We start from the raw sequence: 57,671 nt of genomic DNA, 5'->3' as shown, positions 1-57,671 counted from the left end.
CAATCTGGCGGAGAGTTGGCAAGTGATATCACTTTTAATGGTTGACCAGCAACCGCTTAAGGTTTCGAAAAACCCAGGCATTAAAATCGCAGCTTGAGCATTACAGAACATTCCAGCCAAGCACAAAACGTAACAAACTTTCTTCACAACAACCTCTTATAAGATGGATGATTGGTAGATGGGTATACAGCTAATGATACAAACAAATTATTAATTAAAAATTAATTTAAATTATATGAAAGGGGCTGTATGATTCTGCAAGGGATAAATGTTGTAATCCATCTTAAAAGATGGGAGCTAATCCAAAGAACTGAGTAAGATTCAGACAGCAATTGGCTCTTTTATGAGACGCATAAAAAGCAACGCAGGTGTCTTAAAAGCGATTACTCAACGGCCAGAAAAATAGCATGTTTTTTTACAGGCTTCTCAAATACAGCAAAGATTATATTGAACAGGCCCAAGAAATATTACGAGAAAAAATATCGGTCAAGTCAGATGAAAAAGTGAAAAAATGGGCAAAACCTCTTGACTGTGACTTGGTGGAGACCCTAGCAAAACAAAGCATTCAGAATTCCTTAGCGTTTACCGAAACGGCGGCTCGCTGAAGCCTCTTAATTTGCGCGAATGCAATTGCTCAACGCCAGCCTCTCGCAGCAAACGAACAGCCTCTAAACCGATTTTCAGATGCTGGCTAACGCTTTTCTGATAAAAGGAATTGGCCATGCCCTGCAGCTTAATTTCCCCGTGAATTGGTTTATCCGAAACACATAGCAACGTGCCATAAGGGACCCGAAAACGAAATCCATTAGCCGCCACAGTTGCTGATTCCATATCAACCGCAATCGCGCGGCTTTGACGGAATCGTTCTGATAACTCTCTGGACTGTAATTCCCAATTTCTATTGTCGGTCGTCACCAAGGTTCCTGTGCGCATCCGGGCCTTAAGATCAATACCCGTCTCGTCCGTAATATTGGCAACAGCTTGTTGCAAAGCCACTTGCACCTCGGCAATAGGCGGCAACGGAATCCATGTGGGCAAGTCCTGATCCAGCACGTGGTCTTCCCGCACATAAGCATGTGCCAAAACATAATCGCCCAACATTTGGGTTGATCGCAACCCCGCACAATGTCCCACCATCAACCAACAATCCGGACGCAATACAGCCAAATGATCTGTAATGGTTTTCGCATTGCTGGGACCGACGCCAATATTAATGAACGTGATCCCCTGCCCGTCTTTTCGCACCAGATGATAGGCGGGCATTTGGGGCAAATAAGGGATAGGTTCAGCTTTTAAATCAGGTTCTTCTGACGTGGCCAATACCGTATTACCAGGGCCGATTAAATGAGTGTAATTATGGGGTTCAGCTTTAAGCTGCTCACGACTATAGGCAATAAATGCCTCAATATAACGTTGATAGTTGGTCAACAACGTAAAACTTTGAAAATGAGATGGCAGAGTTGCTGTGTAGTGTTGCAAACGGTGCAGTGAAAAATCGACACGTTCAGCAGTGAACAACGCCATAGGTCTTACGGGTAAGTCCAAAAGCGCATTTTCGCCGTTTGGCGTTCTGTCATCAATGCGACTTAAATTGGGTAAAACAAAGCCTTCCTGCAGTTGTTTCAGTTGGTCAGTCTCTAAATTAATCGGCACATGGTCAATTACAAAGGATAAGGGAATTGATACATTGCTGGACCCCACAATAACAGGCACCTTATGACGGGTGATCAACAGATGAAGCTGTTCTACATAGTAATTTCTGAAAATATCAGGCCTGGTGATCGTGCTGCCATAGTATCCAGGGTCAGACACCACACCAAAACTTAATCCGGCATCGACGTGTAAATCCTGATGGGTAACCTTAATACCAACGAAAGGGTAAGTGGCTTCTTGCATAGCCGCTTCATCGGTTTTTCCATTCAACAAGCCCTGAAACGCAGCTTTGATCCGCTCGCAACTTTCCTGATAAAGAAAATCGATGTAGTCTACGGCCAACGTTGCATCCGTAAACTGTTTGGTTTTGGTAATTTGATACGCATTCTGCATTAAGGACTTTTCCTTCTTATCTTTCTAAACCTAACAAACTGTGGGCAAAATCAGACGCTACAAAAGGTTGCAAGTCGTCTGCCGTCTCACCCACACCAATTGCATGTATGGGCAAGCCAAATCTTTTGGCCAAACCGACCAAAACGCCGCCCCGAGCCGTGCCATCCAATTTTGTCATGATTAATCCAGTTATACCAGCCACTTCCTGAAAAATAGTGACCTGTTGATACGCATTTTGTCCCGTGGTGGCGTCCAAAACCAAAAGGGTATGGTGCGGGGCCTGTGGGTCAATTTTTTGAATCACCCGAATGATTTTTTTTAATTCATTCATCAGGCCTTCTTTATTTTGAAGCCGCCCAGCGGTATCAATGCACAAGATATCTTTGCCAGCATCTTTCGCCTGTGTTATCGCCTCGAACGCTAACCCAGCTGCATCTGCCCCGGTTTCGTTGGCATAGACAGGAACGTTCAGCCGTTGTCCCCACACCTTTAATTGTTCCACAGCGGCTGCTCGAAACGTATCACAGGCCGCCCAAGAGACGCTTAGGCCTCGAGCTTGCCATTGTTTGGTTAGTTTGCTGATGGTGGTTGTTTTGCCGCTGCCATTCACCCCTACCATCAAGACAACTTGTAAGGTGCCGGTTTTCTCCATAACAAGGGGCACAGCCGAGGGAATTAGAATCTGTTCAATATCGGCCGCTAAAATGGCTTTCACCTCGTCGTCGGTGACGTCCTGATCAAGGCGCTGCTTGGCCAAAGATTGCCGAAGTTGTTGGGCAATCGGCACGCTCATATCAGCCTGGATCAGCAAATCTTCCAACTGATCAAGGGTCTGTTGATCCAGCTTTCGGGCGGTGACCAGTTGGCGCAGCTGCCCCCCCAACTGTTCCGATGTTTTTTTTAAACCTTGCTTAAGTCGTTGCCACCAAGGGGTCTTTTCTGATTTCACTGTCCCTTAACCATTACCTTTAAGTTGTTTTGTCACTTAACGAGAAAAATCAACTGAAGTCAATCGATGACTGAGCGTTTGATCGGGAGATTAATCCGCCATGTTAAGCGGTCTCTTGCAAAAAGATTCTAGCGGGTATTTTAAGGTTGTGATGCAGTTTTTGGGCCATGCGCATTGAAAGAGCCCGTTTTCTATTCAAGACTTCATAAACATGGCTTCTTTGTCCAATGTAAGGGACAAGGTCTTTTGGCGTTAACCCCTCCTCTTCCATTCTAAATTTTATAGCTTCTACGGGATCAGGATCCTCTATGGGGAAGTGTTTTTGCTCATAAGCGTCAACAAGTGTTGCTAGAACGTCAAGTCGGTCTCCTTCAGGGGTCCCAAAAACTGCATCCATTAACTGATCAATTTCTGCCAATGCCCATTCATAGTCTTCTTCCGTGCGTACTGCTCGAATTTCCATGATCTCACTTTCCCTTCTTAAATCGTTTTTGCATTCACTTGGTCGTACTCTGCATGAGTTCCAATAAAGCGTATGTAAATAATCCCATATTCATAGTTAATTTTGACAATCAGACGATACCGATTGCCACACACGTTAAAGATAATTTGGTTGTCGGCCAAGAAGCTTGCTGAACGGTATCTCCTTTTGACATCTTCTTGGGATTTCCATTCGCTAGCTTCAACGTCTGCATACCATTGTTGTAACCAAACTTTCGCGTCTTGAAAATTTGAATGTGCTTCCCAAAATTGCTTAAGGGTCCTTTTAGAAATAACCCTCACGCTTTTGTTGGCCTTTACAACCTTTTAATCTGGTTAAACTATATCATGATCCCAAATTGGGATCAATATTTTTCTGTGCTCTCAATAGAACATGGAAAGTCTATTTTCTTTTTCTATAAAGTATTTATCTGAATACCTTCCATGTTTTTCTTATCACCATGAGTTAGCTTTACATCAAGACACACCTGTTCAAAAGCATCGGACGATTTTATACGAACCGGGATAAAATGATCCGTCTTTCCGATCATAGAACCCTGTTTTTGATCCACCGATTCCACCAAAACAACGGCCGTTTTACCAACCCAATGGTCAAATAACTTTTGCAATGCATCGTCACCCTTTTGCCGCAGCATAGCAGCGCGCAGCTTGATCAGGGATTTTGGGACCTGGGGCATCCGGCTGGCCGGCGTTCCAGGGCGCGGGGAATAGGGGAAAACATGCAAAAAGCTAAGGTCGCATTCATCCACAATACGCAAGCTGTTCTCGAACATCTCGTCCGTCTCAGTTGGAAAACCCGCAATCAGATCGGCACCAAATGCCACGTCAGGCCTAAGGTCCCGGGCCCTTTTACAAAAACCAATCGCATCTTGGCGTAAATGCCGACGTTTCATTCTTTTTAAAATCAAGTCATCACCTGCCTGCAGGCTTAGGTGAAGGTGCGGCATTAGGCGCGGTTCTTCACCAATCAGCCGCCATAAATCTTCATCAATTTCAACAGGATCAAGGGAGGATAGCCGAAGCCGTTTCAAGTCGGGCACCAGGGCCAATAATCGGCGAATCGCCTGCCCCAATGTCGGTGTTCCGGGCAAGTCACCACCATAGGCTGTGATATCCACCCCGGTAAAAACAATCTCTTGATATCCACTTTCCACCAAAAGGCGCACCTGGTCCACAATCTCGCCCAAAGGCACGCTGCGTGAATTGCCACGCCCAAAAGGAATGGTACAAAACGTGCACCGGTGATCGCAGCCATTTTGAACCTGCACAAAAGCGCGCGCCTTGCCTTCAAAACCCGACACCAAGTGGCTGGCCGTCTCTCGAACCGACATAATGTCATTGACCAACACCCGGGCATGTTGATCAGGGTTGACCAGCTTTTGATAGGTTTCCAGCTGCATCTTTTCTTGATTGCCGATCACACTTGTCACCTCTGGCATGTCGGCATATTGCTTTGGGTTCATCTGCGCCCCACACCCCGTCACAATGATTTTGGCATCGGGATTTTCTCGGCGAAGTTTTCGAATAGTTTGACGCGCCTGGCGCTCCGCCTCGGCCGTGACGGCACACGTGTTAATCAAAATCGCCCCCGACAGGCCAGCCTGGTGGGATAAATCTTTGATCGCCTCTGACTCGTAAGTATTCAGGCGGCAACCAAAGGTGATGACTTGGTTAGTGTTCAAGGGCAATAACTGCACTATTGATTGTTAGATTTACAGAGATTAGCCATAAAAAATCAAAACGGCAAAGGTATTATTCAAACGGTAACTCTTCCTTGTTCTAAAAAACTTTCTATCTCTTTTAAGGCCTTATCCTTAATAGAGGGATGGTGGGCTTTAGGCCATAGATAACGAATTTCAGAATACTGCGTAAGGAATTGTTCGAAATGCCTCCAAGGAATGTTTTCGCCTGCTTTAATGTCCATGACATTAAAATATTTTCTTATAAAACTTGGAACACGGCTCCAAGGAAAAAACTTCCCTAAGCTCCAGTTGCCTTGATAAAGATAGACTGTTTTTTCCTTAAGCATTAAAGGTAAGAACCCCTCATTTCCCTTGTCTTCTAGTGAACATCGATTAAAGGTGGGAACCAAACTACCAAAACTTTTATCATCAAGCACACCGTGAGCACAATCAAAGGTTATTAGCTTTGATTGTGCTGGCTTCATATACTTTTGAAAATGCTGTTGGGTGTTTTTAAGTTCTGTCCATCTGTCCAAACGACCATGTAGCATGAGGATGGAGCTGTTTGCATAGTCAACCGGTCCAGAAAACAAAGGGAAACCATCAATAACGATAAATCTGTCGAATGTAACCCCAGGTGATATGTGAATTTGATAAAAATGTCTTGCACACAAATCAGTAATGATTCCCCCATCAAAGCGATAGGTTTACCCCCTAAATATGGGGAGCTTTTTAACAAATGCAAAGCCCGATATGCTGCCAAAATAGAATTTTCCAAGGGAATTTTCAGTTGGTCAGTAGCCGTAGAAGTGACACCAAAGGAAGGGAACAGGTTAGGTAACAAAACCACATAACCCTTCTCCACGAAATGGCGACATTTGGAAATTGTAGAGGGCTCGGGCCCACTACTGCCATGAAGCCAAACGATTCCGCCTTTAATAGAAGCTCTCTCAGGTGGTGTCATTAAATAGGATTTATAACAGGCCCCTTTGGAATCGTACCAAGGTATTGAATCCGCGTTCGTCCATTGATCAGGACTAAAACCCCTCACATAATCCCGTAATCTTGGGATATCAGTCGATAAAATATCTTTGGGGACTCTTGGAGATTTAAAAGCAATATTATATCTGTACCATGTTTTTTCAACGGAGATGTCTTGATGCCTAGGCTCGAACAACCTTCTAAAGGCTCTTAAATCTTCCGTTTCAAGATTAGAAATGCAAGGAATAGTGTATTCTTCTGGCAGGAAGAGGGGAAGATAGGATAGAATTGCCCTCGAAAATCTTTCGTTCTGAAATTTATGAGATAAGTCGAACAAAAAAAGTCCTGTTCTAAGAGACATATGTTCCAAACGACCCACAGCAGGGTCGTAATCCTTAATTTCTTCAACACCAAACGACCCACTTGCCCATGTACAACAAGACAGAAATCCTACGAACATTCTAAGCAGAAATAAGTAACTCATAAAAAACTCAAAAGAAACATATTAATAATTTTTTATATATTACACATATTTTAATTATTCAACAAAATATTTAAACCCGTGATGATAACCAAATTGCAGCTTTTGAGATAGCTTTTACAGCAGTTGTTAAAGTTTGAAAGCCTGCTGCCCCTTCGCCCCCTTGTTCGATAGCCATTTGGCGATGCTCCAGTTCCTCTTGATGACAATGGTGAATCACTTGCTGAATATCTTGGCAGTCTTCTCTGCCCTGCAGCTGGTCCAATTGATTCTGATAGTGGTCATCAATGACCGTCTCGACGGCGATGGTGCACGCATGGGCCGCTTTCTCACCCATAAGAGCCGTCACGGCCCCTAAAGCATAAGCAGCTACATGCCACACAGGCTGAAACACCGTGGGTCTTACTTTGTGTTCAACCAGTAATTGATTGAATTTTTTCAAATGATCAGCCTCTTGCCGGGCCATATGCTGAATGTGCGGATTGTTTTTTAAAACAGCCAGTTGGCCAGCGTAAATACGAACGGCCCCATATTCACCCGCATGATCAACTCTTAAAATACGTTCTAAGGTTTTGTTTTGCATCGCCGTTGCACCCCAAACGCAATCAACAAATAAACCACAAGCCCTGCTAGAGCCAGCGTATTCCAAATTGTTGCGGATACACCCAAAATACGCCAACTAATTTGATCACACCGAACAAGGGTGGATTTTTGAATATTTTGACGAATACGCGCAATTTTTTCCTGCGGGGTTAACGCCGGATTATCAACACCAACATTGGCGGAGGAGTTTTGGCAAAACGCAGGCGGTTGCCACCATTTCTGTTCCACACCCGCATGGAAAGAACTAAGCCCCAAGGCCGAAATAATCGCTAAAAATTGCAGAACTCTCAGCAAACACTTTTGAGGAAACGCAACCAGCGCAAGACTTATCGACAAAACACCCCAATAGATGTAACGCAGGTAAACGCACAAGCTGCATGGTTTGATGTGATAAAGAAATTCTGCCCCCACCGCGACCGCCAGCGACAGGCCAACGAACAAAAGAACGACCCTATTTACGATCTTTTGTTGAGAAAAAAGCTTACAACCCATCAGCCCAAATACTTAAATGCAACGAACCCTAGGGCAATTATGCCAAGGCTTAAGACCAAGAACAACCCAAGATATTTTTCAATCCAGTGACGGGCCCAAGGCCCCATCCACCATAACAAGCCTGACAAAAGATAAAAGCGAAATCCACGGGCAATGATGGAGGCTGCAAAAAATGTTTTTAAATCAAAGTGCGCCACCCCGCTGGCGATGGTTACCAACTTATAGGGAATGGGTGTTAGGCCCTTTAATACAATAATCCAAAAACCCCATTCGGCAAAACCTTGCTGAAATTTCTCAAAGGCGGATGATAGATTATAGGTGTTAATAACCCATTCGCCCAAACTGGCATATAAATAATATCCAATGGCATACCCTAAGAATCCACCAAGAACTGAAGTGATGGTACACAAACTCGCCAACCGCCAAGCTTGGCTGGGATGAGCCAGAATCATCGGAATCAACAACAAATCAGGCGGCAAGGGAAAAACCGAGCTTTCCGCAAAAGAAAACACGCATAACAGCCAGACAGCCTGCGGCGTGTCGGCAGAGGCCAAGACCCAGTCATACTGACGACGCAGCCATCCTGGCCGGGCATTTGGCAAGCTAGAAATATCCATATTACTGTAAAGCTGTTTTAACGATGTCAGGACCATAACACGCTTGTCGTTAAAGCGCAAAATTGATTTGACAAAGCTTGGTAAATGTGGAGAATGAACGTTAATTATTAAAAGTTTATTTGATGACTTACAGGCTAAGATAAATGACAAAACGCGTTGAAGCAAAACACAAAATTGATCGCCGTCTGGGCGTAAACCTTTGGGGCCGAGCAAAAAGCCCTTTCAACAATCGTAATTACGGACCAGGTCAGCATGGTCAACAACGATCAAAGCCTTCCGACTATGGTATCCAGCTTAGAGCCAAACAAAAACTAAAAGGCTACTATGGAAACATAAGCGAAAAGCATTTCCGTCGCCTTTATCAAGAGGCCGTTCGTCGCCGTGGCGATACATCAGAAAATATGATTGACCTTCTAGAACGTCGTCTGGACGCCGTTGTTTACCGTATGAAATTCGTAGCGACGGTATTCGCTGCGCGTCAAATGGTCAACCACGGACACATTGCCGTTAATGGTAAACGCGTTGACATCCCTTCTTATCGTTTGAAGGACGGCGACGAGTTAAGCATTCTGGGCGAGATGAAAGAAAACGTGAATGTTTTGGCCGCAGCCCAATTGGGTGAACGGGACGTTCCAGACTATATGGATGTTGACCACAAGTCTATGAAGGGCAAGTTCATTCGCGGACCTAAGTTTGCTGATGTCCCCTACCCCGTTCAAATGGAACCAAATTTGGTTATCGAGTTTTATTCTCGCTAAATTCTCTTTTCATTTTTTTAAAATCTTTAACCCACTTTTCAAATTGAGAAGTGGGTTTTTTATTGCGGAAAAGAAATTGATACCTATATAGACAATATAACGAGAAAAACTCGCAAAATGATCTGAAAATGGTATAACTTGAGCTAATAGTTTCTCCCTGTAAAAAAGCATTATGATTAATCCCTACCACCATCAACACACAGAACATTGCCAGCACGGCCACCACCACGAAGAGGAGGAGGTTGAGCAGGTCCTGATTCACACAAATCAAGACTTTGAGGGCATGCGAAAGGCCGGACGATTGGCATCGCAGATGCTTGACTATATCACCCCCTTTGTCAAGGCAGGCGTCACGACCAATGAATTGAATACGCTGTGTCACGATTTTATTCTGAAGCACGGCGCTATCCCTGCCCCCCTTGGCTATCAGGGATTCCCCAAATCGATTTGCACCTCTGTAAATCACGTGGTTTGCCATGGTATTCCAGGGGATAAAAAGCTCATCGAGGGGGATATTATTAACATTGACGTCACCACGATTGTGGATGGATGGCATGGCGATACCAGCCGCATGTTCGCTATTGGTAAGATTGGGGTCCGGGCCGAAAAACTGATCAATGTGACTTATGAGGCCATGATGCGCGGCATTGAAGTTGTGAAGCCGGGCGCCACGTTAGGTGATGTGGGCCATGCGATTCAAAGCTTTGCTGAGCGTCAGGGCTTCTCCATCGTACGCGATTTTTGCGGGCATGGTGTTGGAAAAACGTTTCATATGACACCCACTGTGTTGCACTATGGCAAACCAGGTACAGGGTTGGAATTGCAAGAGGGGATGTTTTTCACGATTGAACCCATGATTAATGCCGGCAAACCCGGTGTGAAGGTTTTGGAAGACGGATGGACGGCCGTAACCAAGGATAAGTCTTTATCGGCCCAATTCGAACATAGCCTGGCCGTCACGTCCAATGGTTATGAAATTTTTACGGTTAGTGGTTAAAACATATGTCCGTTAAGCTGCCCCCTTATGTCGTGATTAACGATCCGAATTGTCCAAACAAAGAGGTTTTGGAAACCCCTGCCAAGGCCTTTACCTTTCCTCTGACAAAAGAAGATTTAGCAATAATCAAAATCTTAGAAGCGAAGTACGACGCAGAGGAAAACTGTTCTGGGCTGGCCGCCCCTCAAATTGGGTTCTCTAAGCAGGCAATTGTTTTCGCCCTTAGCGATGATCCAGATTTAAAAAAATGGCGCCCCGACATCAGCGATACGATGCCAAAGACCCTTTGGTTGAACCCCAGTTATGAACCTGTTGGGGATGATAAACACATCGACTATGAAGGGTGTTTTTCGGTAGCTGATGTGGCTGGTCCTGTGGCCCGTTATAAAACAATAAAATATGCGGCTTATTCAAAAGAGGGCACCAAAATTGAAGGCGTTGCTCATGGTTTCTTGGCGCGCGTTATGCAACATGAAATTGACCACATTCGGGGTATTTTGTACACACAGTATGTCCCGGATGGAAAATTGTTGCCCGTGGAAGAATATCGTCGCATGCGCGTAGAAGCTATGGAAAAAGGAATAGCCCCTTCATGACATCAACTGTCTTATCACTGGTTCCTCAACAAACTCAGCTGGCCCCCATCGCTGAAACGATTTTGCATAACGTCGAGGCCGAACAGGCTTTGTTGGGTGCTTTATTGTTGAACAATAATTCCTTGGAACATGTCAGTGATTTCTTGCGCCCCGACCATTTTTCCCACGCCGTTCATGGACAGATTTACGAATCCATTCAACGCCTGATCGATCGAGGGCAAATTGCCGACCCCATCACCTTAAAAGATATTTTTCACCAAAATGAACATTTGGCCACGGTTGGAGGAGCCAGCTATTTAATTGATTTAGCAAACTCGGTTGTGTCCATCATCAGTGCGGCTGATTATGGTCGCCTGATTTATGATTTATATTTAAGGCGCCAACTGATCAACCTAAGCCATGAAACCGTACAAGAGGTGCGCAATTTTGACATGGAAGCCACCGCTGTCCAGCATATTGAATCGGCGGAGAAGAAACTTTATGACCTAGCAACAACAGGTCAAGCAGGTGGAAATGCCATCAGCTTTCGAGAGGCCTTAACACAAGCCATTGAAACAGCCGAAATTGCTTACAAGCGCGACAGTCATATCGTGGGTGTCACCACAGGCTTCATTGATCTTGATAAATGGTTGGGTGGATTGCACCCTTCTGACTTGTTGATTTTGGCGGGACGACCTTCTATGGGAAAAACAGCCCTTGCCACCAACATTGCTTTTAATGCAGCCCTTTGTTTTGCCCAAAACAACCAGGACGGAACGCCCGTTGCCTTCTTCTCGTTAGAAATGTCTGCCGAACAACTAGCCACCCGTATTTTATCCAGCGAATCGAAAGTGTCTTCTGATAAAATCCGCCGCGGTGAAATACGCAGCGAAGATTTCCCAAAATTTGTTGAAATTAGCCGATCGATTCATAACACCCCTTTGTTTATTGACGACACGGCAGGGCTTAGCATTATGGCTTTACGCAATCGAGCCAGACGCCTTAAACGCCAACACAATATCGGGCTGATCGTCATCGACTATTTGCAATTATTGGAAAGCAGCAATAAACGAAGTGGTGACAACCGTGTTCAAGAAATTTCTGAAATTACCCGTTCTTTAAAGGGTATTGCCAAAGAATTAAATGTGCCCGTACTGGCCTTATCACAGCTTTCCCGTGCCGTTGAGCAGCGCGATGACAAACGTCCCCAGCTGTCTGATTTGCGTGAATCAGGGTCTATTGAGCAAGACGCTGATGTGGTCATGTTTGTCTATCGCGAGGAGTATTATGAAAGCCGCAAGCAACCACCAGAGGGAACCGAGAAGCATTTGGAATGGCAAAAACGTATGGATGGAGTTTACAACAAAGCCGAAGTCATTATCGCCAAGCAACGTCACGGCCCTATCGGTACCGTGAAATTATTCTTTGATGGTAAGTTGACACGCTTCGGTAATTTAGAGAATATGTAGGTACGTAAAGTTTGTTAGTTCCCGTAGCTCAGCCGGATAGAGCGCAAGATTCCTAATCTTGAGGCCGTGGGTTCGAATCCCGCCGGGGACGCCAATTTATATCGTAAGTTTTAAAAAACCATACCCAATTCAAATCATTTTTCGGCATTCCTCTCATCATCACGAGGAGCTATTGCTCCGTGGTGATCCATGTATTTTCCTGGATGGCCACGCCCCTAAAGGGGCTCGCCATGACGGGTAGAAATGGGGAAATGGTTTGAATTTGGTATATAGGGTTTCAATGTCAGGGAAAGTCGTTTATAAGCATAGCTAATAGCAGGTAGTACTGAACAGAGGAGTAACTTATGAGTATCCTTGGAAGTTTAAGCCGCGAACAAAAGGAAGCCGTTGGTCTTTTACAGATTGGCACCTTTCTCGAGTATTTTGACCTAATGCTGTATGTTCATATGGCTGTCTTGCTCAATGATATCTTCTTCCCCAAAACCGATCCCCACACAGCCGCTTTGATTGCTGCGTTTGCTTTTTGTTCAACGTATATTTTGAGACCATTCGGTGCAATTTTATTTGGATGGATAGGAGATAATATAGGTCGCAAAACCACCGTTATTTTGACAACCATGATGATGTCCTTAAGTTGCGTTATCATGGCTAATTTGCCAACCTATGAACAAATTGGGATTACCGCTGCTTTGATCGTAACGGTTTGCCGTATTATTCAAGGCCTGTCGTCTATGGGTGAGGTTATGGGCGCAAAAATTTATATCACCGAGATTACCAAGCCCCCAGAACAATATTCTGCGGTCCTTCTTATCACATTAGCCTCTTCTTGTGGTGCGATGACAGCCCTTGGTTTATCTTCTCTTGTTAACAGTACAGGAATAAGTTGGCGTACGGGTTTTTGGGCCGGTGCAGGCATTGCTGTGATAGGTTCCATAGCCAGAACAAGATTGAGAGAAACACCAGAGTTTGTTGATATGAAACGGAAAAAAAAGATAGAAATTGAAAAAAAGCATGTGAGCAAAAAAAACAAAGAAATTCTTTTCAAAGAAGTGGAAAGTCGACTCTATAAATCAAAAACTAGGGCGTGTCATCAATTAAGCCAAATAGCCGCAGCAACCAAATGTATGGCTCCCAGGAAGTTTCGAGCTGTTTTATCATATCGAGTGGCTATGGCTCTGTATTGTTTAAGTTTGGCGAAGAAGTTTTCGATGAGGTGCCGGGCCTTGTAGAGGTCTTTATCATACGAACAAGGGTTGATCCTATTCTTTTTTGGGGGAATGACCGCCTCACATCCTTTCTCTTCAAGTTTTTTTCTCATACGTTCGTCTGCGTCATAAGCCTTGTCAGCTAAGACGGCACCAGCTTGCGTAAGGTTATCTATTAAGGCATCGGCACCTTCTAAATCGTGATCTTGTCCGGCTGTTAAATAAAACCCTGTTGGATTTCCCAACGCATCACAGGTGGCATGAATTTTGGTGCTTAATCCTCCTTTGCTTCGTCCAATCGCTTGGTCAGCTGAGAATTCTTTTTTTTAGCACCAGCACTGTGCTGATGAGCACGCACTATACTTGAATCAATCATAGCGTATTCATTGTCAGCATCTTGGCTTAATAGCTCAAAAATTTTCTTCCACACACCTGATTGGCTCCACCTCGAATGGCGTAGATGAATAACTCTAAAATCCCCAAAACGTTCCGGTAAATCACGCCACGGAATTCCAGCTCGATATCGATATAGAACGGCTTCTATAAATAGGCGATTGTCTTTTGCTGTTGCACCAACATATCCTTCCCTTCCAGGTAGCATACCCTTAATGCGATCCCATTGATCATCCCGTAATGCGTAGCGTCTCACCGAAAAAAACCTCGTAAAATTTTTCTCAATTAAAACAGAAATCTATGACTTATTCAATTGATGACACGCCCTAATAAAAAAGATTTTGCGGCCTATTTCTTTTTAGAGTGTAGCAATCCTTTCTGTTTTTATTTATATTACATATATTTTTCCCCAATATTAAAATCTTTTGGTTATAGTTCACCGGATATAATTTCTCACAATTTCCTTTTATCAATTATTGATTGTCTCGTTGTTTTTCCTTTAATTTATTTGGTAAAAATTTTTAACCCTATAAAAATATTAAAGTTTCAAGCTATAGTTCTTCTTTTAATAGTTGTCTCTTTACCTATTTTTGCCATGTATTTGAATTCCGGTCGTCAGGTGTTTTTGTTTCAAGCAATACTTTTTCCTTTTTCTCTCTCAGGAGTGGCAGTTGCTTCTCCAATTTTTATCAAAAGATTTAATGTGGACAGGAGGTTTACTACAACAACGATTGGTTATGCCCTGGCTCGTTCTTTTATGTATGTTGTCACTGCTTTTGGTCTTGTATATTTAACAGAATGGATTGGTCACAGCGGTGTATGTGTTATTGGTTTGCCATTAATGTTTGCCTGCTTTTGGAGTATTCGCCATTTTGAAAAGCTAGAAGGCTTGCGGCCTCACAAATCGTTTGTTCCCATAAACGATGAAGTTCACAGCCAAGCTGCGTAACAGTTTTATGGAGATTTAAGGTGAACAATAATCCACAACCCAGAGAAGGTCTAAGCTTTGAAGCGCGTTTTATGGCGGCAGTGATTCTGCTTATGGTCGTTCTCGTTTTGATCATAGTCAGTCCGAAATTATGCAGCGGCTTTAATTAGAACCTGCCGTAGTCATCGCCAAAACGGACGATATCATCTTCCCCCAAATAGGGGCCTGATTGAACTTCTATAAGCTCTAGAGGAATCTTTCCAGGGTTTTCAAGGCGGTGTTTGGTACCACAGGGTATGTAAATCGATTGATTTTCAAAGACCATCAATTCTTCTTCGCCACGAGTCACTTTGGCTGTGCCACTGACAACGATCCAATGTTCAGCCCTGTGGTGATGCATCTGCAAAGATAGTTTCTGTCCAGGCTTAACCGTAATATGCTTTACTTGGAACCGTTCGCCTTTATCAACGCTTTTGAATGATCCCCATGGCCTTTCCTCGGCAGAATGGGATCGGGTGTGGGGACGCTCTGAAAGTTTCAACGTATCCACGATATGTTTAACGTCTTGAGAGGCTGCCTGAGAGGCCACAAGTATCGCATCCTGCGATTCCACAACAATGACCCCTTCCAACCCCACAACCGTTACCAGGCGCCCTTCGGACCGAATATAAGACTGACTAACATTATGGGTGACCACATCGCCCAGGATGGTGTTGCCATCCTTATCGCGGTTGTCGACTTCCCACAAAGCTTGCCAGCTACCAAGATCATTCCAGTTAACCGTAAGGGGGGCGACTCTGACATTACTGGCCTGTTCCATAATTCCGTAATCAATCGAAACGGACGGTGATTTTTCAAAAACTTGTGTGTCCATAATCCCTGTTTTGACATCAAACGCAGCCGCACACGAATCCAATATAAGGGGCTGATAAGTTTTGACAGCTTCTAAGAAGGCCTTAGCCTGAAATAGAAAAAGACCACTGTTCCACAAGAAATCACCCGACTGAAGGTAAACCTCAGCCTTTTCTAGGGTTGGCTTTTCCACAAACCGAAGAACTTTTTTTGCAAAGTCGGTGTCATCCTGACTGCGTTGAATATAACCATAACCCGTTTCAGGGCGGGTTGGCGTCACACCAAAGGTAACCAGTTCCCCCTTTAAAGCTGAGGGCAAGGACTTTTGAACAAAATCATTGAAATCAGCAATCGGCTCAATCAAATGATCAGACGGCATGATTAATAGGACAGCATCTGGATTTTTCTGCATGGCCGCCAAAGCAGCCAAGGTGATGGCAGGCGTTGTATTACGGGCGCAGGGTTCCAAAATCAGCTGACCAATTAACCCTGCGGCCTTCATTTCTTTTTCAACAAGGAACTGGTGATGTTGACTGGCAACAACAATAGGCAAGTCGTAAATCGCAGCATTATTAGCACGCATTAAGGTCTGCAGGAAAAGACTGCCCTCCCCCACCAATGGATAAAACTGTTTCGGATACAGACTGCGTGATAAAGGCCAAAGACGCGTACCAGAACCCCCGCACAAAATGACGGGGGTAATTTTTAAAGGGGAACTAGCTAGCTGCGACATGACGTTCTTTAGCCGTTGCCAGTTGAGCGAGCACCCCACGTCCAAGGTGGATACTGGCTGTTTTAGCCGGCAACGTTTCAGGTTTTAGAATACGCCAACAATCAATAACCGCAAAACCGGCAGGTTTCTCGTCAAATAAAGAGGCGGTAAGTTCGGCAAATTCCGGCCATGCTGTCATGATCACTATGGCATCGCTTTCTGATACACATTCTGCTGCCGAAGCCGCATATCGGGCGTGTTCACCCAGAACGGCCTTAGCAGGGGCCATAGCCATGGGGTCAAATACGACCACATTGAACCCTTGTTTCTTTAAACTGGCCGCAAGACCAACACCCTGTGATTCTTCAATGACAGATGTACCGGGCTTATAAGATAACCCTAAAATTCCAATCGTTTTGGGTTGATAATCCAGTTGATCAATAATGGCCAACACCCGATCTTTTTGATGGCGATTGATGGTATCGGTTGCCACAGCCAGATCAGCATTGGCTCCAATGATTTCGGCCAAACGCGAGAAAGCCACGTTATCCCGTGGAAAACAAGGGCCACCATAGGCCACCGCCCCTTTCAGATATTTATGACCAATACGACTGTCGCACCCAATGGCTTGCGTGACCACGTCCACATCAGCACCCGGCAAATAATCACAAAGGTCCGACAGCATGTTGGCGTAGGAGATTTTGGTCGTCACAAACGTATTCACAGAAATTTTTGTCAATTCAGCATTCACAAAATTCATGCGTTCCATGCGCGGCTGATTGTCACAAGCTTGACTGTAAATGGAAACCAGCAGGTCACCCGCCTTCTTATCACTTTCCCCAATCAGAAAAAAATCTGGGTTCAGCATATCGCGAATCACGGTGCCAAGGGCAATGAATTCTGGGCTGTAACATAATCCCAAAGTTTCGCCTACGGGCCGGCCAGCGTATTTCTCTAATGTTTGGCGAATTTCACCATCGGTAGAGCCAGGCATCACCGTACTGGTAATGACGACTAGGTGATATCCTTCTTTACCTTTGATGCCAGCGCCAATTTCTTTTAAGGATTCAAGGACATATTTATTGGTAAAACTGCCATCAGGTCCGCTGGGTGTGGGAACAATGACAAAAGTAATATCGGTGTTTTTAACGGCCTCAGCAGTGTCGAGGGTTGCCGACAATCTTCCCTTGCTTTGATCAATAAAGTCTTGCAGTCTATCCTCCTCAACAGGCGCCCTACCGTGGTTGATGGCATCCACAAAAGCTGGATTTTTATCCACGCCAATAACGTCGAACCCCTTGCTGGCATAAACCGCCGCCATAGGTGCTCCTAATTTACCCAATCCAATGACCGAAACTTTTAGCATTTTACCCTCTTTACTTTTGAGATATTAAACGTATTTTCAGACGTCTCATCGATGACTTAAGGCGCCTAAAGATAAATTTTAAATTCCAGGACTTATAAAACTGACCCTTAATAAATACATAATCAGCGTCATAATTGGTATAAATATTTTTCTGACCACCGGCCAATTCTAAGTTTCGTTTCCCCTCAGCCGCCTTAAATACCGCTTCTGCATCGTTATCACCTTTTCTTACACCCTTAATATGGCTGTAGTCGTGATTTTGATGAACAGCTATCACATCCGCGGTGACATCAATGACCGGGGCATTTTCCTGTTTTGCCTGATACATCAACCAGTTATCCCAATATCCCCTGCCTAACAAAAAGGGCGGTACAGTTTGAAACATATCCTTGTGGAACACAAAAAAATCAGTTCCTCCCGCTGGATACATATCATGCGTTTGAACGGCCTTATTTCTTAGATTGGTACGATCGGTTACATTTTCAAGGGGTAAAATTGTTTGAATATCTAAATTCCAACGGCTGCTGACCATCAGGAATTTTTCAAACTGTTGGGACAACTGCATGAACGTTGGCATAAAGTCGTCCAACAAAATGATGTCAGCATTAATGAAACACAAATAATCATGGCTAGCAGCTGCTCTGGCTGCTTCAAATATTTCGCTTAAAACAGGAATTCCTGGACTTTCAAGGGGTAAGTGTCTGAATTGAAACTGCTCGGCAGCTTCCTTTACCCCCTGATCATTCCCCAACAGAATGACTTCAGGTTTTGGCGTCAGACAAGACCAACTGGTTAAGGCATTGGTTTGGATGATGCCAATATGTCCCTGGAAAGCTTTGGGTGTTGTGAAAAAAGTAATCAATTACCGCGCTCCGGGAATACCACGTCAGGCGCGCCCCACGTTTGGTTGTAAACGGTTTGCTTGCCCACTTTTTTGTTAAGGATTTGCTGGAAGAAAAGTTCCTCTAAATCATCATCATCCAAATACTCAATGCCGTTTTTATCAAGCCGGTTAAATAATAAATTGGCGCCTTCTGGCGTCCAGCCCGACCCTTGACCATGTTCAATGTGATAGATTCGATAAGAGGAATCGAGGTTCACCATCTTCATGCCATTATGATGGGCCTGGTACATAACAACGGAATCAATGTGCCATGAGTATAAAGCCCATTCAGGATAGGCTTTTATACTATCCCAATCATGTTTTGATAAGAGAGTAAAGTCGCCGCAGGCGCCTGTATGTAATATTTTGTCTTTGGGACCCAGCTGCTGCCTCAAAGAAAACATTAGACTTGTGAAATTTTTTCTAAAATTTCCAATGCGCCATTTCTGGAGCAATTTTAAAGACAACGGTAAAGTCAGGTAATAGTTAAAGTTTTTTAAGGAATATCCGATGATGATCCGTAAGGACCGATATAAACACCGTCCCAAATGTTCTAAGAAAGACGCATGAAACTGCTTATAACTTAAGGTACCTTTTAAACCATTCACGCGAACAACGTGTGAATCCGCATACTCTAAAATTTTGGGAAAAGGCAATCCATCTGGAATATTGGGGTCAATATCAAACCTATCTACACGATAACAATGACCTGGTTGCAACCCACCTTTTATGAATTGCATCAATTTGTCTGAAAACAAAATATCAATATTGGTGGCCAGAACGTATTCGCCCTGGGCACGCCGTATGCCCACATTCTTGGCCAAATACTGAAAAAGGGGCAACTTATCAGCGAACTGAAACTGCTGATGGTAAACAGCTGGAACTTGCACAACACGATAATGAAAATAAGGGTTGTTTTCAGGCCACGCCAAAGCATCGACTAAATCAGACTTATCAGCAGGCGGATTCCAGTCCACCAAAATTAACTCAATAGAGACTTCATGCACCAAAGCTTGAGCTGCCAAGCCACTAACGAAGTGCTGCGTTCGCCAAAGGGCATTGCCGCCATGGTCATCATTACGGGACGTGGCAACAACAGATAAATAAGGTTTATTTTTCAACACACACTCGACCAGCTTTAGAACGTTCTTTGACTTTTCGTCTTAGCAGAGAAACCATAAAGCCAACGCAACCATGTGGCATCTGTAAAAAAGACTTGGCCAGATAACCGCAGGCACATCCCCATAAACGATTTTTCCAGGAAGCATAAAACAATTCATAGAAAATTGCCATCTTTATCGTTTTTTGGTCATTGTTGGGAAGGGTGGTTATAATAGTTTGAAAATAGCTAAGGGCTTGTTTGACTGTCTCAAAGTTCACAGTGTGCCCCGCCCGAATATCGGCCAAAACCACCGGCACCCGTTGCCATTCGTAAAAGCGCGCAAACCTGATTTGCCATTCCCAGTCCTCAAACCTTTTTAAGCTTTCGTTTTGATATCCAACTTTCTCTAAACACTCTTTCTTAAACAACAACGTACTGCCAGGGCTCAGGTTGCACCCTTTCAGGCTTTGTTGATAAAAACTTGGCTCCATGGCAATTTCACGAATCACCGAATGATCGTCAAATACCAACCGGTAGGATGTAACGCATCCACCCAACCCGGAATTGTTTTCCAAAAACTCCACTTGCTGTTCTAGTTTTTGCGGGTGCCATGTGTCGTCTGAATCAAGAAAGGCGATATAATCACCTTGAGCCATTCTCATGCCGGTATTGCGGGCAGCAGCAGCGCCCTTATTTTGATTGTGGGCCACATATATCAATCGCGAATCGACGATGGCCCTTACCTGATTGACCGTCTCATCCGTCGAACCATCGTCCACAACAATCAATTCATAATCGGTATAAGTCTGTGCCAACGCACTTTGAATCGCCGCCTGAACAAAGCCAGCGCGATTGTAGGTTGGCAGAATGATGGAAACAGTTGGCATCACAAATTCAACAAAAAACCGTTGGTAATGGGGTAACGCCGTTCTGCACTTAAGGCTTTGGTGCTGACCTTTGGCCCGGGGGGCGACTGACGGCGTTTGTATTCGGCCCGGTGCAACAGATGATAGACTTTGATGACCTCATCTTCCCTAAATCCGTTGGCCACAACATCTTGAATGCTGGCTTTTTTCTCGATCAGTTGATGCAAAATGGCATCCAAAACCTCATAAGCAGGCAGGCTGTCTTGGTCAGTTTGATCGGGCTTAAGTTCGGCCGAGGGGGGTTTAGTAATAACACTATCTGGCATAACCGGGCCATCCGGCCCCAAAAAACCAGAATGACTGTTTTCATTGCGCCATTTCGCCAAGGAAAAGACCTGCATCTTATACAGATCTTTCAACGGGTTATAGCCCCCACACATGTCTCCATAAAGGGTTGCATAGCCAACGGCCATTTCTGATTTATTGCCTGTTGATAAAACCATAAAGCCATTCTTATTGCTCATGGCCATCAAAACCATGCCTCTGGATCGCGACTGAATATTTTCCTCTGTCGTGTCGGCCGTTTTGTCAGCGAACGTATCTTGCAAAATTTGTTCATAGGCAGCCATAGCTGGTTCAATGCTCAGGATGTCATAGGGGGTTTTTAAAAACTGAACAATGCTTTCTGCGTCATCAAAACTTGCCTTTGAGGTATAAGGCGACGGCATCATAACACATTGCACGCGTTCAGCCCCCAAGGCATCCACCGCAATGGCCGCCACCAAGGCCGAATCAATACCGCCCGACAGACCAATCAAAACACCCTTGAAATCGTTTTTCTCTACGTAGTCTTTCAACCCCATCACAAGGCAATGATAGATAGTTTCGGCCTCGTTCATCGATGATTTGGGAAGATTCTGCAGAGGATTAACGGCAACCGTTTCTTCCTTTTCAAGTTTTATAAAGCCCACAGTTTCCTGAAAGGCGGGCATTTCCAACGCATAAGTTTGGTCAGTCGCCATCACAAAGGATTGGCCATCGAAGACCAAATGATCTTGTCCGCCAACCATGTTCAAATAAATTAATGGCAAACCAGTATCAGCGACTCTCTCTTTTGCCTGATTTTGGCGTCTTTCGTGTTTCGTCAAATCAAAGGGGGAACCATTCAACACAACCAAAATCTCAGCCCCGTTTTGCTTCAAATGCTGCGCTGGCTCTGGGTACCACATGTCTTCACAAACCATAACACCCAACTGCAACCCCCGGAAAAGAATGGGAGTAGGCAAGGGTCCCGGTTGGAAAATACGCTTTTCATCAAAGACGCCATGGTTGGGCAATTTGTGTTTAAGAATGATATGTTGAATTTTCCCATCTTCAATCAACATGGCGGTGTTTACAATTTTGCCAGCCTGTAACCAGGGAGAGCCTAACAAAATGGCCGTTGGGGACCCAATCGTCACCGCAGCCAGATCATGAATAGTCTGCTCAACTTTCTGCAAAAAATAAGGTTTTAGGACCAAATCTTCCAGGGGGTAACCCGTAATTGCACATTCGGGAAAAACCACCAAATCCACGTCCTGCTGTTGGCATAAAACGAAATGCTGTTTTATTTTTTCTAAGTTATACTGAAGATGTCCAACCCAAGGGTTTATTTGACATAAGCCAATTGTCGTCATGATGCCTTAGCTTTACAATAAAAGTTCTAGTCCGGTAATTTACACATGTTCTGGCCAAACACGCAAGTATCAGCATTGACTCGCCAATCCGCGAACAAAATCAGTTAAATCTGTTTGACGAATCCTTTTCAATCTTTCGCTGTTCAAAATATTTTGAACTCTCAAAACCGTTTTTTCCAGATTGTCATTAATAACCACGTAATCATATTCGGCCCAGTGGCTTAATTCACTTGCTGTCTGGGCAAGGCGCTTTTCTATCACCTCTTGAGTATCAAGCCCTCGACCGCGCAATCTTTTCTCAAGTTCATCCAATGAAGGCGGCAGTACAAATATACTCACCAGATCCTGACGTGCCACCTGGGCCAATTGTTGTGTCCCCTGCCAATCAATATCGAAGACCACATCCAACCCCTGATCTAATTGATCAAACACAAACTGGCGTGGCGTCCCATAATAATTTCCATAAACCTTGGCATGCTCAATGAAGGCCCCTTCTTGAAGGCGCGCTTGGAATGTCGCCTCATCCATAAAGTGATAGTCTTTTCCATCCACTTCCCCTTCCCTTTTAGGCCTTGTGGTGGCAGACACGGACATCGTCAGTTCGGAATCTAAAGACATCAATTGCTTAACGATAGAAGTTTTCCCCACACCCGATGGTGAAGAGATGACCAACAACAAACCACGACGTTTAGGATTTTTTTGCATTTGCATTAATTATTTGGCGATTGAATTGACGCCATTTTGAAACATAATGGTTATGTTGTTCAAGGGTTTCGCTGAAGCTATGGCCGCCTGTCCCATTAGCCACAAAGTATAAATCCCGACTAAGCACAGGATTCAGGACCGCTTTTAAGGCTTGTATCCCCGGGCAAGCAATCGGATGGGGGGGCAATCCGTTAATTTTATAGGTGTTATAAACCGAATTAATACTAAGATCCCCCCTTGTAAGGGACCTATCCAAAGGCTTCTTGCCAAGTGTTAACGCATAAATAACAGTGGGGTCTGATTGCAACGGCATCCCTAGTCGCAAACGATTCAAAAACACCCCCGCAATACGCGCGCGTTCCTCTGGAATGCCTGTCTCTTTTTCAACGATCGAGGCTAGAACTACGGCGGCCTCTGGAGTTTGAACGTTCAAATTATCGCTTTGTCGTTGCGCCCAAAGCTGCTTCAACTGTTGGCTCATCGCCATCATCATCCGGTTAATTATTTCTTGGCGACTATCCCCATAAACATACAAATATGTATCTGGCAACAAACTACCTTCAGGGGGTTCTTTTGTAATCTGCCCTGTCAGACAATCTATCTGCTGCAAGGCAACCATGACCTGCCCTACCGTCCACCCCTCTGGTACCGTCAATTTCCGGATCACAACCCGACCAGCCTGGATGTGTTGCAATACCTCCCAACACGATTCACTTTGGTTGAATGAATATTCCCCGGCGATAAGCGGTTTTTTAGATCCCGTTAACCAATATCCCGCAAAAAACAACCAGGGGTGCTGAATAACGCCAGCGTCAGCCAATTGGTTGGCTATATCATATGATGATGTGCCTGACTTTATAACCACTGTAACCGGATCAGTTTGCACTGACGTTTTAACAGAATAATGGGAAGAAATATAAAAGCAGAGAAAAGGCACAGCCAAAAAACAAGACAACAAGATCAGTCTGGAAAAGAACTTTTTGGCACTTATTATCATTGATTACTTATGAAATATGAATGGTGGTCACAACAGGGATTGAACCTGTGACCCCTACGATGTCAACGTAGTGCTCTACCGCTGAGCTATGTGACCAATCAGATCACCTTGATAGCATCAATAAAAACCTTTTGGCAAGCAGAAGAATCGTGTATCGTTTAGAAATAGTTTATTTAAAATTATTTTTAAAATGAAAAAAATCTTCCCTCTCTTAGCTTTTCTTTATCTAAGTCCCAACGTTTCAGCGGATAACCAGAATGCACCTCAAGATTCAGCTGTTGAAAATTATGTGTATTATCACATGAATCATGGCAATACAGAGGCCGCTGCAAACTTTTTACGAACATTGGAACAAACGAACCATCCTGAGGGTTTGTTTCTTTTAGGGTCTTTCTATTTGAATGGTTACGGGGTCACAAAAGATTTGTGCTTGGCAAATTGTTACTTCTTTCGATCAGCACACCTTGGTTTTGCCCCCGCTTTTAAAGCGCTAGGGGACAGCTACCTTGCCGGCGATGGAGTTAGAAAATGCCCTGAAATGGCCTTATATTACTATGAGTGTGCAGCAAGGCGTGGTTACGGACCAGGGCAGTTTAATGCAGGAGCTTTGTTGAAAGAGGGTGAAGACAATCTAAAGGCCAACCCAAAGCAGGCCCATTACTGGCTAGATCAAGCCGCTCACAACCAGGCTTTGGGCGATTTAGCAATCGATGCTGCAGCTTTAAGGGATCAAATATCTGGTTGATATTAAACGTCTGTTAACCAGCCCTGCCTTAGAATGAAAGTGATCTGACTTTGTATAAAAGTTAGGTATTTTCACTTTAAGGCGGAGGAATTGCATCATGAACAAACAATTATGCATTGTTGAATTCATGAACTCACACCCTTTTCTTCTTTGTCTTCAAGATTCTGAAAAGGCCCGAATTCTTCCCCACCTGGAGGTTATGGTTTGTGAACCTGACCAACTCATTTTTGAGAAAAATGAGATTGCTGACAGTGTGTATTTTATTGCTGAGGGATCTGTCCTGATAAGCAGTGGACGACATAAGGCAGAACGACATGTTCATGAATCATTTGGCACGGAAGCCGCCTTTAAAAACAATTTTTACGAAGGCACAGCCAAAGCACACGGGCATTCTATCCTAGTCAAATTACCATTTGATATTTTGGAAAAATTATTAAAAACTTATCCTGAATTAGGCGCTCATTTATTTTTTCACAACACCATTCATCCTGCTTCCAAGCCAGATTCTAAAAAAGAATACTCCGTCAAAAATTCTGCATCAATTTTAAGAGTTTTGCTTGCCTGGATTTTCTCGTTTATAGTGCCTTTCGTCGTATACAATACGCTTAGTGCCGACTTGTGCACCAATAAGCGATTTTTTTTGTCAATACTATCCTCTGGATTGGTCCTATGGAGTTTTAACGTCGTTTATGAATTCATCCCTGTTCTTCTTATTTTAGTTACAACTATTATCCTAGGCATTGTCCCATCTCGAATCGTCTTGGAAGGGTTTTCCTCAGAAAGCTATTTATTGATTTTAACATTGCCTGGGATTGCGTCAGTCATTACTTCATCTGGGTTGGTTTATAGACTTGTCATTCTTATGGTCAGACTGCTTCCAGAGAAACAATCCTGGTACTCAGCAGGACTCTTTTTGATTGGATCCATTATAACCCCAATTATACCGTCAGCTTTCATGCGTTCTCGTTTAATGGCTCCCTTAACACAAGATCTCATCAAAGTCTTGAAAGCAGAAAATCAATCATCTCTGGCCACTAAGATTGCCGTCTCAAATTTTTATGGGGTCACAAGCTTAAGCAGTGTCTTTCTAACAGGATCACTTATTAACTTTATTGCATTGGGAATTTTGCCATTACAAAGCAACAACCAGATCAGTTCTTTTGGTTGGACCACAACAACTTTCGTTTTTGGTGTTGTTTTGCTTACAACAAATTTGTTTGGGTTATCGTTGTTTTTTCAGGATCGAACTCATTTAGAAAACCCCAAGGAAAGGCTAATGCACCAACTGAAAGTTCTGGGCCCCTTAAAGTCAGAAGAATGGCACGCGGTGATCGTCATTTTCTTGTTCCTAGCATCTATTTTGACTCTTTCTTTGCACCAAATTCAATTTGCCTGGGTAAGTCTTTTCTTGTTTTGCGTGCTGGCATCTTTGAAGATCATTAGAATCAAAGATTGGGCTGTACAGACAGATTGGTCCTTTTTGTTATTAGTCGGTGCAGGCCTCGGCACAATTAAAGCCATGTCCTTCTTAAACATAGATATGCTGATTAAAGATAATTTGTCTGATTTTATAAATTTCTTTGGGAATGGCAGATCACAGATTCTCATGGCTTTGATTTTAGTCTCTATTTTAGTGCGGTTTGTTTTTCCGGTGGCAACTAGCTTTTTTATCATGATGGCTATTGGGCTTCCTATCGCAGATTTTTATCAAATCAATTTATGGATTACGACTTTCTGCATTTTGGTTGCTTGCGAGATTTGGTTTTTTCCTTACCAATCAAATTTTTATAGGAATTTTGAAAACTTTTTTGAGGGCAAGTTAGCTTACGAACGTAGAAAATTCTTGTCCTACAATATTTTGATCAATGCTGCCCGTATCCTGGGATTGTACTTATCAATGCCTTACTGGCGTCAAATAGGCCTTTTGTAAATTAAGGGATCACAGAATGGAAAACTTTTTTAGAAAATTAGGATTGGAAATCATTATCCCACTTATTCTAATGCTTTCGCTATTTGTGTTTTTTATCAGCTATAACCAAGCCCGTAAAAAAATACTGATTATACACAGTTATTCTACAGATTACAGTTGGGTTAAAGAAATTAACACAGGTATAGAAAGGGTTTTCAAGTACAGTAGCCTCACAAAACTTGAGTATTTTTATATGGATACCAAAAGATTCTATCAAGAACATTTTAAGGAAAAGGCTGGATTGGCGGCACGCCAATCCATCAATCAATTTGAACCTGACGCAGTTATCGTTTGCGACGATGATGCACAAAGTCGTGTCACAACCTATTACAAGGATAATTCCAATATTCCCTTTGTTTTTGCAGCTGTTAACGCCAACATAAAAGAATATGGTTTCGATAAGATGAATAATGTTACTGGAATACTTGATCGCTTACCTTTAGAGGCTATTAGAAATGCCATATTAATAATGGCCGATTCACTTAAAATTCATAATTCCATCCGCATTGGTCATATTGCCAGTGATTCTTCTGCTAATAAGTTAGATGATGATGATTTGCACCAGTATAAAGACTGGGGTCAAATTGTCGTGAAACCTTCACAGCTTGTTGATACTTTTTCTGAATGGAAAAGGGCCATCCTGGATGCTGATGGTGAATTGGATTTTATCATTCTTTCCAATTACAGAAAAATACTGCATTCGAAGGAAGATCCAACCCTTGTCCCCCCAAAAGAGGTTATGAAATGGACAATTGAAAACGCCAAAGTCCCTATCCTTGGGATCAATAGTTTTGTTGTCGAAGACGGAGGCCCCTTTGCCATTTCCGTTTCAGGCGTTGAACAGGGTGAAATAGCTGCCAAAATGGCCTTAAAAATCATTCAAGAAAAAATTCCACCAAAACAGATACCCATAGAAAACCCAAAGCAATTCTTGGTGGCGATGCGCCCTAAATTAATGGAAAAATTTTCAATGGTCTTACCGCCGGCCTATGCAGCCTTTGCACGCCTCAGCCAACTGTATTTGGAGTAGAGAATAACCCAATGAAAAGTCTTTTCTCAAAATTCATGGGTAACGATCTTAAAACCTATATCATTAAAGAGGTCATGGTTCTTTTTCTGGTGACCATCGCTTTAATAGGCAGCTACGATTTCTATCAAAACAAGCGAGCCTTAACCCAATTTTCCCATGAATATGTAGATAAGTACTCTGAGTTTTTGACTTCACTTATTGAGACGAGGATGAAGGAACCGGCCGAAGCCAACGAACTGATTACCCTTTGGCTTCAAAAAATTCGTAACGTTGATGAATTTAGACCTGATCAGATTAAATATTTGAAATATATTTATAAGATTTTTGAGGGTGCATCAACGTTAAACATAGCCCTTGAAAATGGCGATATGCTTCATTTCCACACACCTCAAGAATTCGATACATTAAGAAACAATCCAGAGAAAAAACTTCCCTTTAACGTAAAATATTGCATTATCACCATAAGAAACCAAGACGGAAAACCCTATGAACTTTTAGAATACTATAACAAAAATGACCGGCTAGTTTTAAGTGAAACAGTATCAAAATCTAGCTATGATCCACGCCTGAGGCAATGGTATATAGACGCAAAATCTTCAAAAGAGGTGCGCACGGAAACCTCTGTTAGCGAAAGCATTATGACCAAAGAGCAGGTCATTAAGACTGCCAGCCCATTATTAGATTCAAATAATAACGTTTGGGGGGTCATCGCTACTAACCTTAGCTTGAAAGCCCTGTCTCAATTATTAAAAGATAATGTTATTTCCCCTGGTTCCATTCTGTTTATTGTGGATAACAAACAAAACATCGTAGCTAGTTCTAACTTGGAACTAGTTTCTTCCGTCAAAGAGCTCGAAGAAACACCCTTGATTGTAAACCAATTGAAAGACAACCTTTATAAAAAAGCTCACGAGATATACAAACAGGACAAAGAAGAACGGTTTCAATTTACTACCAATGGAAAAACTTATATTGCGGACTTTACCCGATTTAAGGAATCTTTTTACGACACCTTTGGTAAGAAATGGATGTTTGTCAGTTTGGTCCCTTTTGACGAGGTTTTTTCTGTTTTCTTACAATCTCAACAAGACAGTTTTGGCATTTATTTGTTTGCGTTCATTTTGGTTTTGCTGCGCATTATCATCCTTTCCAGGAAACTATCAGAACCGATTGAAGAATTAACGGAAGAAGCCAATAAGATTCGAGATTTCCAATTTGAAGGTGATGTAAAAATCGATTCCAAAATTAAAGAGGTTCGCACCTTGACTCATACCATGCAGACCATGAAGGTCAGCCTAAAATCCTTTACCAAATACATGCCGCGGCGTCTGGTCATGAGGTTGTTGGAGAAAAATCAGGATATCCAACTAGGTGGTGAATCTAAGAAATTAACTATTATGTTTACCGACGTGGCAGGATTTACAACTGTTTCAGAAGGGATGACACCCCAAGCTTTAATGACCCATATTTCTGATTATTTCGAACAACTGACACAAATCATTATTCACCAAGGCGGCACCATCGACAAATACATTGGCGACGCCATTATGGCCTTTTGGGGGGCGCCTGATGAAGATACCTTGCGAAGTTTCCATGCCTGTCGCGCGGCACTTTTATGTCAGCATGCTCTAGAAACCCTCAATGCTAATTGGTTAAGGCAAAGCAAACCGGTTTTGAATACACGTATGGGTATCCATTGTGGCGAGGTGGTGGTGGGGAATATGGGTTCCTCTGAACGGATGAATTACACTTTAATCGGGGATGCTGTCAATTTAAGCTCCCGTTTGGAAGGAACGAACAAATTTTATGGTACAAAAATTATCGTCAGCCACGCAGTTTACGAAGAAGTTAAAGACGATTTCTTATGCCGAATTATGGATATTGTTGCGGTCAAAGGAAAAAATAAAGGCATAAAGATCTACGAGTTATTAGGCCAAAGGAACGCCGAAGCCTATTTAACCCCAACCCAAGGCCAAGAAGATTTTGTGGCGGCTTTTGATAAGGCATTTGAATTTTATCTTAAAATGAATTGGGAAAAAGCTTTATCAAGTTTTGAACAACTATTAGGAACCCTTCCCAGCTGTAACGAGACGCTCAAAAGCTATATAGAACGGTGCCAGCTGTATCTTAAAACACCACCCGGCGATGATTGGGATGGTGTTTATCATTTAACGTCTAAATAAAAAGGAATAAAATAATTCAGAATCCTTTTAATATGACATATCCAATGACATTAAAAGACTTACTAAACAAAATTCATGGCTGCCAAACATGCACCGATTTACCTTTTGGCCCTAAACCTGTCCTGCGGATTCAACCCACGGCACGGCTTTTGATTATTAGCCAAGCACCCAGTACAAACGTTCATCAAACAGGCTTACCCTTTAATGATGCGAGCGGTGATCGGCTAAGACAGTGGTTAAGCTTAGACCGCGCAACATTTTACGATGATAGTAAAATTGCTTTTATGCCGATGGGATTTTGTTACCCAGGACGTGACCAACAGGGGGGCGATTTTCCGCCTCGTAAGGTATGTGCCCCCTTATGGCATCATCATCTGCTGTCTTTTTTGCCTAATATCAAACTTATTCTCTTAGTCGGACGGTATGCACAAATTTATTATTTGGGGCACAGCATAAAAAAAACGATCACTGAAACCGTTCATTCCTGGCAAGAATATGGCCCAAAATTTATTCCTTTGCCTCACCCTAGTTGGAGGAACACCGCTTGGTTAAAACGCCATCCTTGGTTCGAGGAAGATATTCTACCTAAGATCAGGACCATAATTCATGCATTATTAAAATAAAATTCTGTGTTTTTACGATTTATTAATAAGATTCTAAGAATATGAATTAGAGACAAACCTATAATGGAAATGCGCAATGAAATTTATATGTCTTTTAATCATGTTTTCAATTTATTTTCTTAATAATAATTGTTGCGCAGCAGATTCAGAAAATCCTGATGATTCCTTGTGTAGCGTCGATAGTAAAAAAGTTTCAAAAGAAGTCACAAATTCAGAAAAAGAAACTGGTCCCGATAACCTGGAAGCGGTTTCCCAAACCCGCTCACTTAGACCAGCTCACCCAAAGAGACCAAGCGCAGAAGAGATAAGTTACGTTCAAGGTCTATACAATATAAACATAGTAACTTACCACGAATTTGAACGTTTTAAAGCCCTTGCTGATCTTCCCAGTGCAGAACAAAGGACAGGTAATCAGTCAGGACAAGTTGCTGAGGTTCACTTACCAGTTCATGAACCAACAACCTTAAGCCACCCAACACGTAGCTTTTTTTGTCACAAAATCCGCCCTTGCAATCGCTTGTCAAGTTGGAGAAAAATTCCCTTTTCATTATTACCAGATGCTGGATACTTTGGGCTTTTAACAGCGACTCTTGTTACACAAAATAACATCATGTCCTATACGCTAGCTGGGGCTACAGTACCCTATTTAATTTACTTTTGTTGCACAACGTCAAAACGCGCAAAATGGATCATAGATAACATTTGTTGCAGAGACTCTGCGCCGGTTTCTGCCCTTCCCCAAACCCGTTAGAGGGAACGATGCTTAACCCTCCGTTTTATTCTCAACCATTTCACGAATAATAAACCTTGGCCGCTGGCTTAAACTTTGGAAGACCCGCCCCAAATATTCGCCCACCAGACCTATGCCCATGATCACTACGCTGATTAAAAAGAAAAGGATGGCGAACAGGGTAAAAACACCTTCAGCCTCGGGCCCGATGAACAAACGCCGCAGCAGCATGTAAAAAACCAACAATCCACTGCCAAGCGAAACCACCATACCAAATAAGGTAAACAGCTGCAGGGGAACCAAAGAAAAACTGGTGATCAAATCAAAACTGACCCGTATCAGATGATAAAGACTGTATTTTGATTCACCGGCTGCGCGTGGTTCATGGCGCATTTCTATCTCTGCGGGGTTTATGGCAAATTTATAACCAAGGGCGGGGATAAACGTTGACCGTTCGTGGGATGCCACAATCTTGTCAATAATATGCCGACTATAGGCACGAAACATGCACCCCTGGTCGCGCATGTGGATGTCAGTAATACTGGCACGTATCCAATTCATAAATTTAGAGATATACGTGCGAAAGACATTATCCTTACGGCTGTCACGATAACTGCCCACGTAATCATGACCCGCGTCAATCTTTTCTAAAAGCTTATAAATCTCCTCAGGCGGGTTCTGCAAATCAGCGTCCAAATTAATAACCACCCTACCCCGGCTTTTTTCAAAGGCCGCCATAATCGCCATATGCTGACCATAGTTGCCATGAAAATCGATGATGCGCACCGTATCGGGATGTTGTTCATGATATCCTTTTAAAACAGCCAGAGAGTTATCCTTACTGCCATCATTGGTAAAAATAACTTCGTACGTTCTGCCCAAGGCATCCAAGCTTTTAAACAGCCGTTCACATAAAATAGGCAGCGTATCAGCCTCGTTATAAACAGGGATGACAACAGAAATATCAGGATGCTTCACAAAATAAACCTTAAAAACGGCACAGTTGACACAATATACAAAATAATGATTGAAAGATGAAGAGGTAAGACCATATTAAGGATAGGGAACAACGTTTTTAGACGAGCAAATAGATGAAATTTAAAACATTAAAATGGATAGGCTTGGCGCTGGCCATGACTTTAAGTACAGCGCACGCCAAAGATCCTGTCTATTGGACTGAATTTGAACAAAGAAGAGTCCCACTTATGCAGCATATTCAAGATTTATCTGATATGAAGTCGCATTACAATGATACTCTAAAAAACCACGCAAAAGAGGCACTAATTTATTTCTTCGCCACAGGTGGTAAATATGGCTTCCGCACAGAGCCAGCTACGGCTTCTGAATATGAAATTCTGGTCAAGGCTTTGACGGTGATGACGCAGCTTCATTATGATAAACCACGAGGCCCTGATCATAAGGCGCAAAACATTCCTCACCTGAATTTGGCCAAAATCAGACAGGCTGATTATAAATTAGCGAACGACCCTGCCCTACAAAATCACTTTATTCATGCCCAATCCATTATAAGCTACACGCATTCTGTATTACTTTATTCTAAAGATATGAAGCTGCTAAAACGAGAAAATTCAGATCTGCAATTGCAAAAGATTCCGGAAAATGTTGTGGAAAACCTGCGTGTATATGGTTACATATCGCGGGAGGAATATATGAGAACGTTAACCGTTTTGCCAACGAGACGCGATCCTGCAGATTTAAAAAAGATGTACAGCCATGGCTTTACGTTACCTCTTCCTAAAGTGATCGCCTCAGTCGTAGCCCCAAATTTAGCTGCCAGCATTAGTGAGCACACAAATCTAATCCAAACATTTTTTACTCACGATTGGACTGAATACTCACCGAAGAGTACGTCCGGCGAACGTCTTCGAGAAATTAGATTGTTTAAGAATATTTATGTAAAACGCACGGATACTGGTTATATCAGAACAAATATGGCTGGTGGCACAAAGACTGGAAAGAATCTTACAATAGACAGGTTGGTTCTGGACAGCAGTTGGTCTGATGAACAACTTATTGCCGCCGTGCTACATCTTGGTATTGTGGATAAATTATATTCCTAAAACCCTTAATCCCCCCCCAAAAAAAACGGGGGGAGGGGTTTTTGCCAGTACCACGTTCATTTAATTGCATTCAAAACGGAGGAAAATATGAAATTTAAAACACTAAAATGGATGGGCTTGGCGCTGGCCATGACCTTGACAACGGGGCATGCAGCCGATTCTGAATATTGGACAGAATTTGAGGCAAAAAAAATTCCCCTGATGCAACATATTCAAAATTTATCCAACGTTTCCGAAGCTGCCCCAACAACTGTAAAAAACCACACAAAAAACGCGCTGGCTTATTTCTTTGCCACCGGTGGTAAATACGGCTTTCGCAAAGAACCCGCCACAGCCACTGAATATGATGTTTTGGTAAAAGCTTTGGCTGTAACGACAGCTTTGCATAATGCCTCATCGGCGCTTGATTTGGTTCAAATTAGAAGAGATTGTGGATTGACAACAGAAGATGAAAGAACCCAAAACCACCTGATTCAGGCTCAGGCGATTATGGCCCATGCCCGTTGGATGCCATCTTATTTTGACCCTGATTCAGCAGGATTTATAGTACAACTTCAGAATCATACAAAAAATGATTATCTTGTGCCGTTGCAAAAGCTTTCCACGAAACCCTCAACAGAAAATTTGAAATCAACCTATCTTAACTTGCTGACAGTGCCTGTTGTACAAGCAATCGTGTCGGTTGTATCACCGACATATGATGGGGAAATAGATGACAATTGTTTACACGACATTAAGGAAGTCGTGGACCGGAATTTTCCTGACCAATCGGGATTATCAAGTCACGCTTCAATAACCTTTCGAAGATGCGCTCACGATTCGACGAGTTTTAACGTCCAATCGGGAACAGAAAATTCAGCCTCACGGCACAGACCCCGCTCCCTCAATAGTTTTTCAAATAAAACCAATTCACTAAGGTGTTTATTTCATCCTTCCTCTTCTAATCAATCGACAGAAAACGGCCAGGATGACGATCACGAGACAAAAAGCGAGCCGGCGGAACATGATTGGTGATAACTTTATGGCCCCGCACAAATAGTGATTGCAAATTGAAGAAGTGACGACATATAAAAACACGTGACAAAATTACTTTTAAAATGGAGAAAAATATGAAATTTAAAACACTAAAATGGATAGGCTTGGCGCTGGTCATGACCTTGACAACGGGGCATGCTGCCGATTCTGAATATTGGAGGGAGTTTGAGGCAAAGGGAATTCCTCTTATGCAACATATTCAAGAGTTGTCTAACTTGGAGCATGCAACTGATGATGAAATAGACCACACAAAAAACGCGCTGGCTTATTTCTTTGCCACGGGTGGTAAGTATGGATTTCGCGAAGAACCTGCCACAGAGTCTGAATATGAAATTCTGGTCAAGGCTTTGGCGGTAACGACCGCGTTTCATTATTTTAAAGAGGAACAACAGCCCATTCTTGATTTGGTTGCTGTCAGAAGAAATTATAACCTAAGAACAGAAGATCAATCGATACAGAATCATTTGATTCATGCTCATGCAATTATTGGTTATACAATTTCTGCAAGTACTTTCCATTCTTGTACATCAGAGTTGCAAAAACAAAACCCCAATTTTTCCTGGAAGGATATTAAACAGGACGTTCAAAAAATAATAGTAAACCAAACCTTTGCCATAGCGACACAGGTTTATGCTGGACCTCTGGCAAGCATGTCATCCTCTACAAAAAGCGAAAATGATTTGCTATCCTTATACATTAACGGGGTCACCTTGCCTCTTCTGAAGAAAATCGTTTCAGCCCATGACAAAAAGGCAGTTGATGCTATACATCAAAAAGATATAGACGATATCAAAGCGGTTTTGAGACTAGTTTTTCCTCAGGCGGCTGCTCTGCAGACGACAACCACCGGGAAACGTCTTACGAAAATCGTGTTTTCAGATGGACGCTCCCTGGAACGCAGAGCCGACGGTGCCATCGTCACCAGTATGTTTGGTTTTCCTCTAACAAATACTGGAACATTTCAATACGGCGACATCTGCCTTGATGGAAGATGGTCCGATGAGCAACTGATTAATGAAATGAAAAAAATTGGTATTGCAAAAGTTTTGTATTCCTAACCTCCTTACCCCCCTCCCCCTAAAAAAAAGGGGGGGCTTTTTGCTTGCACCACGTTCATTTAATTGCATTCAAAACAGAGAGAAATATGAAATTTAAAACACTGAAATGGATAGGCTTGGCGCTGGTCATGACCTTGACAATCGGGCATGCTGCCGATTCTGAATATTGGAGAGAGTTTGAGGCAAAGGGAATTCCTTTGATGGACCATATTCGGAATTTGTCCAATGTGCCCCAGACTGCTTCTGATATTGTGAAAGACCACACAAAAAACGCGCTGGCTTATTTCTTTGCCACAGGTGGTAAGTATGGATTTCGCGAAGCACCCGCCACAGCATCTGAATATGAAATTCTGGTCAAGGCTTTGGCTGTAACGACCACATTGCATTATAGTACTTCCGGTAAAGTCGACGTTCTTGATTTGGTTGCCGTCAGACGAAGCTATAATCTAACAAATGAGGACGAAAGAATAAGGGATCATCTGATCAAAGCCCAGGCGATTATTAGTTATACAGTTGCTGCAACTGATCTTTTTCAAAGCGTTTCGGCACCCACAAACTTAAAGTCCGACGACGAGCTGGGGAATAGGGGCATTTTCATACGACAGGTGTGCTTCGATTGGCCATTAAAAGGGCTGGTCCCTGCAATCGCCGAAAACAATCTAAAAAAATCGTATATTAGCGGACTGACAGAAGATATCTTGAAAACAATCCTTTCAACCCCCGAACCAACTTACATTAAGAAAATCCATACTCTTTTGACAAAAGAACCTGCTAAGCAGAGCACTATGAAAATGGACAGTTTCCTCCTTTTAAATAATGAAAAAACGTATGTTCAGCTCGCCGTCGAGCTCCTGCTATCTATAGTGAAAAACTGGAAGAGCCGATCCAATAATTTCAGCGCAACATCGAGTCACACTATCAATGGCGTCACCACCACTAAAAAATGGACAAGCCTAGAGGAGTTTTTAAAAGAAAGATAGGATCGAGCCAATCTCAGAGAAAGATTCGGGCGATTGCTGAACTTTCACTAAATTTTTCTTAAAAACCTCTACATTAGTAACGCTATCTTAAGAATTATCATGCATACTAATTACTCTCTAAACACAAAACAGGAGTATACATCGTGCAGATACGCGCGCCTAAAATCAATCGTCGTTGGCCTTATTCCATGGCCGTTTTGTTGCTAACACTTTCAGCGGGCTTAAGCGCCGTTGTTGCCACCAGCAGTGACGATGATACAGTTTTATATGATCCAGATATTACTCAAAGTAAATGCGTTACAACCGTACAAGAAGAGTTAACCCAGACAAAGGCATCGAGTCCGGGAGACAAGAAAGAGAAAAATGTTAATTCATCATCATTCAAAAATTACTTTCGATCCAAGTACAGATTTAAAAGATTTACAACCAGATTCAGCTCGCCCACCACAAACCCCATGGCATACACCAGCTTCAGCTTCATTTCTAGCCACTTATCTGTCAAACGATCCTGCTGTATTTGAACCAAAGAAGTAGTAGGCCTTTCATCAGGACAGACAGAAAGACTTTGTTCAATACGCTGCATTCCTAGAAAGTAAGCGGCCCCACACAAACCATATGGGCTGTAAAGAGGTGAACAATTCGACCTTATTGTCCGTAAAGGGTCATGAAGGCTCCCATGAGTGAATACTCTCAAAATTAAATTAAACCATTAACTGTTTATTCATTTGTATATGTTTAAAATTGTTTATACGATTTTTTTGGAGCATTCAAATGACTAAGAATAACATCAAGGCGTTATGTTCAGCCTTATTATTATCAACCCTTGCCGTTCCGGCCTGTGCTGTGACGTCGGCGAATTTAAATGGCCCTGTTTTTTTTAATACGGCAGACACACCCGAAAGACCCAGAATTTATCATGCGTTTGATTTGGGTTATAATCTGACGAGTGCGCCGGCTTCTTTTTCAGGAGCAGACGCGACCCCCCTTTTAGGTAACCCTCCATCCACGTCTACCACAAAGTTGGCACAAATTGCAGCAAAAGGGTACACCCACGTCCTGGTATCACCCCCAAATGTCACAATACCTTTAACGACACCAGCATCAACGATATTAACATCAGCAACGGCAACAGCATCAACAACCCTGGCACCAAACAATTCTTGGAGCCTTGCTTATTACCCTTATATTTGTAACTTAAGCTATGCACCATCTGGTGGGAATACGTATCAAACCGATCTAAACACAGCCTTTCAAACGTTAGGCTTACCTGAAACGCCTTATTACAAATATGGGTACACGTTAAACGATGGAACCGTTGTGGGGTATCGTTTGGGGTCAGATCGTTATGGATCTGCCAATGATTTAGCAACACTTATCAATGCTGCAAATGCTTTGAAACTTGGTGTTATCGTCGATGTGGTTTTCCATCAGACTGGGTTTCAAGGTGGTAGTCTAGGCAGTTCGCCTTCCACGTCTTCCAGCGGAGCGACAACATATGCCGTTAACTATAGTCCAAACAGTTATAAGCTTTCTACAGAGCCTTTATCATATGCTGCCACAACCAGTGTTACTAACACTGTGACAACCGCTAATTCTACGACTGGAAACAGTGGACCGTCTACTTTGACTACAGGAAATATGAAGGTGACGACTACTGTAAGTGCCTCTGGAACCACCATTGTTACTACTACCCCTTCTCCAACGGTTAATTTCTTTAAGCAGACACCAACAACACTTGCTAATCCTGCCTATTCCACCACCACCTACTATTCCGATACCCTTGACACCAATCAGCCTGCGGTGCAAACGATGATTGCGGGATATTTGCAACTGTTAAAGGATATGGGCGTTGCGGGTATTCGTATCTATGGATTGTCGTCATCTCTTGATAACATGTCTTCAGTTTTACAGTCCATCGGTCAGGGGTCATCACAGACACCATCGTTCCCCTTGGGTTTTGGAGAGGATTCAAACAAAACAAATCGTGACGATCCTTCAGGCGATGCGGTAATCCTTGCCCCTACCCTGCCCCTGGAAGATTTTGCACTGCAAAAGCAGTTGGCCACCAGCTTTACGAAGACGGCAGGTGGGATGAGTTTTGGGTTCTCTAATCCTAGCATGCGTCTTATGGGTCCAGGCTCGAGCAATCCCCCTAATATGGCCATGCCAAAGGCCCTTGTGGGGAATACGCCAGCGATTACCTTTTCTGTGAATCAAGACATGTATCCTGGGGTCGGAACACTATCGGGGACAGGGGTCTTTTACAAGAATAGTAGCGCTACCTCTATTAACAGTGATGATACAGCACAATCCCAATTGGCCACTGCTTATTTGTGTTCAATACGGAATGGTTCGCCCATGGTGTTGCGATATGAAGATGAAAGGGACAGCAATACATTAATTGAACAGGCTTTGAGCTTTCGCACACGGATGGAACAATACAATGCACCTCACGAATATGTATCCACTTTGTCTAACACAGTAGGCAGCCCCAGTAACGTTCTATTGATCGCTCGTCAGCATGGTTTTGTTATCATCAATAATGGAGGAGATCCTTATACGACAACTTTAAATGATATAAATAAATTAGCCAGTGATAATTTAAAAACAACACTAGGGCGTGTCATCAATTAAGCCAAATAGCCGCAGCAACCAAATGTATGGCTCCCAGGAAGTTTCGAGCTGTTTTATCATATCGAGTGGCTATGGCTCTGTATTGTTTAAGTTTGGCGAAGAAGTTTTCGATGAGGTGCCGGGCCTTGTAGAGGTCTTTATCATACGAACAAGGGTTGATCCTATTCTTTTTTGGGGGAATGACCGCCTCACATCCTTTCTCTTCAAGTTTTTTTCTCATACGTTCGTCTGCGTCATAAGCCTTGTCAGCTAAGACGGCACCAGCTTGCGTAAGGTTATCTATTAAGGCATCGGCACCTTCTAAATCGTGATCTTGTCCGGCTGTTAAATAAAACCCTGTTGGATTTCCCAACGCATCACAGGTGGCATGAATTTTGGTGCTTAATCCTCCTTTGCTTCGTCCAATCGCTTGGTCAGCTGAGAATTCTTTTTTTTAGCACCAGCACTGTGCTGATGAGCACGCACTATACTTGAATCAATCATAGCGTATTCATTGTCAGCATCTTGGCTTAATAGCTCAAAAATTTTCTTCCACACACCTGATTGGCTCCACCTCGAATGGCGTAGATGAATAACTCTAAAATCCCCAAAACGTTCCGGTAAATCACGCCACGGAATTCCAGCTCGATATCGATATAGAACGGCTTCTATAAATAGGCGATTGTCTTTTGCTGTTGCACCAACATATCCTTCCCTTCCAGGTAGCATACCCTTAATGCGATCCCATTGATCATCCCGTAATGCGTAGCGTCTCACCGAAAAAAACCTCGTAAAATTTTTCTCAATTAAAACAGAAATCTATGACTTATTCAATTGATGACACGCCCTAGGAAATACTATTGGCAGCCCAGGAAAATCCATAACAACTCCTAACTGGGTGCCACTTTCCTACTACATTCCTGGTGGAGGGTACCAGGAAGTAGTACCTAGTGGATCAACTGGAACATCTTACACAATAGGCTGGACTACCAACAGTTCTTACACAACAACGCCTGGCTACTCTTATAACAATTTCACTACACTGTCAGGTCTCTCTACTGTGTCGGTTCCAGCTGGTGACGCAAAGTTTTTTGTTCTCACATCTGCTCAAATACCACAAACGGCCTGCACTGTGACGTTCACCTCCAATGCAATTCCGCCGTCAGGGCAGCAAGTTGCCATCGCTGGTAATCACCCTATACTGGGAAGCTGGAGCATACGTCCTGACCTTTTGAATGTGATGCTGCCTTCAACCAACTCAGGGGCTCGGTGGTCAACTCTTCCCCTGCGATTCCCCTCCGGCTTGCCTCTTGTATACCAAAATGTGTTAGGAGTAAGGGGCATTGGGATGGATACTGTTAGCAGCACGGCTACAAACTCTAATAATACTGGCGTACAGACATGGGAATATACCAGTGGCACACAAAATAGACTCTTCATCGTTCCACCACCCAGTATTACGACTGCCCCTGTTACGGCTAGTGTGGCCAGCTATGGTACATATACTACTCCTGATGGAGCCGTTGTCAAAATGAATGCTAACGGAGCAACAGTGACCCAACAAGGCTAAATAGATCATTCTATGTTAAAAGGGTCTTCGTTATCGCGGAGGCCCTATACTCATAAACGGTTCCAAATAAATGGCCTCTGTCTGGCCTTCGCCATTATAAAACTGCCGGCGGGAAAGGCCTGCGTGGCTGATGGCCAACACCTGTTGAAGCCACGTTTCCAACGGCGACCCCTTAAAAACCGCCTTCATCCCCTGTTTTGGAATCCGTTGGTAAAGGTCTTGCACTTCGCCATACGTCCAGTCTTTGGTTAAATCCGCCACGGCGCTTAAACTGTCCTTGTCATACAACAGGCCAACCCACAACGCCGGCAGAGCAATCAGTTGTTCAAGGGACCCACTGTCGGCGCCCCGCATTTCCAGGTAATGCTTTAACCGCACCTCGGGAAAGGCTGTGCTTAAGTGGTCATGCCAATCCTGTAAAGTTGGGTATTCGCTAGGCAGGGCCGGCAATTTCCCCTGCATAAAATCGGCAAATGATTGCCCCGTGGCATCAATATACGCCCCATCCCTTTTCACGAAATACATCGGCACCGTCAGCATATAATCCACGTACCGTTCAAACCCCATGCCGCGCTCAAACACAAACGCCAATATGCCCGTGCGGTCGGGGTCGGTGTCTTGCCAAATCTGAGACCGGTACGACTGATAATCGGTCTGTTGACCCTCCACTTGCCCAGAATTGGCAAACAACGCCGTCACCATCGGCTGCAGCGCCATACCCACGCGCATTTTGGTCACCATGTCCGCCTCTGACTGATAATCCAAATTGGCCTGAACGGTGCAGGTACGCGTCATCATATCCAGGCCCAGATCCCCCCGGGTCGGCATATACCGCCGCATCAGGTCATAGCGCGCCTTTGGCATCCAGGGGACGTCTTCCCGTTTGTTAAAAGGGTCAAACCCCACAGCCTGAAATTTCAGACCCAGATCCTGACTGACCACGGCCACCTGCTGTTGATGCGTCACCAATTCTTGATACGTCTCATGCACCGTTTTAAACGGCGCCCCCGATAATTCAAACTGCCCACCAGGTTCCAAACTAATGGCCGCCTGGGTGTTTGGCGATTGCAGCCCAATCAAATAATCGTTTTCCATGACAGGTTGCCAGCCAAATGCCTGCAGGCTTTCCAAAATCTGCCAAATAGACTGGTAAGGCGCGCGCCCATGACCCTTTAAAAACACAAACTGTTCGTGTTCAGTACCAATACGAAACTGCTGTGGCGATTTACAGCCAGACGCCAGATCGTCAATCAAATCTTGTTTGGTTAACACCTAAGAAACCCTAGCCTGCAAAGAGGTGGCCAGATTTTCCAAGGCCTGCTTCAGACTGTCATCCGAGACGTCCTGCAACAAACCCTGCCACGCCTCTGGCAGCGGCGCCTTTACAAGGGTGGCCGTCTTCTTGATAGGCACGACCCCAGACAAAGGCTTATGAAATACCCGAACGCGGTCAATCGCCTGATAGCCATAATATTGGTTCACCCGCTCAATAATCGTGGCCTGGCTGTATGTCAGGACGGCTGCCATCGTACTGCTGGTTTGCAGGTGCAAGCACCCCTGTTGACGTCGCCCCGCACTGAAACTGATTTTTAGGACCTGGGACACATTGGCCAATTCTGCTCCCACAACCCGCGGCCATTCCAACACCAGGTCAGCCGTTATCAACCCCTGTTGGCGACAAACCGGGGTCATCACCTTGCCCATCACCACCCCCAGAGAGCGGCCAGCCCGTGAAAATCTTGGATATTGCTTTGCGATGGCAGAACCTTTTATTGTTGGCATTGTTAGATTCATTAACCTTACAAAATGGCCATCTGTCAATATGGATATAGCTGCCTTTCGTCATCGTCTGCTGCATTGGTATGACAGCAACCGGCGCACCCTGCCCTGGCGAGCCTTAAAGGGTCAAAAACCCAACCCCTATCACGTGTTGCTTAGCGAGATCATGTTGCAGCAAACAACAGTGGCCACCGTGATTGCCTATTTTGAACGCTTTATTGGCCAGTGGCCAACGTTGGAAGCGATGGCTAAGGCGTCGTTGGATGACGTTCTGGTCGCGTGGCAAGGTCTGGGGTATTACAGTCGTGCTCGAAATCTGCACAAGGCTTTGGGGCAGTTGGCTGACCTGCCGTCCTTTCCGCAAACGCCCGATGATCTTAGGAAGCTTCCAGGCGTTGGTGATTATACTGCCAAAGCCATCGCATCAATAGCCTTTGACCAGCCCGTTGTGCCGGTCGATGGAAATGTGATTCGGGTGGTGGCCCGCGTTTTTGGGTTGACTCAAGCGCTGCCGATGTTGAAGAAAACAGTCGCTGAAAAAGCGTTATTATTGGCGGCCGATGATCGACCGGGTGATTTTGCGCAAAGCCTGATGGATTTAGGATCCATGATCTGCCGCCCCCAACAGCCGCGCTGCGACAGATGCCCCTTGAGAAGTTTATGCAAAGGCTACGAGGACAGCCTGCAACACACGTTACCCATCAAAGCCGTTAAGCCGCCAAAGCCCACCCGTTATGGTTGTGCGTTTTTGACGATGAATAAGCAGGGCCAGATTTGGCTGAGGCGCCGTCCAGAGAAAGGGCTTTTGGGGGGCATGATTGAAGTGCCAGGGACTGCGTGGGCAGAGCAACCAACCGAGCTGGTTCACGATGGTTTGTGGCGCGGCATAGTTAAACATACGTTCACCCATTTTCACCTGAACCTAAGCGTATATGAAACGACCAAGGATCCAGAAGAAATCCTAGGCTTTCCAACGGGCTTTTGGGCCGACACCAAGGCCCTTGACCAACAAGCCCTGCCCACAGTAATGAAAAAAGTTTTAGCATTCCTGAGACCTGAGACCTGAGACCTGAGACCTGAGACCTGGCACAATACTGACATTATTTGGGGCCCACCTGGCAATCCCAAAAAAAACGGCACCCACCCAACCGCTCCACCTCAACATAACCTACCTCTGCCGCTAAATCTCTCGATTTTTGGGCACATCTCGTCACCGGGTTCCAATCCGGTGAAAATTCGTCTATGGTGACAAAGCGCTTCGTCAGCTCAACAAGGTAACCTTGTGAAAAAATCACAAGGGGGCTTTTATATGCCCAATCATGCACCCACCGATGTGTGAGTGTTTCTAGCTCCAACCACAATCAGACTATCATGAGGAACGTTAAAAAATGATTAAAGCAAGCCACACTCATTTTTTTCATGAGAAAGCCCTCAATATACCCAATTCAGATCATTTTGCGGGATTTTTATGAAAGATATTTTTCCAGAAACAAGGTAAAAAAACCGCGCATAGCCAGCTACGTAAGGATTTTGAGCCACAGTTTATGGGGAAAAGATCAAACAGAAATACCCGGGAAATGATCTCAATTGGGTATAGACTACCCATCCAAAACTTCGTTTAATAACTCTAAAAAATCCGTTGGCGCCGGGGCCCTAAAATTCATGACTTCGTTAGAGCGGGGGTGGATAAACTGCAATTCTCTGGCGTGAAGGGCCTGTCGGTTAAATGACCCAAAACTTTCAGGGCAATATTTCAGCAAAGCCGTTGATGACCTCTGCCCATAAAGCGGATCACCAAGGATAGGGAAACCGGCATGCTGGCTGTGAATACGAATTTGATGGGTACGACCCGTGTCAAGGGTAAACAGAACCCAAGAAACGTTAACGGGCTTCCTAGCAGTTCCAAAATCCCTTGTCGCCTCCACCTTATAATGTGTACGAGAAAAACGACCCGTATCTGTTGTACTGACTGCCATTTTTTGTCGATTGCGCGGATGGCGATAAAGATACGTTTCAATCACACCCTTTGGGGCAAGGGGACAACCCCAAACCAACCCCTCGTACATCCTTTTTAAAGTGCGGTTTTTGTCCGTTTCCAGAATTTTAGGCTCAAACTGTTTGGATAAATGCTGATGCGCCCAATCATTTTTTGCAATGACCATAAGGCCACTGGTATCTTTGTCCAGCCGATGCACAATGCCAGGCCTTTTAACGCCGCCAATACCCGACAACGAATCACCGCAATGGGCCAACAAAGCATTCACCAACGTTTCATCATGGTGACCAGGTGCTGGATGAACAACCAATCCTGGTGCTTTATTAATCACCAAAACATCATCGTCCTCATAAATCACATCAAGCTCAATGTCTTGCGGTTGTGGGATCGCGTCAACGGCCGGTGGAGGATTGATCTGATAACCTTCCCCCATTTTTACCTTGTAACTGCAATCATGAAAGGGAGAGCCGTCTTTGGTCACGCAGCCCTGCTCTATCCAAGCCTGGAATCGACTGCGGCTGTATTCAGGGTACTCAACAGCCAGAAACTTATCAAGTCGCTGCCCACCGGTGTCTTCAGTGACGATTTTAAGGTCTCCAGGATTCATAATCTTTCGCCGTTTGAGGGAATTGTCGTTTCGATCGGGGGGACAAATTTGTCCCCGTTAAGTTGGGCAAGTGGGGTTTGATCCAGGAATAGGGTTGATCTATGGCAGGCAGCTCATCCGTTCGATAATGCAACCAGCCGTGCCAATCGGCGGGTACTTTGGATGCGTCTTCGAATCCCTTGTAAACCACCCACCGTCGATACTTTAAACTTTTATTAGAATACTTTCGATGTTCATAATAACGGTTCCCAAAGTCATCACAACCGACCAATTGGCCTCGCCACCAACTATAAACACCAAACCACCAATCACGCATAAATTTTGGTCAATTCTTCCAGCAAGTTCATGGCTTCAGCATGGGGGCGTTGAAAACAATTGCGCCCAATGATGGAACCATTACCACCCCCTGCCCTTATGGCCTTGGCATCCGCCAATACATCTTGGATATCTTTGGTTTCTCCCCCAGAAAACACAACCATTCGGCGACCATTGAAACAACAGTCCTTCACATGGCGAACTCGGTCGACCAGAGTATCAATTTTAACGTGATGGGTCAGATATTGGTGCTTGGCCTCGGGCATTTCCAGGTGCGCGGTCGGTAACTTCACCTTGATGACATGGGCCCCCAAAAGGGCTGCCATGTGGGCGCCATAGGCTATGACGTCAAGGGCGGTTTCACCCTCCTTCGTCATGCTTCCCCGAGCATAAGACCAAATGATCACGGCCAAACCGCAGCTTTTCGCCTCGTGCGCTAATTCACGAATATCTTCAAACATACTTAAAGAATCGTCAGATCCCGGGTAAATCGTAAAGCCAATAGCCGAGCACCCTAATCGCAAAGCATCGTCGATAGAGGCAGTCACGGCCTGATTAGGTGCAACCGCTTTTGATAACAAACTGTTGCTGCTGTTCATTTTTAAAATGGTAGGAACGGCACCGGCAAAGGTATCAGCGCCGGCCTCTAACCAACCTAAAGGCGCTGCATAAGCCGACAGACCACCATCCACAGCCATTTGGAAATGGTAATGGGGATCATAGGCTGATGGGTTTGCCGCATAACTTCGCCCGGGCCCATGTTCAAACCCCTGGTCAACAGGCAAAATAACAAGATTCCCCGTGCCAGCCAACTTGCCATGCATCAACAACCGGGCCAAATTGGTTTTAACACCGGGATTATCGCTTTCGTAATATCCTAAAATCTTTTTAACAGCAGGGGTAATCAGCATTTTTTCCGAACCTTTAAAATTTATAGGCCCAGTCTACATTTGATGAAGTAAGTTTTAAAGAATTTACTGAATTATTCTTGTTTTTTTAAACCCTTTTGAAACTTTTTAAAAAGGCTACAGGCACCGATAACGTCCATATCGCGATGCTGATTACAATATAATAACTGAATAATAAATCAAAATTTGTAAATAAGCCAATAATGTGCAGAGTCGTTAAACATATACCCACCAAACAAGAAATGATGGCAAAGTAAAAAACCCCATAACCGCAGAATACAACCCAAGCTTTAAGAATTTCATTCATTTCCTTGAGTCCCTTTCATTTGTGAATTTCGAACTGCGTCATCAAGGGATGATTCAGGTGAAATGGGTCGAAATAACATAATAAGGCCGAAATCATGCTCTAAATCTCGTCGCCTAAAAATACAAAAGCCAAATGACAGAAGTGCAGTCACCATGGCATGCATTGGAACAACAGGGTGGACCGTCCCCTTTAATAAGAATGAGATTCCGCCATCAAGGACCAACCAAAATACCCCTGTCCCTAAAAATGCGGAAATGTGCGCAAAAAATTGTCTATGTCCAAACTTCATGAAAGAGATCTGAAAGAAATTGGTCTTATCTTTAAGTTTGCGCTTAAAAGGTTAATAATGAATTGACAAAGCCGCCCTAAATTCTTTACCTAATAGAATACAATCAAGCCCAGATGGCGGAATTGGTAGACGCGCTAGTTTCAGGTATTAGTGGGCGCAAGCCCTTGGAAGTTCGAGTCTTCTTCTGGGCACCATTTTTTGGTCAATATGTATCCAAATTTCAAGAACCACGTTTTTATTTGCCAAAATAAACGAGCAGACGGTCACCCCTTGGGGTGTTGTCTGTCAAAAGGCTCCGACACTATATTAAATTATATGAAAACACGCGTTAAGGAATTGGGCCTAGAAAATATTCGCATCAACAAAGCGGGCTGCTTAGGCGTATGTGAGCATGGTCCTGCCGCTGTCATTTACCCCCAAGGGAATTGGCATACGATTGCATCGGTTGAAGAGGCTGAGCTGGTTATTCAAAATCATTTATGCCAGGTGTGATGCTTGTTTTTTAACAGACCCTAAGAATCAAATCTGCAAAGACACAAGGTGCCCGCCTTGCACCAGCAATTCTGAGGCTCTTTCGTTAATTACAGGCGCCAGTCTGCCATTTTTAAGACTTTCGATGAAAGCGTCCAGCTGAAAATCATACGTTGTCTTTCCATCACCCAGAGACAGACAAGGCTTCATCGGAAGATTCGTCTCTAAAGTCCACACATCTTTGGGGGCTTCAATATCAAAAGTTGTCGGGTTCATACCCGATTTCAGGTTCATGAAACCATTTTCCCCTTCGACTTGAATTTCTGACTCAAAAACATCCCCGCTAAAATCGCAAAGAAATTCAGCCCGCGTCTTTCCATCACTTGAGATAAGAGTTCCTGAAGTTTCTAGATCTACACTGTGTGTTTTTTTGACAACGTTGATGTTGTCAAAAGACAAAGGCTTTTGAATCACTGTGGTCAACACATCCAAACAATAGCAGCCCAGGTGTTTTAGGACGCCACCCTTCAAATCGGGATTAAGACGAATGTCATCCCCTTCAATTGGCAGATAATAACGAAGAGTCACTTTCACACAATGAATATCGCCCAAAATTCTTTCGCTTAATAAGGCAAAAAAATCCTTCAAGGCCGGATGATATCTATAGTGCATCGCCTCCATAAGGAAAAGATTGCGAGACAAAGCGAATTTTTTCAACGACTCCGCCATCCCACTGCTAGTAAATGCAGGCTTTTCGCACAAAACATGCTTGCCTGCCTGCAAAGCCTTTTGTATCCAAAACTCGTGGAGCGAATTGGGAGTGGAAATGTAAACAGCAGCAATTCTGGGGTCATCTAACAAATCTTGATAAGCCCCATAAGCTGTAGGGATATCATGCAATTTTGCATAGGCAGTCGCTTTATGTGGACTCCGCGAAGCCACTGCAATCACCCGACAATCGGTACGCTTTTCCACAGGAATCAATATGGATTGATGGTTTATTTTTGCTGTAGAGAGGATACCAATGAAAATCATAATACTAAAATATTAGTTAAAATTAACAAAAAACCAGCACATTGTTAATAAATATTTAATACTCTTAAACTATTTGCTTCTCTTAGCAACCTAATTTAAAGGAATATCTTATGAGAAGTCAAAAAATTTGGTTCATCCTCCTTCTTACAATTATCATAGATCACCCAACATACGCATCTGATGCGCAAATTGATAAAGTTCAAGTTTCAGGAACGTTACCATCGGTTCTGAACCAAAACTATAACGATTGCACCATTAACGCCATAGCTTCGGCAATCGAATACCTAACAACCCCAAAGAATTCTAGTCACCAAAGTCCCCTTTATCCTTTAAAAATATCGCGCAGTGGCCTGTATACGCTGGCAAAATATAGTGCCTTTTCAGGTATTAATGATTGGAAAAAAAATGTCTATACTGCCTGGCGCCCGGATTTTGGTGTTTCAATTGGAGAGGCTCTGATAACGCTGAATAAGTATGGGTGTTTTCCTGAAAACTCTTTCAAACTTGAAGACGGCTATTTTGTAAATGGGTGGCCTTATGCTGAACAACAGACGCCGGTTCCCCCAGAAATGCTACATATTGCGAGCGATACAAGTTTCGACGGTATTACGCCATCCGTGAAACCACTTTTGCTACAAGGGTCGATTCTTCGAAAAACAGAACTGTGCGACCACCAAAACCCTTATGCTAAAGTAAAAAAACATCTTTTCTACACACCAATTGAACGCCCCAAAACATTCGCACCTGACTTCTATAAACACCTTAAGGACCAAACACAAAACGACAATCCCCTTGTTATAGGAATCAGCGCCACCCAAGACTTTGTTGGTGCGCGAGGAGATTCTGTTATTCAGGGCAACGGGGCCTTAGCCAGAGACATGCATGTGATTTTAGTATTGGGGATAGCATGGCGATTGCACTGAAAATTAGTTTAGTATTCTAAAAATTATTTCCTAATTTTTTATTCGGCTTTTCTGCTGTTCTATCCGTTGTTATTATTCTTTTTTCTCAATAAAGAAAAAGGAAACAGGGATGCAGTTATCAGATACTTTCCTCAAACATTTTGAACCTCTTGCCGATCCTCGTATTGATAACCACAACAAGCTTCACAAATTGCACGATATCTTGGTAATAACAATATTGGCCACAATTTGTGGCGCTGATAACTGGGTTGATATTAGTGAATTTGGCAAAGCCAAATACGATTGGTTATCAACATTTCTCGAGCTGCCTAATGGTGTGCCATCTCATGATACTTTTGGCCGTGTGTTTTCCATACTTGACCCAGAGCAATTTGAATCCTGCTTTTATGCATGGATCAAGTCACTCTCTATCGATGTTAATTCTGAGATTATTGCTATTGATGGAAAAACGCTACGGGGTTCTGGCAACAGAAGAAAAGAGAAAAAAGCCCTACACATTGTAAGTGCCTGGGCAAGCAATCAAAGTCTTCTTTTAGGGCAAGTTAAAACGGATGAAAAATCCAATGAAATTACAGCCATTCCAAAATTACTCAAGATGATTGATGTTACTGGTAGTACAGTCACCATTGACGCCATGGGTTGTCAGCAGTCAATTGCTGAAGAGATCTTAATTCAAGGTGCAGACTACGTATTAGCTCTAAAAGATAATCAACCGAAGCTTCATGAAATGGTCAAGGCAATTTTCCATATAGGAGAATCACGTCAGTACAAGAAGATGCTTAATCGACGGAAAGTAGAGAAGATCCATGATCATGGTCGCATAGAAACACGTCGCTATACATTAGTATCAGCACGCGATCCGGCAGTATTTCAACTTCGTTGGCCTGGGTTAAAGGGTGTTGGCATGCTTGAAACAACACGCACAACTAATAATCAGGTTGAGCGTAGTACCCGCTACTTTCTAACAAGTTTAGCCTATGAAAATATTGATCAGTTTATGGTTGCTGTCAGAAAACACTGGAACATAGAAATTAACCTGCACTGGTCTTTGGATGTAGGTTTTAGGGAAGACCATAACCAGGTGCATGTTGGCCACGCGGCCAAGAATTTGGCTGTCATGAGACGTATTGCTTTGAATCTACTCAAGCAAGAAAAAACGAATAAACGAGGGGTGAGCTGTCGACGGAAGGTAGCAGGCTGGGACAACAAATACTTATTGAAAATTCTAACCGCTGACCACAATTTAAAGCGCGTTTGAGCGGATTGACTGATATAAACGGTAAGTCTTTTAAAGGGGAGGATAGTGTCTAAAAATAAAAAAAACAGGAAGTAGATCTCTCAAAACCTACAAAATCAAATCAATCTACAAAAGTTTGAGAAATAGCAGAAACCGTAATTTTAAAAACTAGGCTGAGGAGATGTCAGTGCAATCGCCATGTTGGGGATAGGGGATCATCTTGGTCAAAAAGATTGTTTTTACATTCAAAATTCATGGGGATCATCCTGGGGCAATGGCGGCAGAGGATATCTAAGTCAGGCGTATTTTGAAAAACATTTCTATGGCGGATACGCCGTTTCACTGCCCGGATTCTTTGAAGAGAAAGAAGCTTAGAGACACAAAAAAAACGCCGCAGAGAATAAATCTTTGCGGCGCTTATAACAGTATTGTTTTTTAATGAGCCAAAATTGCCAATAACAACAAGGCAACGATGTTGATGATTTTAATCATCGGGTTAATCGCTGGACCGGCTGTATCTTTATAAGGATCACCAACCGTATCACCGGTCACGGCAGCTTTATGAGCCTCCGACCCTTTACCACCGTGATGACCATCTTCGATATACTTTTTGGCGTTATCCCACGCACCACCACCAGATGTCATCGAAATGGCAACAAACAAGCCTGTTACGATAGTCCCCATCAACATCGCCCCTAAGGCTGAGAAAGCCTCTGCCTGGCCAGCAACGGCATGAATCGCGTAATACATAACGATAGGTGCCAACACGGGCAACATCGATGGGATGATCATTTCGCGAATGGCTGACTTGGTTAACATGTCAACGGCGGCACTGTAATCAGGCTTTGCTTCGCCAGACATAATACCCTTAATTTCACGGAATTGACGACGCACCTCAACAACCACGGCTGCCCCTGCCCGTCCCACTGCCTTCATACCCATTGCTGCGAACAAGAATGGTAACAATCCACCGATGAATAATCCGACCAGCACATAAGGATCTTGCAAGCTGAAATTTACCTGCAAGTTGGGAAAATAGTGTTTCAGATCTTCTGTGTAGGCCGCAAACAAAACCAGGGCTGCAAGGGCTGCTGATCCAATCGCATAGCCTTTTGTAACCGCCTTGGTTGTATTCCCAACGGCGTCCAAAGCATCCGTGACAGTCCGCACTGATTTAGGAAGATTGGCCATCTCAGCAATACCGCCAGCGTTGTCAGTCACGGGTCCATAGGCATCTAAGGCCACGATCATACCGGCCAAAGCCAACATCGTTGTCGCCGCAATGGATATACCAAACAATCCTGCATTGATATAGGCCACAAGAATCGCCCCGCAAATAACCAAAACGGGTAAGGCGGTTGCTTCCATCGAAACAGCCAATCCCTGGATAATGTTTGTGGCATGACCCGTCGTTGACGCCTCAGCAACACTTTTAACCGGACGATAAGCGGTAGAGGTATAGTATTCCGTAATCCACACCAACAAGCCGGTTACAACCAAACCTGTCAAACAGCACATCTCAAGATTGTACAGGCTAAATTCAGCACCACCTGCCGTTAGCGAAACTCCCTGAAACAAATATTCTGTTGTAACGTAGATCAACCCTGCCGAAAAGATACTGGCAGCACCCAACCCTTTATAAAGGGCCTTCATGATATTGTTGGAAGAATCCAATTTGACAAAGAAAGTTCCTAAGATTGAACCAATAATGCAAACAGCACTAATTGCTAAAGGATACATCATGAAAATGGACTGCAAGGATCCCTTAAAATATATGGCTGCCAATAACATAGAAGCAACAATAGTTACCGCATAGGTTTCAAATAAGTCAGCGGCCATACCAGCACAATCGCCCACGTTGTCGCCCACGTTGTCGGCAATCACGGCTGGGTTCCTGGGGTCATCTTCTGGGATCCCAGCTTCAATCTTACCGACCAAGTCAGCACCGACGTCAGCACCCTTGGTAAAAATACCACCACCCAAACGGGCAAAAATGGAAATCAGAGACGCACCAAAGCTAAGGGCGACCATCGCCTCTAGCAATTGGCGTTGTTCGATTTGCGCATTTAAAAGATAAAAATAATAGACGCTGACCCCTAGCAAACCAAGGCCTACAACCAACATGCCTGTGATGGCGCCTGATTGAAAGGCAATGTGCAAAGCATGAGCCAGACCTGTCCGGGCAGCCTCGGCCGTACGAACGTTCGCACGAACAGAAACATTCATACCAATATAACCAGCAGCCCCTGACAAAACGGCACCGATGATAAAGCCAAGCGATACAAGTGATGATAAAAAGTAAGCTAACAAACCAGCAATCAAAACACCGACGATGGCAATTGTACCGTACTGACGATTCAGATAAGCCTTAGCGCCCACTTGAATGGCCAGAGCAATTTCACGCATTTCAGGCGTGCCTGTTGGTGCGGCAAAAACCTGCCGACTGGCATAAACAGCATAAAGGATGGCAAAAACCGCACAGCCAACCACAAGATATGACATCATTTCCATAAAACTTTCCCTATATTCCTAAATTAAAGGTCTCTCAATTTTCCCTTTATAAGGTGTTTTTGACCCGAAATACAGAAAACTTTACAATCTTGTTGTAATTTGGTTGTGCGAGAGGAAAGAGAATTTGATGAGAGCGTGTAACAAATCATTGTTTTGACAATAAAATCTTGGCAGCAGAACCATTACAGTTGCTTGACAAAAATATTTTAGTGTAGTTTTGTTTTCAAATAATCAAAAGTTGGAAATTCTAAACTTATGAACATAAAAAATCACATTTTCTCCAGCTTTTTATTTTTATATTTATTGGCTAGTCACAACACCCTACAAGCCACACCGTGGGCAAAGGAACTGCATAAACTGTTCGACAATGCTACTGGTTTTGGAGTACCCGCCACCGACCCAGAATTAGATAAATATTCTAAAGATTTTCCAACCGATGCTCCTTTAAGCCATACGGGGAAAACCTTGTTAACCTATAATCGATTTGGCTTTGACGCTTTAGATCCTGCGACAATTAAAGAGAGCTGGATATGCACTGCAATTATTGAGTATGCCAAAAATGCCGGTTATCCCCTGGCCGACATTGGTGGGGGATATGGACGCTTGGTTAAAGTTTTGGTCAGTCAGGGTGCTACGATAATTTATAACGACCTTGATTTTCGACACCTTATGCATGGACTTCAACAAATATCAGCTAAAGATTATCACCGTTTGTATCTTAACAATAAACGATTCCCCAATCAGACGGACTTTCCCGATGCCTCTTTAAGCGGCGTTATTCTCCACAGGGTCATCCATTTTTTATCACCGGAAGAAATTGAAGCCGGCTTTAAAAAAATAGCCCGATGGTTAGTACCAGGCGGCAAACTATTTATTGTTGTTTTGCCACCTCATCATGGGGAATACCGTGAAAAAGTTTTACCAGCCTATGACAAGGCATGGGCAGAGGGCAATCCATGGCCAGGTGATAACTTATTAACCCATAAGATACTGCCAGAACAAGCCTATGGTTTGCCAAAAACGCTGCATGTTATGGACCAACGCCCTTTGACGCGGGCCTTAGAAAAATTTGGATTTGTTGTTGAAAAATTTGATTTTATTTCCATGAAAAAATTTTGCGCCTCGGCCCGATTAAGGGATGGGAAAGAACAATTCGGCCTTATTGCCCATAAAATTTAGGGTTTTGTCTCAAGTTTTAAATATTACCTAGCAATATACCATGGTCGCTTACCAAGCCGGCCCCTAAGGCACACAAAGGAAGGCCCTTTGGACGTTAGATAAATGAATTGCGTACTATTTTCTATAAGCGAACGACGGTCGATAATATGTTGCGAAGGGACAAATCGCTGGCACTGACGCCATATATAACCATTGCTAAGAATAAAAGCCTGATCATGGTTTCGACAAATCTGCTGAATATCTTTCAATCGTTGATGATAAGGGTCATTCATCAGCAGAATGTCAGGCGTTAAAAGGATGTTAGAGCCCGGCCATGGCTTTACTTCCAATCCACCCAATTCACGCGCCCATTGTTCAAAATAAAAAGCGCCCCGTTTTTCAGAGGATACATAAAGGGTTCTATTGAAACGGTACGCCATGACTGACCCATCACCGGCTAAATAGATATGGGGATGATGGTCAAAGAATAGAAAACCAATGGAAGCTATCAAGGGCACAAGGCCCAACCAACGCCACCGCTTTTGCCATAAACACAGCCATAATCCTCCAACTGTTGTCAGCATCAAAAAACCTGGATGGGGCGTTGCCACAGGAATGGCGGCACCAGGCAAGGCAGCAATCCATTCAGCACTTTGGCAAAGCCAGTGGATCCCAAGTCCCCACAACCAAAACAGAGTATCACTGCCGCCTACGCTCAACGATAACACTGATAAAACGCCAAGTGGCATGATCCATAAACTTGTTAAGGGAATGGCGACTAAATTGCCCAAAATAGCCTGCAAAGTGAACCGGTTGAAGGTGTAAACGACAAAGGGGGTCGTGGCCACGGTGGCAACAAGAGTAGTTAAAACGATACCGAAACCATACCCCAAAGGCCTACGAATCCAACGCTGAGTAGATTGGCGAACCATCCAATCTTTCAACGGTTGATATCCCCCTTCATAAACAGCCACCAACCCTGTAACGGCTGCAAATGAAAGTTGAAAGCTAACCGATACAATGCTTTTCGGATAAAGACTTAAAATAACTGTGGCCGCAATGGCCAATGATCGCATAGACAAAGGGTTTCGATCATACAAAATGCCAACCATGACAAGGGTGGTCATCATAAAGGCCCTTTGGGCTGGAAACCCATAACCAGAAATGGCTAAATAGAGACCTGTTGCAGCAATCGCTGCGACCGCGGCCCATTTCTTGATACCATAGTTTTCTGCCAAGTAAGGAACCAGGCCCAAACCCCGCCTGATTAAAAAGAAAAGAATACCGGCCACCAACGTGACATGCAGACCTGAAATGGCCAAAATATGGGCAATTCCGGCATCCGTGAAATGTTGACGAATGTCTTTGGGGATGCCTGATCGGTCACCGGTTATTAAGGCGGCGGCAATTTCACCAGTTGGTCCGGGTAAATGTTTTCTAAGGGCTTGAGTTAGCTTGTATCGGCCCTGGTAAAGTTTGGTTTTGGGTTTTTTAGAAAGGGTTTGGCAAGATTGAACGCGACCCACTGCCCCAATACCTGCGAAATATGCCTGACGCTGAAAATTGTATCCCTGCAGGCTGACAGGGGGCGACAAAGGCAAAAGGCTGACGCGACACCGAATCTGGTCACCCGGTTCCGCGTCCAATTTCAGGGCAGCCGTATTGAGACGTACTTTAGTAGGCAGAATTGTTGAAGGGACGCCAGACTCATACTGAACCTGGTCAATCGTGATCCGTCGTTTGTCTGGCTTTTTCAAGTCGGGGTGTTCGATATCAATCAAAGTACCTGTAATCTCCAGCGAACGGATAGCTTCCTTCAGCAAAGGAGTGCCCAAGAGTTCCGTTCTAACCTTAGCCACCGTAAACCCGACGATAAGGCTGACAAGGGCATAAACCCAGAACAGACCCGCAGTTTCTGTAAGTAATCTGTGATCTTTATAAAAGATGCGGACGCCGGCTATACAGGCTAGGACCAAGCCCGCACATAATAGAACCAGAGTTAAGGAAGGTTCAGTTAAAAGCTGGAAATAAAAAAGTATCCCCGCAGCCATCCCCACCGGCCACCATAAAAGCCAGCGCGTGTGGTCCTCTAAAAGAGCGGTGTTTAAAGATTTTATCACTAGTTTTTTTTTGCTTGCCGTCGAAGCCACCAAGCACCCAGGGCGATCAAGGGCAGCGACAAAACCTGACCTTGGGTAATGGCGCAGCCAGCCACCGCATAAATAATTTCAGGCTCACGCACATATTCAACCAAAAATCTGACGATGCCATAGCCCATAAAAAATAGCCCGGTGATGCGGCCCGGCTGGCTACGCAACCCAGGGATTTTCCAGGCTTGATGTAAGACTATCCACAACAGTGCCCCCTCACCAAATGCTTCGTAAAGTTGACTGGGATGGCGGGGCATGGCACCAGCGTTAGGGAAAACCACTCCCCAGGGTAAATCGGTGGTTATTCCATATAATTCGGCGTTGATGAAATTGGTGATACGGCCCAGCCCAAGTCCAATTGTGCAGGCAGAGGTTAAAATATCACCAAAGACGAACAAAGGGATTCTCAGGCGTCGGCAATAAATGAAGGCTGCTATAACAGCCCCCGCTAACCCGCCATGAAAGGACATCCCCCCCTTCCAGGTCATCAAGATTTCGACTGGGTGGCTTATGTAATGGCTCAGGTCATAAAATAGAATGTGGCCAAAGCGGCCTCCAACGACAATTCCAACGACAATCCACGTGACGAAGCCGTCAAGATATTGGGGTAAGATGGTCGGCACGTATCTTTTTGCCAGATAAAGCGCATATTTCCAACCCAGCACAATCCCTGCTGCATATGCCAGGCCATACCAATGAATTTTAAGTGGACCCATTTGTACTAAAACGGGGTCAAAATTTGGAAAGGGAAGAACAAGCATACGGCTCCGCACCATGAAGAGAAATTTGATTCACGAGTAGCTGCAATTTTAATTTGCAGATTATGTCTTTTTTCATGCACTTTTCGCAACAGTTATTCCCCTCTGATGACATCAAACAGCGTCAAGGTGCCATCGGGTTTTAAAATGGTAAGGGTATGCCCAATCCGCATTTTCTCTAATCGTGTTTTTAAGGCAGTTTGAAATCCCAACGCTGCGGTCAGGTGAAGGGGCGATAATGACGCCTTCAAGATACCGCAGGGTCTGTGGATTTGGGCATCAAGGCTACCGGTCTTTACGTTAAGGGAAGGTAAAGTGTAGTTGTATTGATCTTTGCCTTCTAAATTTTCAAGGTCAAAAGGGGCAATTGTTTTTTCTGTTTCTACGAAATGAACTTCATTATAAACAAGAGGCGAATTACCCCTCTGTATCCATTCTAAGTCGGAGCTTGTGAATATATCATCCAAAATACCAGCATCAGTCTTATGAAACTCGACCTCGCAAGCGCCCCCAATTTTTTCAAAGAAGTTTCCGGCAGATACTAATCTAAATTTTTTTCTAAAAATTTTTTTGATTTGTTCATGAGCATAAATCTCTTTGGCTCTTTTCTCAGGAAATCCTTGCTCTATTAGGCTTTTTGTTTCTACCTGGAAATGGTCTAAATCTACTTTTCCCTCGGAAAGACTTTTTAGCGAGTAAGTGTTTTGTTTCTCAACAACCTTCTCAGCATCACAGCTTGCATAAACATAAGCTTGACTAAGAATAAAACCATAT

At 43.9% G+C, this 57,671-nt stretch carries 58 protein-coding genes, 3 tRNA genes and 1 pseudogene (2 of these 62 only partly in view); 27 read left to right on the top strand and 35 right to left on the bottom strand.

The genetic code is table 11. The annotated features are described in order from the left end of the window. Window positions 1-147, bottom strand: the beginning of a protein-coding gene (locus tag EQU50_RS00620) for a glycosyltransferase family 32 protein (RefSeq protein ID WP_130153231.1). Its footprint begins 1,446 nt before the window's first position; 147 of the gene's 1,593 nt are visible here — the first part of the coding sequence; its start codon is at window positions 145-147; its stop codon lies beyond the left edge, outside the window. A 260-nt stretch (window positions 148-407) separates the two neighbouring features. On the opposite strand from EQU50_RS00620, the gene EQU50_RS00615 reads away from it, so the two are divergent. Continuing rightward, the gene (locus EQU50_RS00615; RefSeq protein WP_130153230.1) at window positions 408-605 is read left to right on the top strand and encodes a hypothetical protein; all 198 of its coding nucleotides are present in this window, start codon (window positions 408-410) and stop codon (window positions 603-605) included. Here the strand turns inward: EQU50_RS00615 and EQU50_RS00610 are convergent. The 10 genes from EQU50_RS00610 to EQU50_RS00565 all read right to left on the bottom strand — a co-directional run bounded on the left by EQU50_RS00610 (window position 583) and on the right by EQU50_RS00565 (window position 8,388). Beyond that, on the bottom strand, window positions 583-2,046 hold the full coding sequence (locus EQU50_RS00610) for an AMP nucleosidase (RefSeq protein WP_130153229.1): 1,464 nt from the start codon (window positions 2,044-2,046) through the stop codon (window positions 583-585). The genes EQU50_RS00615 and EQU50_RS00610 overlap by 23 nt on opposite strands. Before the next feature lie 16 nt (window positions 2,047-2,062). Then, window positions 2,063-2,995: a signal recognition particle-docking protein FtsY gene (ftsY, locus tag EQU50_RS00605; RefSeq protein WP_130153228.1), complete on the bottom strand. Its 933-nt coding sequence runs from the start codon at window positions 2,993-2,995 to the stop codon at window positions 2,063-2,065. 103 nt (window positions 2,996-3,098) lie between these two features. After that, the gene (locus EQU50_RS00600) at window positions 3,099-3,458 is read right to left on the bottom strand and encodes a helix-turn-helix domain-containing protein (protein WP_130153227.1); all 360 of its coding nucleotides are present in this window, start codon (window positions 3,456-3,458) and stop codon (window positions 3,099-3,101) included. A 17-nt stretch (window positions 3,459-3,475) separates the two neighbouring features. Then, window positions 3,476-3,778: a type II toxin-antitoxin system HigB family toxin gene (locus EQU50_RS00595; protein WP_130153226.1), complete on the bottom strand. Its 303-nt coding sequence runs from the start codon at window positions 3,776-3,778 to the stop codon at window positions 3,476-3,478. A 113-nt stretch (window positions 3,779-3,891) separates the two neighbouring features. Further along, the gene (mtaB, locus tag EQU50_RS00590) at window positions 3,892-5,193 is read right to left on the bottom strand and encodes a tRNA (N(6)-L-threonylcarbamoyladenosine(37)-C(2))-methylthiotransferase MtaB (protein ID WP_207216268.1); all 1,302 of its coding nucleotides are present in this window, start codon (window positions 5,191-5,193) and stop codon (window positions 3,892-3,894) included. A 59-nt stretch (window positions 5,194-5,252) separates the two neighbouring features. Beyond that, complete coding sequence (locus EQU50_RS00585) at window positions 5,253-5,615, bottom strand: hypothetical protein (RefSeq protein ID WP_130153225.1); 363 nt, start codon at window positions 5,613-5,615, stop codon at window positions 5,253-5,255. A 44-nt stretch (window positions 5,616-5,659) separates the two neighbouring features. Then, a complete protein-coding gene (locus EQU50_RS00580; RefSeq protein WP_130153224.1) occupies window positions 5,660-6,643 on the bottom strand; it encodes a dienelactone hydrolase family protein in 984 nt (327 codons plus the stop codon). 70 nt (window positions 6,644-6,713) lie between these two features. Beyond that, the gene (locus EQU50_RS00575) at window positions 6,714-7,223 is read right to left on the bottom strand and encodes a demethoxyubiquinone hydroxylase family protein (protein ID WP_130153223.1); all 510 of its coding nucleotides are present in this window, start codon (window positions 7,221-7,223) and stop codon (window positions 6,714-6,716) included. Continuing rightward, a complete protein-coding gene (locus tag EQU50_RS00570; RefSeq protein ID WP_165380272.1) occupies window positions 7,205-7,684 on the bottom strand; it encodes a disulfide bond formation protein B in 480 nt (159 codons plus the stop codon). The genes EQU50_RS00575 and EQU50_RS00570 overlap by 19 nt, the downstream gene beginning before the upstream one ends. Before the next feature lie 50 nt (window positions 7,685-7,734). After that, window positions 7,735-8,388, bottom strand: a complete 654-nt coding sequence (locus EQU50_RS00565) for a YqaA family protein (RefSeq protein WP_242508797.1) — start codon at window positions 8,386-8,388, stop codon at window positions 7,735-7,737. Between the two features lie 107 nt (window positions 8,389-8,495). Between EQU50_RS00565 and rpsD the strand changes: the two genes are divergently transcribed. The 6 genes and pseudogenes from rpsD to EQU50_RS08475 form a co-directional block, all read left to right on the top strand. Beyond that, a complete protein-coding gene (gene rpsD, locus EQU50_RS00560) occupies window positions 8,496-9,110 on the top strand; it encodes a 30S ribosomal protein S4 (RefSeq protein ID WP_130153221.1) in 615 nt (204 codons plus the stop codon). A gap of 172 nt (window positions 9,111-9,282) precedes the next feature. Further along, window positions 9,283-10,107 (top strand): type I methionyl aminopeptidase, encoded by an 825-nt coding sequence (gene map / locus EQU50_RS00555; protein ID WP_130153220.1) that lies wholly within the window; start codon window positions 9,283-9,285, stop codon window positions 10,105-10,107. 5 nt (window positions 10,108-10,112) lie between these two features. After that, window positions 10,113-10,703 carry a peptide deformylase gene (locus tag EQU50_RS00550; RefSeq protein WP_130153219.1) on the top strand — a complete coding sequence of 197 codons (591 nt, stop codon included), beginning with the start codon at window positions 10,113-10,115 and terminating at the stop codon, window positions 10,701-10,703. Next, on the top strand, window positions 10,700-12,151 hold the full coding sequence (locus EQU50_RS00545; protein WP_130153218.1) for a replicative DNA helicase: 1,452 nt from the start codon (window positions 10,700-10,702) through the stop codon (window positions 12,149-12,151). Before EQU50_RS00550 ends, EQU50_RS00545 begins: the two co-directional genes overlap by 4 nt. A gap of 17 nt (window positions 12,152-12,168) precedes the next feature. Next, a tRNA-Arg gene (locus EQU50_RS00540) sits at window positions 12,169-12,245 on the top strand. Between the two features lie 250 nt (window positions 12,246-12,495). Further along, a pseudogene (locus EQU50_RS08475) lies at window positions 12,496-13,185 on the top strand (MFS transporter); the annotation flags it as partial. 56 nt (window positions 13,186-13,241) lie between these two features. On the opposite strand, the gene EQU50_RS00530 reads toward EQU50_RS08475, so the two are convergent. Further along, window positions 13,242-14,005 (bottom strand): IS5 family transposase gene (locus EQU50_RS00530; RefSeq protein ID WP_130153196.1). Its coding sequence is split into 2 segments (ribosomal slippage): window positions 13,242-13,670 and window positions 13,673-14,005, totalling 762 coding nucleotides; the frame shifts between segments, so codons are not numbered across the junction. 57 nt (window positions 14,006-14,062) lie between these two features. On the opposite strand from EQU50_RS00530, the gene EQU50_RS00525 reads away from it, so the two are divergent. After that, on the top strand, window positions 14,063-14,698 hold the full coding sequence (locus EQU50_RS00525) for an MFS transporter (RefSeq protein WP_130153217.1): 636 nt from the start codon (window positions 14,063-14,065) through the stop codon (window positions 14,696-14,698). A gap of 145 nt (window positions 14,699-14,843) precedes the next feature. Here EQU50_RS00525 and EQU50_RS00520 read toward each other — a convergent pair whose 3' ends face one another. From EQU50_RS00520 to EQU50_RS00480, 9 genes are all read right to left on the bottom strand, one after another. Then, window positions 14,844-16,262: a mannose-1-phosphate guanylyltransferase/mannose-6-phosphate isomerase gene (locus EQU50_RS00520; protein ID WP_130153216.1), complete on the bottom strand. Its 1,419-nt coding sequence runs from the start codon at window positions 16,260-16,262 to the stop codon at window positions 14,844-14,846. After that, window positions 16,246-17,607, bottom strand: a complete 1,362-nt coding sequence (locus EQU50_RS00515) for a UDP-glucose dehydrogenase family protein (protein ID WP_130153215.1) — start codon at window positions 17,605-17,607, stop codon at window positions 16,246-16,248. The genes EQU50_RS00520 and EQU50_RS00515 overlap by 17 nt, the downstream gene beginning before the upstream one ends. A 10-nt stretch (window positions 17,608-17,617) precedes the next feature. Beyond that, window positions 17,618-18,469 carry a hypothetical protein gene (locus tag EQU50_RS00510; RefSeq protein ID WP_130153214.1) on the bottom strand — a complete coding sequence of 284 codons (852 nt, stop codon included), beginning with the start codon at window positions 18,467-18,469 and terminating at the stop codon, window positions 17,618-17,620. Beyond that, a complete protein-coding gene (locus tag EQU50_RS00505; protein WP_130153213.1) occupies window positions 18,466-19,614 on the bottom strand; it encodes a hypothetical protein in 1,149 nt (382 codons plus the stop codon). Before EQU50_RS00505 ends, EQU50_RS00510 begins: the two co-directional genes overlap by 4 nt. Beyond that, window positions 19,601-20,479 (bottom strand): glycosyltransferase family 2 protein, encoded by an 879-nt coding sequence (locus EQU50_RS00500; protein WP_130153212.1) that lies wholly within the window; start codon window positions 20,477-20,479, stop codon window positions 19,601-19,603. Before EQU50_RS00500 ends, EQU50_RS00505 begins: the two co-directional genes overlap by 14 nt. Further along, on the bottom strand, window positions 20,479-22,134 hold the full coding sequence (locus EQU50_RS00495; RefSeq protein WP_130153211.1) for an NAD+ synthase: 1,656 nt from the start codon (window positions 22,132-22,134) through the stop codon (window positions 20,479-20,481). The genes EQU50_RS00500 and EQU50_RS00495 overlap by 1 nt, the downstream gene beginning before the upstream one ends. A gap of 69 nt (window positions 22,135-22,203) precedes the next feature. Further along, window positions 22,204-22,839, bottom strand: a complete 636-nt coding sequence (gmk, locus tag EQU50_RS00490; RefSeq protein WP_207216267.1) for a guanylate kinase — start codon at window positions 22,837-22,839, stop codon at window positions 22,204-22,206. Further along, window positions 22,823-23,704, bottom strand: a complete 882-nt coding sequence (gene mltG, locus EQU50_RS00485) for an endolytic transglycosylase MltG (protein WP_165380271.1) — start codon at window positions 23,702-23,704, stop codon at window positions 22,823-22,825. The genes gmk and mltG overlap by 17 nt, the downstream gene beginning before the upstream one ends. Before the next feature lie 153 nt (window positions 23,705-23,857). Next, a tRNA-Val gene (locus EQU50_RS00480) sits at window positions 23,858-23,932 on the bottom strand. A gap of 94 nt (window positions 23,933-24,026) precedes the next feature. Between EQU50_RS00480 and EQU50_RS00475 the strand changes: the two genes are divergently transcribed. The 6 genes from EQU50_RS00475 (at window position 24,027) to EQU50_RS00450 (ending at window position 31,137) form a co-directional block, all read left to right on the top strand. Further along, complete coding sequence (locus tag EQU50_RS00475; RefSeq protein WP_130153208.1) at window positions 24,027-24,581, top strand: tetratricopeptide repeat protein; 555 nt, start codon at window positions 24,027-24,029, stop codon at window positions 24,579-24,581. 97 nt (window positions 24,582-24,678) lie between these two features. Continuing rightward, entirely contained in the window at window positions 24,679-26,511 is a 1,833-nt protein-coding gene (locus tag EQU50_RS00470) for an anion permease (RefSeq protein WP_130153207.1), read from the top strand. Between the two features lie 16 nt (window positions 26,512-26,527). Further along, window positions 26,528-27,580 (top strand): ABC transporter substrate-binding protein, encoded by a 1,053-nt coding sequence (locus tag EQU50_RS00465; RefSeq protein ID WP_130153206.1) that lies wholly within the window; start codon window positions 26,528-26,530, stop codon window positions 27,578-27,580. Between the two features lie 11 nt (window positions 27,581-27,591). Continuing rightward, window positions 27,592-29,763 (top strand): adenylate/guanylate cyclase domain-containing protein, encoded by a 2,172-nt coding sequence (locus tag EQU50_RS00460; protein ID WP_130153205.1) that lies wholly within the window; start codon window positions 27,592-27,594, stop codon window positions 29,761-29,763. Between the two features lie 44 nt (window positions 29,764-29,807). Next, window positions 29,808-30,386 carry a uracil-DNA glycosylase family protein gene (locus EQU50_RS00455; protein WP_130153270.1) on the top strand — a complete coding sequence of 193 codons (579 nt, stop codon included), beginning with the start codon at window positions 29,808-29,810 and terminating at the stop codon, window positions 30,384-30,386. A 76-nt stretch (window positions 30,387-30,462) separates the two neighbouring features. Continuing rightward, window positions 30,463-31,137 carry a hypothetical protein gene (locus EQU50_RS00450; protein ID WP_130153204.1) on the top strand — a complete coding sequence of 225 codons (675 nt, stop codon included), beginning with the start codon at window positions 30,463-30,465 and terminating at the stop codon, window positions 31,135-31,137. A 12-nt stretch (window positions 31,138-31,149) separates the two neighbouring features. Here the strand turns inward: EQU50_RS00450 and EQU50_RS00445 are convergent, their stop codons facing one another. Then, window positions 31,150-32,094, bottom strand: a complete 945-nt coding sequence (locus tag EQU50_RS00445; RefSeq protein ID WP_130153203.1) for a glycosyltransferase — start codon at window positions 32,092-32,094, stop codon at window positions 31,150-31,152. Window positions 32,095-32,207: 113 nt separating this feature from the next. Here EQU50_RS00445 and EQU50_RS00440 point away from each other — a divergent pair, with 113 nt between their 5' ends. From EQU50_RS00440 to EQU50_RS00415, 6 genes are all read left to right on the top strand, one after another. Then, complete coding sequence (locus tag EQU50_RS00440; protein WP_130153202.1) at window positions 32,208-33,197, top strand: hypothetical protein; 990 nt, start codon at window positions 32,208-32,210, stop codon at window positions 33,195-33,197. 87 nt (window positions 33,198-33,284) lie between these two features. Then, entirely contained in the window at window positions 33,285-34,211 is a 927-nt protein-coding gene (locus EQU50_RS00435; protein ID WP_130153201.1) for a hypothetical protein, read from the top strand. A gap of 95 nt (window positions 34,212-34,306) precedes the next feature. Next, window positions 34,307-35,290, top strand: coding sequence for a hypothetical protein (locus tag EQU50_RS00430; RefSeq protein ID WP_130153200.1), 984 nt, complete (start codon window positions 34,307-34,309; stop codon window positions 35,288-35,290). 86 nt (window positions 35,291-35,376) lie between these two features. Beyond that, entirely contained in the window at window positions 35,377-36,270 is an 894-nt protein-coding gene (locus EQU50_RS00425) for a hypothetical protein (RefSeq protein WP_130153199.1), read from the top strand. A 143-nt stretch (window positions 36,271-36,413) separates the two neighbouring features. Beyond that, a complete protein-coding gene (locus tag EQU50_RS00420; protein ID WP_130153198.1) occupies window positions 36,414-36,791 on the top strand; it encodes a hypothetical protein in 378 nt (125 codons plus the stop codon). Between the two features lie 250 nt (window positions 36,792-37,041). Beyond that, entirely contained in the window at window positions 37,042-38,904 is a 1,863-nt protein-coding gene (locus tag EQU50_RS00415) for an alpha-amylase family protein (protein WP_130153197.1), read from the top strand. Here the strand turns inward: EQU50_RS00415 and EQU50_RS00410 are convergent. Then, window positions 38,897-39,660, bottom strand: a protein-coding gene (locus EQU50_RS00410; RefSeq protein WP_130153196.1) for an IS5 family transposase whose coding sequence is annotated in 2 segments (ribosomal slippage) — window positions 38,897-39,325 and window positions 39,328-39,660 — 762 coding nt in all. Because the reading frame shifts where the segments join, the coding sequence is not laid out codon by codon here. The two genes, EQU50_RS00415 and EQU50_RS00410, sit on opposite strands and share 8 nt — an antisense overlap. Window positions 39,661-39,943: 283 nt before the next feature. Between EQU50_RS00410 and EQU50_RS00405 the strand changes: the two genes are divergently transcribed. Then, the gene (locus EQU50_RS00405) at window positions 39,944-40,453 is read left to right on the top strand and encodes a carbohydrate-binding module family 20 domain-containing protein (RefSeq protein ID WP_165380270.1); all 510 of its coding nucleotides are present in this window, start codon (window positions 39,944-39,946) and stop codon (window positions 40,451-40,453) included. Between the two features lie 30 nt (window positions 40,454-40,483). On the opposite strand, the gene EQU50_RS00400 is transcribed toward EQU50_RS00405, so the two are convergent. Together EQU50_RS00400 and EQU50_RS00395 are read right to left on the bottom strand one after the other, a co-directional pair. Further along, a complete protein-coding gene (locus EQU50_RS00400) occupies window positions 40,484-41,725 on the bottom strand; it encodes a glutamate--cysteine ligase (RefSeq protein WP_130153194.1) in 1,242 nt (413 codons plus the stop codon). Beyond that, complete coding sequence (locus tag EQU50_RS00395; protein ID WP_165380269.1) at window positions 41,726-42,235, bottom strand: DUF721 domain-containing protein; 510 nt, start codon at window positions 42,233-42,235, stop codon at window positions 41,726-41,728. It lies immediately after the preceding gene. On the opposite strand from EQU50_RS00395, the gene EQU50_RS00390 reads away from it, so the two are divergent. Further along, window positions 42,210-43,298 carry an A/G-specific adenine glycosylase gene (locus EQU50_RS00390; RefSeq protein WP_207216265.1) on the top strand — a complete coding sequence of 363 codons (1,089 nt, stop codon included), beginning with the start codon at window positions 42,210-42,212 and terminating at the stop codon, window positions 43,296-43,298. The genes EQU50_RS00395 and EQU50_RS00390 overlap by 26 nt on opposite strands. Window positions 43,299-43,332: 34 nt before the next feature. Here the strand turns inward: EQU50_RS00390 and EQU50_RS00385 are convergent, their stop codons facing one another. The 5 genes from EQU50_RS00385 to EQU50_RS00365 form a co-directional block, all read right to left on the bottom strand. After that, window positions 43,333-43,527: a hypothetical protein gene (locus EQU50_RS00385; RefSeq protein ID WP_130153192.1), complete on the bottom strand. Its 195-nt coding sequence runs from the start codon at window positions 43,525-43,527 to the stop codon at window positions 43,333-43,335. A gap of 303 nt (window positions 43,528-43,830) precedes the next feature. After that, entirely contained in the window at window positions 43,831-44,835 is a 1,005-nt protein-coding gene (locus EQU50_RS00380) for an RluA family pseudouridine synthase (protein ID WP_130153191.1), read from the bottom strand. Then, on the bottom strand, window positions 44,816-45,151 hold the full coding sequence (locus EQU50_RS00375) for an NADH-ubiquinone oxidoreductase subunit NDUFA12 family protein (RefSeq protein ID WP_130153190.1): 336 nt from the start codon (window positions 45,149-45,151) through the stop codon (window positions 44,816-44,818). The genes EQU50_RS00380 and EQU50_RS00375 overlap by 20 nt, the downstream gene beginning before the upstream one ends. Next, complete coding sequence (locus EQU50_RS00370) at window positions 45,144-46,061, bottom strand: class I fructose-bisphosphate aldolase (protein WP_130153189.1); 918 nt, start codon at window positions 46,059-46,061, stop codon at window positions 45,144-45,146. The genes EQU50_RS00375 and EQU50_RS00370 overlap by 8 nt, the downstream gene beginning before the upstream one ends. 296 nt (window positions 46,062-46,357) lie before the next feature. Next, complete coding sequence (locus EQU50_RS00365; protein WP_130153188.1) at window positions 46,358-46,654, bottom strand: hypothetical protein; 297 nt, start codon at window positions 46,652-46,654, stop codon at window positions 46,358-46,360. Window positions 46,655-46,761: 107 nt separating this feature from the next. On the opposite strand from EQU50_RS00365, the gene EQU50_RS00360 reads away from it, so the two are divergent. Both EQU50_RS00360 and EQU50_RS08420 read left to right on the top strand, forming a co-directional pair. Next, a tRNA-Leu gene (locus EQU50_RS00360) sits at window positions 46,762-46,848 on the top strand. A gap of 121 nt (window positions 46,849-46,969) precedes the next feature. After that, window positions 46,970-47,146: a (2Fe-2S) ferredoxin domain-containing protein gene (locus EQU50_RS08420; protein ID WP_207216264.1), complete on the top strand. Its 177-nt coding sequence runs from the start codon at window positions 46,970-46,972 to the stop codon at window positions 47,144-47,146. A gap of 27 nt (window positions 47,147-47,173) precedes the next feature. On the opposite strand, the gene EQU50_RS00350 is transcribed toward EQU50_RS08420, so the two are convergent. Next, complete coding sequence (locus EQU50_RS00350; RefSeq protein ID WP_130153186.1) at window positions 47,174-48,160, bottom strand: Gfo/Idh/MocA family protein; 987 nt, start codon at window positions 48,158-48,160, stop codon at window positions 47,174-47,176. A 110-nt stretch (window positions 48,161-48,270) separates the two neighbouring features. On the opposite strand from EQU50_RS00350, the gene EQU50_RS00345 reads away from it, so the two are divergent. Both EQU50_RS00345 and EQU50_RS00340 read left to right on the top strand, forming a co-directional pair. Further along, complete coding sequence (locus EQU50_RS00345) at window positions 48,271-49,083, top strand: hypothetical protein (RefSeq protein ID WP_130153185.1); 813 nt, start codon at window positions 48,271-48,273, stop codon at window positions 49,081-49,083. 109 nt (window positions 49,084-49,192) lie between these two features. Beyond that, the gene (locus EQU50_RS00340; RefSeq protein ID WP_130153184.1) at window positions 49,193-50,341 is read left to right on the top strand and encodes an ISAs1 family transposase; all 1,149 of its coding nucleotides are present in this window, start codon (window positions 49,193-49,195) and stop codon (window positions 50,339-50,341) included. Between the two features lie 414 nt (window positions 50,342-50,755). On the opposite strand, the gene EQU50_RS00335 is transcribed toward EQU50_RS00340, so the two are convergent. After that, window positions 50,756-52,831 carry a sodium-translocating pyrophosphatase gene (locus tag EQU50_RS00335; RefSeq protein ID WP_130153183.1) on the bottom strand — a complete coding sequence of 692 codons (2,076 nt, stop codon included), beginning with the start codon at window positions 52,829-52,831 and terminating at the stop codon, window positions 50,756-50,758. Between the two features lie 255 nt (window positions 52,832-53,086). On the opposite strand from EQU50_RS00335, the gene EQU50_RS00330 reads away from it, so the two are divergent. After that, a complete protein-coding gene (locus EQU50_RS00330; RefSeq protein ID WP_130153182.1) occupies window positions 53,087-54,010 on the top strand; it encodes a class I SAM-dependent methyltransferase in 924 nt (307 codons plus the stop codon). A 23-nt stretch (window positions 54,011-54,033) separates the two neighbouring features. On the opposite strand, the gene EQU50_RS00325 is transcribed toward EQU50_RS00330, so the two are convergent. From EQU50_RS00325 to EQU50_RS00315, 3 genes are all read right to left on the bottom strand, one after another. After that, entirely contained in the window at window positions 54,034-56,109 is a 2,076-nt protein-coding gene (locus EQU50_RS00325) for a ComEC/Rec2 family competence protein (RefSeq protein ID WP_130153181.1), read from the bottom strand. Then, window positions 56,109-56,900 carry a prolipoprotein diacylglyceryl transferase gene (gene lgt, locus EQU50_RS00320; protein WP_207216263.1) on the bottom strand — a complete coding sequence of 264 codons (792 nt, stop codon included), beginning with the start codon at window positions 56,898-56,900 and terminating at the stop codon, window positions 56,109-56,111. Before lgt ends, EQU50_RS00325 begins: the two co-directional genes overlap by 1 nt. A gap of 92 nt (window positions 56,901-56,992) precedes the next feature. Beyond that, on the bottom strand, window positions 56,993-57,671 hold the 3' portion of the coding sequence (locus EQU50_RS00315; protein ID WP_165380268.1) for a hypothetical protein. Its footprint extends 5 nt past the window's final position; only the last 679 of its 684 coding nucleotides appear in the window; the start codon falls outside the window, past its right edge — the gene reads right to left on this strand; the stop codon is at window positions 56,993-56,995.

The sequence above is a fragment of the Candidatus Finniella inopinata genome (assembly GCF_004210305.1).
Taxonomy (GTDB): Bacteria; Pseudomonadota; Alphaproteobacteria; order Paracaedibacterales; family CAIULA01; genus Finniella; species Finniella inopinata_A.
The sequence above is the reverse complement of the archived record's forward strand: the minus strand, read 5'-3'. Positions and strand labels throughout refer to the sequence as shown.

What these genes read in the sequence shown, in the direction of transcription:
- EQU50_RS00615 (WP_130153230.1), top strand. Translation starts at nt 408, where the DNA reads ATGTTTTTTTACAGGCTTCTCAAATACAGCAAAGATTATATTGAACAG.
- EQU50_RS00610 (WP_130153229.1), bottom strand. Translation starts at nt 2,046, where the DNA reads ATGCAGAATGCGTATCAAATTACCAAAACCAAACAGTTTACGGATGCA.
- EQU50_RS00600 (WP_130153227.1), bottom strand. Translation starts at nt 3,458, where the DNA reads ATGGAAATTCGAGCAGTACGCACGGAAGAAGACTATGAATGGGCATTG.
- EQU50_RS00580 (WP_130153224.1), bottom strand. Translation starts at nt 6,643, where the DNA reads ATGAGTTACTTATTTCTGCTTAGAATGTTCGTAGGATTTCTGTCTTGT.
- EQU50_RS00575 (WP_130153223.1), bottom strand. Translation starts at nt 7,223, where the DNA reads ATGCAAAACAAAACCTTAGAACGTATTTTAAGAGTTGATCATGCGGGT.
- EQU50_RS00565 (WP_242508797.1), bottom strand. Translation starts at nt 8,388, where the DNA reads ATGGTCCTGACATCGTTAAAACAGCTTTACAGTAATATGGATATTTCT.
- rpsD (WP_130153221.1), top strand. Translation starts at nt 8,496, where the DNA reads ATGACAAAACGCGTTGAAGCAAAACACAAAATTGATCGCCGTCTGGGC.
- map (WP_130153220.1), top strand. Translation starts at nt 9,283, where the DNA reads ATGATTAATCCCTACCACCATCAACACACAGAACATTGCCAGCACGGC.
- EQU50_RS00550 (WP_130153219.1), top strand. Translation starts at nt 10,113, where the DNA reads ATGTCCGTTAAGCTGCCCCCTTATGTCGTGATTAACGATCCGAATTGT.
- EQU50_RS00545 (WP_130153218.1), top strand. Translation starts at nt 10,700, where the DNA reads ATGACATCAACTGTCTTATCACTGGTTCCTCAACAAACTCAGCTGGCC.
- EQU50_RS00520 (WP_130153216.1), bottom strand. Translation starts at nt 16,262, where the DNA reads ATGTCGCAGCTAGCTAGTTCCCCTTTAAAAATTACCCCCGTCATTTTG.
- EQU50_RS00515 (WP_130153215.1), bottom strand. Translation starts at nt 17,607, where the DNA reads ATGCTAAAAGTTTCGGTCATTGGATTGGGTAAATTAGGAGCACCTATG.
- EQU50_RS00500 (WP_130153212.1), bottom strand. Translation starts at nt 20,479, where the DNA reads ATGCCAACTGTTTCCATCATTCTGCCAACCTACAATCGCGCTGGCTTT.
- EQU50_RS00495 (WP_130153211.1), bottom strand. Translation starts at nt 22,134, where the DNA reads ATGACGACAATTGGCTTATGTCAAATAAACCCTTGGGTTGGACATCTT.
- gmk (WP_207216267.1), bottom strand. Translation starts at nt 22,839, where the DNA reads ATGCAAAAAAATCCTAAACGTCGTGGTTTGTTGTTGGTCATCTCTTCA.
- EQU50_RS00475 (WP_130153208.1), top strand. Translation starts at nt 24,027, where the DNA reads ATGAAAAAAATCTTCCCTCTCTTAGCTTTTCTTTATCTAAGTCCCAAC.
- EQU50_RS00470 (WP_130153207.1), top strand. Translation starts at nt 24,679, where the DNA reads ATGAACAAACAATTATGCATTGTTGAATTCATGAACTCACACCCTTTT.
- EQU50_RS00465 (WP_130153206.1), top strand. Translation starts at nt 26,528, where the DNA reads ATGGAAAACTTTTTTAGAAAATTAGGATTGGAAATCATTATCCCACTT.
- EQU50_RS00460 (WP_130153205.1), top strand. Translation starts at nt 27,592, where the DNA reads ATGAAAAGTCTTTTCTCAAAATTCATGGGTAACGATCTTAAAACCTAT.
- EQU50_RS00455 (WP_130153270.1), top strand. Translation starts at nt 29,808, where the DNA reads ATGACATTAAAAGACTTACTAAACAAAATTCATGGCTGCCAAACATGC.
- EQU50_RS00450 (WP_130153204.1), top strand. Translation starts at nt 30,463, where the DNA reads ATGAAATTTATATGTCTTTTAATCATGTTTTCAATTTATTTTCTTAAT.
- EQU50_RS00440 (WP_130153202.1), top strand. Translation starts at nt 32,208, where the DNA reads ATGAAATTTAAAACATTAAAATGGATAGGCTTGGCGCTGGCCATGACT.
- EQU50_RS00435 (WP_130153201.1), top strand. Translation starts at nt 33,285, where the DNA reads ATGAAATTTAAAACACTAAAATGGATGGGCTTGGCGCTGGCCATGACC.
- EQU50_RS00430 (WP_130153200.1), top strand. Translation starts at nt 34,307, where the DNA reads ATGAAATTTAAAACACTAAAATGGATAGGCTTGGCGCTGGTCATGACC.
- EQU50_RS00425 (WP_130153199.1), top strand. Translation starts at nt 35,377, where the DNA reads ATGAAATTTAAAACACTGAAATGGATAGGCTTGGCGCTGGTCATGACC.
- EQU50_RS00415 (WP_130153197.1), top strand. Translation starts at nt 37,042, where the DNA reads ATGACTAAGAATAACATCAAGGCGTTATGTTCAGCCTTATTATTATCA.
- EQU50_RS00390 (WP_207216265.1), top strand. Translation starts at nt 42,210, where the DNA reads ATGGCAGAACCTTTTATTGTTGGCATTGTTAGATTCATTAACCTTACA.
- EQU50_RS00395 (WP_165380269.1), bottom strand. Translation starts at nt 42,235, where the DNA reads ATGCCAACAATAAAAGGTTCTGCCATCGCAAAGCAATATCCAAGATTT.
- EQU50_RS00380 (WP_130153191.1), bottom strand. Translation starts at nt 44,835, where the DNA reads ATGAATCCTGGAGACCTTAAAATCGTCACTGAAGACACCGGTGGGCAG.
- EQU50_RS00375 (WP_130153190.1), bottom strand. Translation starts at nt 45,151, where the DNA reads ATGCGTGATTGGTGGTTTGGTGTTTATAGTTGGTGGCGAGGCCAATTG.
- EQU50_RS00370 (WP_130153189.1), bottom strand. Translation starts at nt 46,061, where the DNA reads ATGCTGATTACCCCTGCTGTTAAAAAGATTTTAGGATATTACGAAAGC.
- EQU50_RS00365 (WP_130153188.1), bottom strand. Translation starts at nt 46,654, where the DNA reads ATGAAGTTTGGACATAGACAATTTTTTGCGCACATTTCCGCATTTTTA.
- EQU50_RS08420 (WP_207216264.1), top strand. Translation starts at nt 46,970, where the DNA reads ATGAAAACACGCGTTAAGGAATTGGGCCTAGAAAATATTCGCATCAAC.
- EQU50_RS00350 (WP_130153186.1), bottom strand. Translation starts at nt 48,160, where the DNA reads ATGATTTTCATTGGTATCCTCTCTACAGCAAAAATAAACCATCAATCC.
- EQU50_RS00345 (WP_130153185.1), top strand. Translation starts at nt 48,271, where the DNA reads ATGAGAAGTCAAAAAATTTGGTTCATCCTCCTTCTTACAATTATCATA.
- EQU50_RS00340 (WP_130153184.1), top strand. Translation starts at nt 49,193, where the DNA reads ATGCAGTTATCAGATACTTTCCTCAAACATTTTGAACCTCTTGCCGAT.
- EQU50_RS00335 (WP_130153183.1), bottom strand. Translation starts at nt 52,831, where the DNA reads ATGGAAATGATGTCATATCTTGTGGTTGGCTGTGCGGTTTTTGCCATC.
- EQU50_RS00330 (WP_130153182.1), top strand. Translation starts at nt 53,087, where the DNA reads ATGAACATAAAAAATCACATTTTCTCCAGCTTTTTATTTTTATATTTA.
- lgt (WP_207216263.1), bottom strand. Translation starts at nt 56,900, where the DNA reads ATGCTTGTTCTTCCCTTTCCAAATTTTGACCCCGTTTTAGTACAAATG.